This is a genomic window from Nocardioides sp. S-1144 (genome assembly GCF_005954645.2).
GTDB lineage: Bacteria > Actinomycetota > Actinomycetes > Propionibacteriales > Nocardioidaceae > Nocardioides > Nocardioides dongxiaopingii.
Window position 1 is genome coordinate 2,561,264 of record NZ_CP040695.2, and the last position, 57,671, is coordinate 2,618,934.

Annotated in this window: 42 protein-coding genes (2 of these 42 running past the window's edge); 22 read left to right on the plus strand and 20 right to left on the minus strand. The window is 67.1% G+C overall.

Annotated features, from left to right (window positions below):
- On the minus strand, positions 1 to 252 hold the 5' end (the start) of the coding sequence (locus FE634_RS12050; RefSeq protein ID WP_187366687.1) for a tyrosine-protein kinase domain-containing protein. Its footprint begins 1,185 nt before the window's first position; only the first 252 of its 1,437 coding nucleotides appear in the window; it begins with the start codon at positions 250 to 252; its stop codon lies beyond the left edge, outside the window.
- Positions 253 to 457: 205 nt separating this feature from the next.
- Here FE634_RS12050 and FE634_RS12055 point away from each other — a divergent pair, with 205 nt between their 5' ends.
- The 11 genes from FE634_RS12055 to FE634_RS12105 are packed head-to-tail and all read left to right on the plus strand — an operon-like array spanning position 458 to position 13,571.
- Positions 458 to 1,600 (plus strand): DegT/DnrJ/EryC1/StrS family aminotransferase, encoded by a 1,143-nt coding sequence (locus FE634_RS12055; RefSeq protein WP_138875994.1) that lies wholly within the window; start codon positions 458 to 460, stop codon positions 1,598 to 1,600.
- A complete protein-coding gene (locus FE634_RS12060; RefSeq protein WP_138875995.1) occupies positions 1,597 to 2,208 on the plus strand; it encodes a sugar transferase in 612 nt (203 codons plus the stop codon). Before FE634_RS12055 ends, FE634_RS12060 begins: the two co-directional genes overlap by 4 nt.
- Positions 2,201 to 2,845, plus strand: a complete 645-nt coding sequence (locus FE634_RS12065; RefSeq protein WP_138875996.1) for an acetyltransferase — start codon at positions 2,201 to 2,203, stop codon at positions 2,843 to 2,845. Before FE634_RS12060 ends, FE634_RS12065 begins: the two co-directional genes overlap by 8 nt.
- Positions 2,842 to 4,140: a glycosyltransferase family 4 protein gene (locus FE634_RS12070; protein WP_138875997.1), complete on the plus strand. Its 1,299-nt coding sequence runs from the start codon at positions 2,842 to 2,844 to the stop codon at positions 4,138 to 4,140. Before FE634_RS12065 ends, FE634_RS12070 begins: the two co-directional genes overlap by 4 nt.
- On the plus strand, positions 4,137 to 5,177 hold the full coding sequence (locus tag FE634_RS12075; RefSeq protein ID WP_138875998.1) for a polysaccharide biosynthesis protein: 1,041 nt from the start codon (positions 4,137 to 4,139) through the stop codon (positions 5,175 to 5,177). The genes FE634_RS12070 and FE634_RS12075 overlap by 4 nt, the downstream gene beginning before the upstream one ends.
- The gene (locus FE634_RS12080) at positions 5,174 to 6,292 is read left to right on the plus strand and encodes a polysaccharide biosynthesis C-terminal domain-containing protein (protein ID WP_138875999.1); all 1,119 of its coding nucleotides are present in this window, start codon (positions 5,174 to 5,176) and stop codon (positions 6,290 to 6,292) included. The genes FE634_RS12075 and FE634_RS12080 overlap by 4 nt, the downstream gene beginning before the upstream one ends.
- A complete protein-coding gene (gene wecB, locus FE634_RS12085) occupies positions 6,289 to 7,410 on the plus strand; it encodes a non-hydrolyzing UDP-N-acetylglucosamine 2-epimerase (protein WP_138876000.1) in 1,122 nt (373 codons plus the stop codon). Before FE634_RS12080 ends, wecB begins: the two co-directional genes overlap by 4 nt.
- Positions 7,407 to 8,570 carry a glycosyltransferase family 4 protein gene (locus tag FE634_RS12090; protein ID WP_148240629.1) on the plus strand — a complete coding sequence of 388 codons (1,164 nt, stop codon included), beginning with the start codon at positions 7,407 to 7,409 and terminating at the stop codon, positions 8,568 to 8,570. The genes wecB and FE634_RS12090 overlap by 4 nt, the downstream gene beginning before the upstream one ends.
- Positions 8,567 to 10,000, plus strand: a complete 1,434-nt coding sequence (gene wzy, locus FE634_RS12095) for an O-antigen polysaccharide polymerase Wzy (protein ID WP_138876002.1) — start codon at positions 8,567 to 8,569, stop codon at positions 9,998 to 10,000. The genes FE634_RS12090 and wzy overlap by 4 nt, the downstream gene beginning before the upstream one ends.
- A complete protein-coding gene (locus FE634_RS12100) occupies positions 9,997 to 11,292 on the plus strand; it encodes a lipopolysaccharide biosynthesis protein (protein WP_138876003.1) in 1,296 nt (431 codons plus the stop codon). Before wzy ends, FE634_RS12100 begins: the two co-directional genes overlap by 4 nt.
- Entirely contained in the window at positions 11,277 to 13,571 is a 2,295-nt protein-coding gene (locus FE634_RS12105) for a glycosyltransferase (RefSeq protein ID WP_148240630.1), read from the plus strand. The genes FE634_RS12100 and FE634_RS12105 overlap by 16 nt, the downstream gene beginning before the upstream one ends.
- A 323-nt stretch (positions 13,572 to 13,894) precedes the next feature.
- Here the strand turns inward: FE634_RS12105 and FE634_RS12110 are convergent, their stop codons facing one another.
- The 4 genes from FE634_RS12110 to FE634_RS12125 all read right to left on the minus strand — a co-directional run bounded on the left by FE634_RS12110 (position 13,895) and on the right by FE634_RS12125 (position 18,743).
- Positions 13,895 to 14,830 (minus strand): NAD-dependent epimerase/dehydratase family protein, encoded by a 936-nt coding sequence (locus FE634_RS12110; protein WP_148240631.1) that lies wholly within the window; start codon positions 14,828 to 14,830, stop codon positions 13,895 to 13,897.
- A 16-nt stretch (positions 14,831 to 14,846) separates the two neighbouring features.
- Positions 14,847 to 16,130, minus strand: a complete 1,284-nt coding sequence (gene tviB, locus FE634_RS12115) for a Vi polysaccharide biosynthesis UDP-N-acetylglucosamine C-6 dehydrogenase TviB (protein ID WP_148240632.1) — start codon at positions 16,128 to 16,130, stop codon at positions 14,847 to 14,849.
- 333 nt (positions 16,131 to 16,463) lie between these two features.
- Complete coding sequence (locus tag FE634_RS12120) at positions 16,464 to 18,176, minus strand: DUF4012 domain-containing protein (RefSeq protein ID WP_148240633.1); 1,713 nt, start codon at positions 18,174 to 18,176, stop codon at positions 16,464 to 16,466.
- A 159-nt stretch (positions 18,177 to 18,335) separates the two neighbouring features.
- Positions 18,336 to 18,743: a hypothetical protein gene (locus tag FE634_RS12125; RefSeq protein WP_138876007.1), complete on the minus strand. Its 408-nt coding sequence runs from the start codon at positions 18,741 to 18,743 to the stop codon at positions 18,336 to 18,338.
- Between the two features lie 205 nt (positions 18,744 to 18,948).
- Here FE634_RS12125 and FE634_RS12130 point away from each other — a divergent pair, with 205 nt between their 5' ends.
- The 3 genes from FE634_RS12130 (at position 18,949) to FE634_RS12140 (ending at position 23,853) form a co-directional block, all read left to right on the plus strand.
- Entirely contained in the window at positions 18,949 to 20,808 is a 1,860-nt protein-coding gene (locus tag FE634_RS12130) for a nucleoside-diphosphate sugar epimerase/dehydratase (protein ID WP_262347399.1), read from the plus strand.
- Positions 20,809 to 22,016: 1,208 nt separating this feature from the next.
- Positions 22,017 to 23,177: a tyrosine-type recombinase/integrase gene (locus FE634_RS12135; RefSeq protein ID WP_138876008.1), complete on the plus strand. Its 1,161-nt coding sequence runs from the start codon at positions 22,017 to 22,019 to the stop codon at positions 23,175 to 23,177.
- A 271-nt stretch (positions 23,178 to 23,448) separates the two neighbouring features.
- Positions 23,449 to 23,853 (plus strand): hypothetical protein, encoded by a 405-nt coding sequence (locus FE634_RS12140; RefSeq protein WP_138876009.1) that lies wholly within the window; start codon positions 23,449 to 23,451, stop codon positions 23,851 to 23,853.
- A 45-nt stretch (positions 23,854 to 23,898) separates the two neighbouring features.
- Here the strand turns inward: FE634_RS12140 and FE634_RS12145 are convergent, their stop codons facing one another.
- Positions 23,899 to 24,108 carry a hypothetical protein gene (locus tag FE634_RS12145; protein ID WP_138876010.1) on the minus strand — a complete coding sequence of 70 codons (210 nt, stop codon included), beginning with the start codon at positions 24,106 to 24,108 and terminating at the stop codon, positions 23,899 to 23,901.
- A 750-nt stretch (positions 24,109 to 24,858) separates the two neighbouring features.
- Between FE634_RS12145 and FE634_RS12150 the strand changes: the two genes are divergently transcribed.
- Complete coding sequence (locus FE634_RS12150; protein WP_148240634.1) at positions 24,859 to 28,143, plus strand: NACHT domain-containing protein; 3,285 nt, start codon at positions 24,859 to 24,861, stop codon at positions 28,141 to 28,143.
- A 57-nt stretch (positions 28,144 to 28,200) separates the two neighbouring features.
- Here the strand turns inward: FE634_RS12150 and FE634_RS21065 are convergent, their stop codons facing one another.
- From FE634_RS21065 to FE634_RS12160, 3 genes are all read right to left on the minus strand, one after another.
- Positions 28,201 to 28,350: a hypothetical protein gene (locus tag FE634_RS21065; protein ID WP_187366688.1), complete on the minus strand. Its 150-nt coding sequence runs from the start codon at positions 28,348 to 28,350 to the stop codon at positions 28,201 to 28,203.
- Positions 28,351 to 28,738: 388 nt separating this feature from the next.
- A complete protein-coding gene (locus FE634_RS12155; RefSeq protein ID WP_138876014.1) occupies positions 28,739 to 30,364 on the minus strand; it encodes a restriction endonuclease in 1,626 nt (541 codons plus the stop codon).
- Positions 30,318 to 30,968 carry a hypothetical protein gene (locus tag FE634_RS12160; RefSeq protein ID WP_138876015.1) on the minus strand — a complete coding sequence of 217 codons (651 nt, stop codon included), beginning with the start codon at positions 30,966 to 30,968 and terminating at the stop codon, positions 30,318 to 30,320. Before FE634_RS12160 ends, FE634_RS12155 begins: the two co-directional genes overlap by 47 nt.
- A 287-nt stretch (positions 30,969 to 31,255) precedes the next feature.
- Between FE634_RS12160 and FE634_RS12165 the strand changes: the two genes are divergently transcribed.
- From FE634_RS12165 to FE634_RS12180, 5 genes are all read left to right on the plus strand, one after another.
- On the plus strand, positions 31,256 to 32,482 hold the full coding sequence (locus FE634_RS12165) for a competence protein CoiA family protein (RefSeq protein ID WP_138876016.1): 1,227 nt from the start codon (positions 31,256 to 31,258) through the stop codon (positions 32,480 to 32,482).
- Between the two features lie 180 nt (positions 32,483 to 32,662).
- Positions 32,663 to 32,833 carry a hypothetical protein gene (locus tag FE634_RS21070; RefSeq protein WP_187366689.1) on the plus strand — a complete coding sequence of 57 codons (171 nt, stop codon included), beginning with the start codon at positions 32,663 to 32,665 and terminating at the stop codon, positions 32,831 to 32,833.
- A gap of 57 nt (positions 32,834 to 32,890) precedes the next feature.
- Positions 32,891 to 33,343 carry a DUF433 domain-containing protein gene (locus tag FE634_RS12170; protein WP_262347669.1) on the plus strand — a complete coding sequence of 151 codons (453 nt, stop codon included), beginning with the start codon at positions 32,891 to 32,893 and terminating at the stop codon, positions 33,341 to 33,343.
- Positions 33,344 to 33,366: 23 nt separating this feature from the next.
- Positions 33,367 to 33,801: a PIN-like domain-containing protein gene (locus FE634_RS12175; protein ID WP_138876018.1), complete on the plus strand. Its 435-nt coding sequence runs from the start codon at positions 33,367 to 33,369 to the stop codon at positions 33,799 to 33,801.
- Between the two features lie 44 nt (positions 33,802 to 33,845).
- Positions 33,846 to 35,423 carry an AlbA family DNA-binding domain-containing protein gene (locus tag FE634_RS12180; protein WP_138876019.1) on the plus strand — a complete coding sequence of 526 codons (1,578 nt, stop codon included), beginning with the start codon at positions 33,846 to 33,848 and terminating at the stop codon, positions 35,421 to 35,423.
- Here FE634_RS12180 and FE634_RS12185 read toward each other — a convergent pair.
- From FE634_RS12185 to FE634_RS12225, 9 genes are all read right to left on the minus strand, one after another.
- Complete coding sequence (locus FE634_RS12185; protein ID WP_138876020.1) at positions 35,420 to 36,889, minus strand: AlbA family DNA-binding domain-containing protein; 1,470 nt, start codon at positions 36,887 to 36,889, stop codon at positions 35,420 to 35,422. The genes FE634_RS12180 and FE634_RS12185 overlap by 4 nt on opposite strands.
- A 486-nt stretch (positions 36,890 to 37,375) precedes the next feature.
- Positions 37,376 to 37,570, minus strand: a complete 195-nt coding sequence (locus FE634_RS12190; protein ID WP_138876021.1) for a helix-turn-helix transcriptional regulator — start codon at positions 37,568 to 37,570, stop codon at positions 37,376 to 37,378.
- Positions 37,567 to 37,800 (minus strand): hypothetical protein, encoded by a 234-nt coding sequence (locus FE634_RS12195; RefSeq protein WP_138876022.1) that lies wholly within the window; start codon positions 37,798 to 37,800, stop codon positions 37,567 to 37,569. Before FE634_RS12195 ends, FE634_RS12190 begins: the two co-directional genes overlap by 4 nt.
- A gap of 151 nt (positions 37,801 to 37,951) precedes the next feature.
- Positions 37,952 to 40,660 carry a MobF family relaxase gene (mobF, locus tag FE634_RS12200; RefSeq protein ID WP_262347400.1) on the minus strand — a complete coding sequence of 903 codons (2,709 nt, stop codon included), beginning with the start codon at positions 40,658 to 40,660 and terminating at the stop codon, positions 37,952 to 37,954.
- Between the two features lie 1,030 nt (positions 40,661 to 41,690).
- The gene (locus tag FE634_RS12205) at positions 41,691 to 42,941 is read right to left on the minus strand and encodes a hypothetical protein (RefSeq protein ID WP_138876023.1); all 1,251 of its coding nucleotides are present in this window, start codon (positions 42,939 to 42,941) and stop codon (positions 41,691 to 41,693) included.
- A 227-nt stretch (positions 42,942 to 43,168) separates the two neighbouring features.
- Positions 43,169 to 46,030, minus strand: coding sequence for a DNA (cytosine-5-)-methyltransferase (gene dcm / locus FE634_RS12210; protein WP_138876024.1), 2,862 nt, complete (start codon positions 46,028 to 46,030; stop codon positions 43,169 to 43,171).
- 140 nt (positions 46,031 to 46,170) lie between these two features.
- Entirely contained in the window at positions 46,171 to 51,657 is a 5,487-nt protein-coding gene (locus FE634_RS12215) for a DEAD/DEAH box helicase (RefSeq protein ID WP_148240636.1), read from the minus strand.
- A gap of 98 nt (positions 51,658 to 51,755) precedes the next feature.
- Positions 51,756 to 54,497: a hypothetical protein gene (locus FE634_RS12220; protein ID WP_148240637.1), complete on the minus strand. Its 2,742-nt coding sequence runs from the start codon at positions 54,495 to 54,497 to the stop codon at positions 51,756 to 51,758.
- Between the two features lie 251 nt (positions 54,498 to 54,748).
- Positions 54,749 to 55,342: a hypothetical protein gene (locus FE634_RS12225; RefSeq protein ID WP_148240638.1), complete on the minus strand. Its 594-nt coding sequence runs from the start codon at positions 55,340 to 55,342 to the stop codon at positions 54,749 to 54,751.
- A gap of 686 nt (positions 55,343 to 56,028) precedes the next feature.
- On the opposite strand from FE634_RS12225, the gene FE634_RS12230 reads away from it, so the two are divergent.
- Positions 56,029 to 56,607: a PhoH family protein gene (locus tag FE634_RS12230; RefSeq protein ID WP_187366690.1), complete on the plus strand. Its 579-nt coding sequence runs from the start codon at positions 56,029 to 56,031 to the stop codon at positions 56,605 to 56,607.
- On the opposite strand, the gene FE634_RS12235 is transcribed toward FE634_RS12230, so the two are convergent.
- On the minus strand, positions 56,602 to 57,006 hold the full coding sequence (locus tag FE634_RS12235; protein ID WP_138876031.1) for a hypothetical protein: 405 nt from the start codon (positions 57,004 to 57,006) through the stop codon (positions 56,602 to 56,604). The genes FE634_RS12230 and FE634_RS12235 overlap by 6 nt on opposite strands.
- On the opposite strand from FE634_RS12235, the gene FE634_RS12240 reads away from it, so the two are divergent.
- Positions 56,999 to 57,316, plus strand: coding sequence for an ATP-binding domain-containing protein (locus tag FE634_RS12240; protein WP_138876032.1), 318 nt, complete (start codon positions 56,999 to 57,001; stop codon positions 57,314 to 57,316). The genes FE634_RS12235 and FE634_RS12240 overlap by 8 nt on opposite strands.
- Positions 57,317 to 57,569: 253 nt before the next feature.
- Here FE634_RS12240 and FE634_RS21075 read toward each other — a convergent pair whose 3' ends face one another.
- A protein-coding gene (locus FE634_RS21075) for a hypothetical protein (protein ID WP_187366691.1) crosses the window boundary here: on the minus strand, positions 57,570 to 57,671 show its 3' portion. 63 nt of this gene lie beyond the right edge of the window; 102 of the gene's 165 nt are visible here — the last part of the coding sequence; the start codon falls outside the window, past its right edge; its stop codon occupies positions 57,570 to 57,572.

Sequence of the window (57,671 nt, forward strand, 5' to 3'; positions counted from 1 at the left end):
GACCTGCTCGGACAGCTTGCGGGTGTCGACGAGGTCGACGTAGGAGGTCACCCGCTGGGTGGCGAAGAGCCCTCCGCTGTAGGCCTCACCGGCGTCGGACGGCGCCGTGGAGACGAACAGCTGCGCGCTCGAGGCGTAGAGCGGCGTCGTCTGCCAGGTGAGCAGACCAGCCGCTCCGACGGCGAGCACCACGCACGCCACGATCATCTTCCAGCGACGACGGAGCGTCCGCCAGTAGTCCCGGAGCTCCACGAACGTCCTGTCTGTTGCCGAGTTGTGACAGCGACACCATAAGGGAGGACCCTGGTCGGGCGAGACATCGGCGCGGGCCGTCGCCGAGCCCGCAGCCGGCCCGGCCCGAGGACGTCCAGCGCGTGACCACCGACGTGCAACGGCGGGCGTGGGCGTGTCTACACTCTCGCCTGGGGACGGCACACGAGACGGGAAAAGCAGCAGCATGACTTCGCAGGTGGACGGTCCCATTCTTCTCTCCACCCCTGACGTCGGCGAGCTCGAGCAGCAGTACGTGCTGCGGGCCCTCCAGTCCGGGTGGGTGGCCCCCGCCGGACCCGACCTCACCGCCTTCGAGGACGAGGTCGCCGCCCGCGTCGGCACCGCCCACGCCGTCGGGCTGTCCTCGGGCACCGCGGCCCTGCACCTGGCGCTGGTGTCGTGGGGCGTCGGCCCGGGCGACGTCGTGCCGGTGTCGACGTTCACCTTCGCCGCCACCGTCAACGCGATCCGCTACGTCGGCGCCGAGCCGCACTTCGTCGACTGCGACGAGGAGTCGGGCAACATGAGCCCGGCCCTGCTCTCCCGGGCCGTGCGGACCCTGCAGGACGCCGGGCGCGACGTCCCGGCCGTCATCCCGGTCGACATGCTCGGCAAGTGCGTCGACTACGCCGCCATCACCGAGGTCGCCGACGCCGCCGGCGCCCGACTGCTGTGCGACTCGGCGGAGTCGTTCGGCGCGTCGTACGACGGCCGGCCGGCCGGGTCGTTCGGGGACGCCTCGGTGCTGTCGTTCAACGGCAACAAGATCATGACGACCTCCGGTGGCGGCATGCTCCTCACCGACGACCAGCGCCTGGCCGACCACGTCCGCAAGCTGTCGACGCAGGCCCGCGAGCCGGTCGCGCACTACGAGCACACCGAGGTCGGCTACAACTACCGGCTCTCCAACATCCTCGCCGCCCTCGGCCGGGCCCAGCTCGAGCGCCTCGACGACATGCTGAAGCGGCGCCGCGGCTGGCGCGAGCGCTACCGGCGCCTCCTCGCCGACCAGCCGGGGGTCCGCATCCTCGGCGGTGCCGACGACGCCGGCGACAACTGCTGGCTCACTGCCGTCGTCGTCGACCCGGACGTGTCCGCGTGGAGCGCCGCCGACCTCGCCTCCGCCCTCGGCGAGGCCGGGATCGAGTGTCGCCCGGTGTGGAAGCCGATGCACCTGCAGCCGGTCTCGGCCGGGCTGTCCGGGACGCTCGACGGCTCCTCCGAGCGCATCTTCGAGCGCGGGCTCACCCTGCCGGCCGGCTCCGCGCTGACCGACGCGCAGTTCGAGCGCATCGAGGCCACGATCCGCGGGGTCGTGGTCGCGTGAGGGCCTACGACCCGGTCAAACGGGCGGTCGACGTGGTCGTCGGCGGGGTGGCCCTGGTCCTCTCGCTGCCCCTGCAGGTCGTCGTCGCCGTCCTGGTCCGTCTCAAGCTGGGCTCGCCGGTGCTGTTCCGGCAGCCCCGGCCCGGCAAGGACGAGCGGGTCTTCGAGCTGGTGAAGTTCCGCACCATGCTCGAGACCGACAGCGCCCGCGGGCTGGTGACCGACGAGCAGCGGATGACGCCGTTCGGCTCGTTCCTGCGCTCGACCAGCCTCGACGAGCTGCCCACCCTGTGGAACGTGGTGCGGGGCGACATGAGCCTGGTCGGTCCTCGCCCCCTGCTGGTGCGCTACCTGGACCGGTACACCGCCGAGCAGCGGCGGCGCCACGACGTCCGCCCGGGGGTCACGGGCCTCGCCCAGGTGAGCGGACGGAACGCCCTGACGTGGGACGCCAAGTTCGCCAAGGACGTCGAGTACGTCGACCGCCGCAGCCTGCGCCTGGACGCCTCGATCATCGCCCGCACGGTGGCCCAGGTCCTCCGGCGCGACGGCATCAGCGCCGACGGCGACGTGACCATGCCCGAGTTCATGAGGAGCACCAATGACTGAGCCAATCGCCGTGATCGGCGCGGGTGGCTTCGGCCGCGAGGTTCTCGACGTCATCGACGCGATCAACGACGCGCACCGCGCGCCCGTCTGGAACGTGGTCGGAGTAGTCGACGACTCACCCTCGGAAGTGAATCTGGAGCAGCTGGCCAAGCGGCGCGTCCGGTTCCTCGGTAGCTCCGACGAATTCATCACGTCGTCGTCTCCGGTGAGCTACGCCGTGGGCATCGGGAGTCCAAGTGTGCGCGGGCGCGTATCCACGCGATACGACGATGCGGGTTTCCAAGCTGCCACGCTCATTCATCCTTCTGCGACGCGAGGCTACGGCGTCGACATCGGTCCGGGCAGCGTCGTGTGCGCCGGAGTGCGGTTGACGACGAACATCCAGATCGGTCGCCACGTTCACCTCAACCTCAACGTCACCGTCGGACACGACACGGTCATCGAGGACAACGTGAGCCTCAACCCTTCCGTAACGATCTCGGGCGACTGCACGATCAAGGCCGGCGTCCTCGTGGGTAGCGGAGCAGTTGTGCTCAACCAGCTCACCGTCGGACGCGGCTCCGTGGTCGGGGGCGCCGCCTGCGTTGTCAGGGACGTGCCGGGCGGCGTCGTCGTCAAGGGGGTTCCTGCTCGATGAGGGCTCGAGTCGCCTTCGTCTGTCAGTGGTACCCGCCCGAGCCGGCAGAGATCCCGGCCGGCATCGTCGCCGCCCTGGGTGACCAGGGACTGGACGTCGAGGTGCTGACCGGCATCCCCAACTACCCGTCCGGCAAGGTCCACGAGGGCTACCGCGCCGGATCTCGCTCGACCGAGGAGCACGCCGGTGTGGCCGTCCACCGCACCCCGCTCCACCCGAGTCACGACTCGAGCGCCCGGGGACGGCTGATGAACTACGCGTCGTGGGCGCTGAGCAGCGCCGCGCTCGGCCAGCGGTTGCTGCGCCGCAGCGACGTGGCCCTGGTCTACTCGTCGCCGGCCACCGCGGCCCTGCCGGCGATGGTGAGCAGACTGGTGTGGGGCAAGCCCTACGTCCTGCTGGTCCAGGACGTGTGGCCGGACTCCATCTTCGCCTCCGGCTTCCTGACGGGGCGTGCCTCCCGCCTCGTCGAGCGAGCCGTCGACGTGTTCGTGCGGCGCGCCTACGCCATGGCGTCGCACGTCGCCGTCATCTCCCCCGGCATGATCGACCTGCTCAGCTCGCGCGGCGTGCCGGCGGAGAAGCTGTCCCTGGTCTACAACTGGCTCCCCGACGCCGAGCTCGCCGTCACCGACGACGACGACACTGTGGAAGGTGTTCGCGCTCGCCTCGGCATCCCCGCGGCCGAGTCCGTCTTCCTGTACGCGGGCAACCACGGCAAGGCACAGGCCCTCGAACCGCTGGTCGACGCCTTCGTCGAACCGGTGACGGAGCCCTCGCACCTCGTGCTCGTCGGTTCCGGGGTGTCGAAGGCCGACCTGGTCGCTCGCGCGTCCGGGTCAGACCGGGTGCACTTCCTGGACGCCGTGCCCCGCGCGGAGGCCGCACGGCTGACGGCGTCCGCGGACTTCCACGTGGTCTCGCTGGCCGACGAACCGTTGTTCGCCGTCACGATGCCGAGCAAGGTCCAGTCGGGGCTGGCGGCCGGGCGGCCCATGCTGGTCGTGTCGCGCGGCGACAGTGCCGAGCTGGTGTCCACCGGCGGAGCCGGCCGCGGCGCCCAGCCCGGCAGTGCGACCGCGATCGCCGCGGCCGTGGTCGACCTCGCGGCTCGAGGTCCGCAGGCACGAGAAGACATGGGCCGCAGGGGCAGGGAGCTCTACGGCCGGCTGATGGCGCGCGAGGTCGGTGCCGCACGTCTCGCGGAGCTGCTCCGGTCGGCAGCCGGGGACTCCCGACGTCGCGGACCCTTCCGCAGCACCACACCGACCACCCAGAGGAGAGAAACGCAGTGACGAGTTCACAGGGCCCGGTCCTGGTCACCGGGGGCACCGGGTCGTTCGGCTCGACGATGGTGCGACGGCTGCTCGACACCGACATCGAGGAGGTGCGCATCCTGAGCCGCGACGAGTCGAAGCAGGACACGATGCGCCGCGAGCTCGCGGACGGTCGGGTGAAGTTCCACGTGGGTGATGTGCGGGACCCCCGCAGCGTCGAGGACGCCGTCAACGGGGTCCGCCACATCTTCCACGCGGCCGCGCTGAAGCAGGTCCCGAGCTGTGAGTTCTTCCCTCAGCAGGCGGTGTTCACCAACGTCAACGGCAGCGACAACGTCATCCGGGCCGCCGAGCGTGCGGGCGTCGAGTCGGTGGTGTGTCTCAGCACCGACAAGGCGGTCTACCCGATCAACGCCATGGGGATCTCCAAGGCGATGATGGAGAAGGTGGCCCAGGCGCACGCGCGCCACCGCGCTGCAGACGGACCGGTCGTCTCGATCACCCGCTACGGCAACGTGATGTACAGCCGGGGATCGGTGATCCCGGTGTTCATCGAGCAGATCCGGCAGGGCCGGCCCCTCACGGTCACCGATCCGAGGATGACCCGGTTCCTGATGTCGCTCGACGAGTCCGTCGACCTGGTGGAGTACGCCTTCACCCAGTCCGAGCCCGGTGACCTGTTCGTGCGCAAGGCGCCCGCCTCGACCGTCGAGGACCTGGCGCGGGCCGTGGCCTCCCTCTTCGGCGACGACGACCCCGAGATCCGGGTGATCGGCACCCGGCACGGGGAGAAGCTCTACGAGTCGCTGCTGAGCCGCGAGGAGCTGCAGAAGGCGGACGACCACGGCGACTACTACCGGGTCCCGCTCGACGCCCGCTCGCTCGAGTACGAGCTCTTCTTCGACCAGGGCGAGACCGAGGTGGTCGACGACGACTACACCTCGCGCAACTGCGAGCGGCTCGACGTCGAGGGCGTCAAGCGACTGCTCCTCCAGCTGCCACCGGTGCGCCGCGCGCTGGCCGAGGCCGGTCGCGACGCGAAGCCGCAACCGTGAGGGTCGCGATCACCGGCGGCCACGGCTTCCTCGGGTGGCACACCGCCTGCCGGCTGCGGGCGCTGCACGGTGTCGACGCGGTTCGGCTGGGCCGCGCCGAGCTCGACGATCCGCAGGCACTCGGCGACCTGCTGTCCGACGTCGATGCCGTCCTCCACGTCGCCGGCGTCAACCGTGCCGGCACCGACGACGAGGTCGAGCGGGGCAACGTCGCTCTCGCCGAGACCCTGGCCGCAGCCCTGGCGGCGGCGGGGCGCCCGGTCGGCGTCGTCTTCGCGAACTCGGTCCAGGCCGAGCTCGACAACCCGTACGGCCGTGGCAAGGCCCGCGCCGCAGAGATCCTCAGCGGCGCGGTCGGCGCCACCGGGGGCAGCTTCGCCGACATCCTGCTGCCCAACCTCTACGGGGAGCACGGACGCCCGGGTTACAACTCGTTCGTCGCGACCTTCGCCCACGAGGTGGCCGCTGGACGGACGCCGCACCTCTCCGGCGACCGCGAGATCGCGCTCCTCCACGCCCAGGACGCGGCCGCAGCGCTCATCTCCGCAATCGGGACGGACACCCGAACGGTGGTCGGTGCCGAGTCGATCGGCATCGGCGAGGTCCTGGCACTCTTCCAGGAGTTCCACGACCTGTACGTTCCTGCGGCAGAGGTGCCCGACATCTCGACCCCGATGCGACGCAACCTGTTCAACACCTACCGCGCTGCGGCGTTCCCGGAGATGTGGCCGGTGTCGCCGCAGGTCCACGCGGACAACAGGGGCGACCTGTTCGAGACCGTTCGTGCTCACGGCGGCACCGGGATGGCGTTCATGTCAACCACGCACCCCGGCCAGAAGCGCGGCGAGCACTACCACCTCCACAAGGTCGAGCGCTTCTTCGTCGTGAAGGGTGAAGCAGAGGTCCAGCTGAGACGTCTCCTCCACGACGACGTGGTGACGTTCCGACTCAGCGGCGACACGCCGTCGTTCGTGGACATGCCCACCCTGTGGGTGCACAACATCCGCAATGTCGGCGAAACCGAGCTGATCACCATGTTCTGGTCGGACCAACTGCTCGACCAGGCCAACCCGGATCAGTTCCCCGAGGCGATCGCCCAGGAGGCACTCGCATGAAGGTCATGACGATCGTCGGCACGCGACCCGAGATCATCCGACTCGCCTGCGTCATCGACCGCCTCGACAAGACGGCCGGCATCGAGCACGTGCTGGTCCACACCGGACAGAACTACGACTACGCCCTCAACCAGGTCTTCTTCGACGACCTCGGACTGCGAGCTCCGGACCACTACCTCGGCGTCGACACCAGCAGCCTCGGGGCCGTGCTGGGCGGTGTCCTGATCGGAACCGAGAAGGTGCTGCTCGAGGAGAAGCCGGACGCGCTGCTCGTCCTGGGCGACACCAACTCGTGCATCGCCACCGTGATGGCCAAGCGCATGCGCATCCCGACCTACCACATGGAGGCTGGCAACCGCTGCTTCGACGAGAACGTCCCCGAGGAAACGAACCGTCGCCTCGTGGACCACGTCGCTGACTTCAACCTTGCCTACACCGAGCACGCGCGTCGCAACCTGCTCGCGGAGGGCCTCCACCCCCGCCGGGTCCTCGTCACCGGGTCGCCGATGCGCGAGGTGCTCGACAAGTTCCGGCCCCAGATCGAGGCCTCCGACGCACTGGCGCGGCTCGGCCTCACCCGGGGCGACTACTTCCTGGTCAGCGCGCACCGCGAGGAGAACGTCGACCTGCCCGAGCGTCTGCAGCTGCTCCTGGACTGCCTCGTGGCGGTGCGGGACCAGCACGGCAAGCGCATCGTTGTCTCCACCCACCCGCGGACGCGCAAGCGGATCGAGGCGCTCGACACCGACCGGGACCTGACCGGGATCGACTTCATGGAGCCCTTCGGATTCCACGACTACAACAAGCTCCAGCTCGAGGCAGCCTGTGTCCTCTCGGACTCGGGCACCATCTCGGAGGAGTCGTCGATCCTGGGCTTCCCCGCGATCACCCTGCGCGACTCGATCGAGCGTCCGGAGGCTCTCGACAGCGGCACGATCATGATGACCGGACTTAGGGAGAACGACGTCCTCCGGGCCGTCGGCATCGCCATCCACGACGGAGCAATCACGTCGTCGGCCCCTGCTGGTTACGAGGTGGGCGACGTCAGCAACAGGGTGGTGCGCTTCATCGCCTCGACCGCCGCTCGACACCACGCGTGGTCGGGGATACGACAATGACGTCCTCGCTGAAGACCAAGCGCATCTTGATCGCCTCGGACGTGCGCGGTGTCCGAACCGAGGTGGGAGTTGCCGCCACGCACCCAGCGGGCCTGTACTCGAACTTCCTCACCATAGCCGCGCCGTTCCAGAGCGGCACCGTCATCTCGCGCGACGCCACTCGCTCTCGAGCGACCGAGTCGCCCGGTGGGCTGATGACGGGCGAGCTCGTGTCCTACCGAGGAGTGCCCGACTACGCGTCGGTCGCGGGCCTGGCGCGAACGGCGCCGGCAACGGTGCTGAGGGTCTGGAGCGCACTTCGTGAACACGACGTGGCATACGTCCGACTGCCTGAGCCACTGTCGATCATCGTCGGCATCCTGGCGCTGGTCCGTCGCCGCCCGCTGGTGGTCAATATGGTGGCCGATCCACGGACGCTCGGGGGCGATGGCGCGCGATCTGTAGTCCGGTGGCTTCTTACACGAGCAACCTCGTACCTGGTCAGACGGGCGGCCGGTGTCATCTACGTGACCCAACACCAGTTGCAGAAACACTTCCCGTGTCCCCCATCGGTACCCGCCCTCGTGCGATCGAACGTCCGGATCAACGAGGTGGCCCACCAGCCGAGGCCGGCGCCGAAGGCGAGCGCGCGGTTGCTCACGGTCGGCGTGAATTCGGGTCTGGCCAAGGGACAAGACCTGGTGATCGAGGCCGTCGCGCTGCTGCGACACGAGGGACTGCCGGTCGAGGTTGAGCTCGTCGGCAGCGGAGACCGGAGCGACTGGTTGCGCCGGCGCGCCCAGGAGCTCGGAGTCACCGAGTTCGTGACCTTGCGCGGTCACCTGGATGATCCCGCGGAGGTCCGCGCTGCCTACGACTCGGCAGACGTGTTCTGTCTACCCTCCAGGAGCGAGGGTCTTCCTCGCGCCATGGTGGAGGCCATGGCGCGTGGACTTCCTTCCGTGGGAAGTCGCGTCGGAGGAATACCGGAGCTGGTCCCCGAGCACCGCTTGATGCGAACCCTCACGGCGAGTGACTTGGCGGCCCGTGTCCGCGAGCTCATCTCGACTGACGCCTCCTATGAGGACGCTTCACGCGACGCGATTCGACGAGCCTCCACGATTCGTGACCAGGCACGGCCCGAGAGGCTCCATGGATTCTTGGCGGAGATCCTCCGATGACGGTCTCGACGAGATCTGTCCACGAGCAGCAGCAACCAGTCGATGAATCTCGTGGCGCCGAGTCTCGGAGAAGGCATGCCTACCTCTTCGTGACAGTCACGGCCCTGGTCATCTTCGTCGCCATCCTCCCGGATGCTGGCCGATTCTCGCTGTTCGTCCTGGCTGTTGGTGCCGTCTTCGTGTCCGGCTTTTGCCTGCTCGCTGTCGCGCGGAATGCTGAGCGCGGGGTCTGGTCGGCTCAGCTGATCTCCCTGCTCGTGTTGATGATCTTCCACCTCGGCGCACTTCCCGAGTTCCTGTACACAGACACGGCGGCACTGGCTCCGGTCGAACGCTTCATCCACCAACCTGAAGCGGCAACGGCTGCTTGGCTGGCGATGACCTGCGCGCTGGCTTTCACCTTCGGTTGCCTCATGGTCGATCGGGGTGCCATCGCCCGGCCCCCTCACCACAAGGACCTGCCCAGCGCATCCTTGTTCCAACGGATGGTCGCCGACGTCGGGAGCGCCCTGGCGCTGGTATCCATGGCCGCCTGGGGGCTCTTCGCCCTTCGCGCAGGTCTGGGCTTCGGATCCACCTACCAGGACTACTTACAGGCTCGCGCCCAAGCACCGCTCCAGCTGATCTACTACGGGCTGGCGGTAGGGGTGGTCTTCGCAGCGCTGGAACGCAGGCGGTTGCTTCCCCGCCTCGCCATGGTGGCCTTCGCCGGCTTCATCGTGCTCGCCTTCCCGCTGGGACTGCGCGGGGAGGTCCTCTTCCCGCTGGCCGCGGTGAGCATCGTCCTTGGTGCGCAGCGCAGGATGCCTCGCCCACGAGTCCTTGCCATCGCCGTCGTCGCTCTACTCGTCCCGATCGGGATCGTCTCGGACACCCGCCAGGGGGCCAGTCTCGAACCCGACCAGGTGGTGACTGCCCCTACCCGAGCCTTGAGCGAGATGGGAGGGAGCCTCGCTGTGGTGCACGCCACGGTGACGTGGCACGACACCAAGGGAGAGCCGTTCTACCAGGGCGCTACCTATCTGGCACCCATCAACGACGCTTTCGTGCGCTACGCCCTCCGACAATCTCCAACCCCGGAGTCGCAGAACCCGAATCACATGAGCACTCAGATCGCGATCAGGGTCGGGAACGTAGGCGGATCGGTCATCGGCGAGGCCTACAACAACTTCGCCGTCCCAGGAGCACTGGTCATCATGTTCGCCTGGGGATGGGGCCTTGCGCGCCTGAACAGAGTGGCGAGCCGCGGAGGTGCGTGGCTCATCCTGACGGCGACGACGAGCTTGGTCTTTCAGATGCTGGTTCGGAACAGCTTCGCGAGTACACCGTCGGTCCTTCTGATCACGGCACTCGTACTCGCACCGGCCTGGCTACTGGGGCGCGCCGGCTCGGCACGGGCTCGTCATAGCGCCGGCGATCTCGTGCGATGACGATGCGCGTCACCCTCCTCGGAGCTACCACCGTCCGCTTCGCTGTCCTGGGCGTGGCCTTCGTGACGAGCGTCCTGGTAGCACGGAACTTGGGGGCCGAGGCCAGAGGCATCTTCCAGATCGTGTTGACCACGTCCTTGCTGGTCGCCTCGGTGGGCGGTCTCAGCGGCGAGCTTGGCTTCGCCGAGCTGTCGATTCGACGAGGCGCGATGTCGCGCCAACGTGTCCTAGGAACGCTCAGCTACTGCTCGGTCCTCTGGGGCGTCATCCTGGGTTTCCTCGCTTTTGCCACGGGACTGGGAGCACACCAGCTGAGAGACCTGCAGCTCGACCCGTTGAGTGTTCGGGCGGGACTGCTGTCGGTAGGTGGGTTCGTGACCACCACGGTTGCCAACACGTGGTTGCAGCGGGCACTGCATCTCCAAGGACGAGCCGCGGTTGCAGCCGCTTGTTCGCTCGCCGAGGTCCTGGTCGCCTTGATCGTCGTCCTGCACGGATTGGCCTCGGACTCCCTGTCCCTGCAACGGGTCTTGGTGGGGACATTGGCTGGTTCTGCTCTCGCCGCGCTGTTGGCGCTTACTGCGACCAGGTCGCCGATCTCCTCCGTGGACTTCACCGTTCTCGCACGCGGGCTGCACGCCGGCGCGAAGTTTCACCTCTCCCAAGTCGCGCTGCAGATGCTGATGCGCTTGGATATCCTCCTGCTAGGGCTCCTGGCGGGCGCGGCAAGCGTCGGCCACTACGCGGTTGCGGTGAGTATCACTGCCCCCCTCGCTGTGCTGGCCAGCTCGATGGCGAGCACGTTCCTCAACCGCCAGTTCGTCGACTCGGACTCGGAGGCTGCCGAGTTCACCCTCAAGCTCGTCGTGGTGACCGCTGTCCTCGTCGGCGCGTTCGCACTCGTGGTCGCTGCCGTGGCTTGGCCGGCGATACCGGCACTCTGGGGCGGGGCCTTTACGGATTCACGGATGGTGCTGGTCATACTTCTGCCCGGCGTGGTCGCGCTGGCAGCTCAGCGGCCCCTGGGACATCTCTTCGTGCGCCACGGCGCGGCGCGAGCCATGACGAGCAGAGCACTGGGGGCCCTGGCCGTTTCGGTCGTCCTGGACGTTGCCCTGATTCCTCCTTTCGGAGCTGTGGGTGCTGCTGCGGCGTGTACGTGCGCCTACCTGGTCTATGCAGCAATCTCTTGGCGCCATTTCACGATGCTCACCGGCCACACGACCCGTGATCTGTGGCACGGCTTTAACGTCTTCGACCGCACCACCGTGAACAGATGGGAACGCAAGTGAGTACCCGACAGCACGTTCTGCACTTCTTCGCAAGCTTCGAACGAGGAGGTGCGGAGACGCGCACGCTCGAGGCGCTATCAACCCTGGGAGACCTTGCTCGCGACCATCGTGTCGTCGCCCTGGCGAACCCGGCAGGCCCCATGAGGGAGGAGTTCGAGGCGCTGGGTGCGCGCACTAGCTTCCACCCGCTCAAGGCAGCGTCGGGAGTGCGGACACTGTTCCACGACCTGCGGAACGCCCGGGTAGCTCACTCGCACCTCGGAGCAGTTAGTGCTCCCGTCCTCATCCTCGCGACGCTGGCGCGCGTCCCTGTTCGTGTGGCGCACTATCGCTCGGACTCGACCGTGGCGACCGACAGCTGGCGAAAGAGGATCCTGGCCCGCACGGCGAACTGCACCGTCAGGTGGCTGGCGACCGACATCATCGGGGTCTCCCCCAGTGCCCTCACCCACGGATACTCGGCGTCGTGGCATAAGGATCCGCGATGCCGGGTGATGCTGTCAGGCGTTCCGGTTCCTCCACTCCCAGGGCCAGTTCTGGATGTGCACCTGAGACAAGACCTAGATATCCCTGGGGACCATCCGGTCGTGGTACACGTCGGGCGGGACACTCCGGAGAAGAACCGAGCACGAGCGCTCGAGATCATGGCAGCGATCGACTCCGAGCAGTGCCCGGCACACCTGGTTTTCGTGGGGAGGGATGATCCCGCAGAGCTTGACCGTCTCCGCGAGCGTGCTTCGTCGCTGGGACTGACGGGCCGGGTCCACTGGGTTGGCCAACGTACGGACTCGAGCCGGCTGCTTGCGGGTGCTGACGTGCTGCTCATGACGTCCCGTCGTGAAGGGATGCCTGGCGTGCTGCTGGAGGCCCTGGCAGTCGGACTTCCCGTCGTTGCGAGCGACGTCCCCGGGGCAGTTCTGATCTCGAGGGCGCTCGAGGACGATGTGATGTGCTTGTCGCTCAGCAGCAACGACATCACGTGGGCCGACGCGGTCAGGTCCCAACTGGACCGCGTTGGCGGTCCAGAGGTCCGGAGGGAACGTCGGGATCGATTGGCCGAGTCTGCATTCGAGCTGTCCCGGTGCGTTGGCTCCTTCAGATCCCTCTGGCACCCCAGCATCGCCCAGCCATCCGAGCCAGCGAAGCCGAGGGTGGTCCACCTCTTCTCGCGTCTTGACACCGGCGGAGCGGAGACCAGGACCTTGGAGCTCATCGAATGGCTTGCGCAAGGCGAGGCGGTCCACGACCAGGTAATTCTTCAGTCAGGCGGGATCGGCACCCTGACTGACAGGTATGAAAGAGCCGGCGCACGCGTGATCTCCCGTCGATTCCGGTCGCCGGGCTTCTGGTTGGCGGCTAGGCAGAACCTTCGCGATCCCAGCACCGTTGCTCTTCACCTGCACGTCAAGCGCGGTCTGTCCAAGTCCGCACTTCTTCTGCCCTTGGCTAGGTGGGGCGGAGTCCCGGTGAGGATCGTGCACTTCAGATCGGACGGGACCCATCCAATCGACCGCCGGTTGGGGCGGGCGTACGAGATGTTCTACCGGTTTCTGATCGACCGGTTGGCCACTGACATCGTGGGCGTCTCCCCGGCCGCACTGCAGCTGGGTTGGCGTGAGGACTGGTCGAGTGACCCTCGCTGTCGTGTGCTGCTGTCCGGGGTTCGGCTGGACCGCCTCGACGAGGCTGGCGACGTCGAAGGTTTTCGTCGGGAGTCGGGTGCTGCAGCAGAAGATCTGGTCCTCGTGCACGTGGGAAGGGACGTGCCGCTGAAGAACCGCGTGCGCGCGATCGAGATCCTCGGCGCCCTGACAGCCCAGGACATCGGTGCAGTGCTCGTTTTCGTCGGGCGCGACGACGAGGCGCAGCACGGTGGGCACCGATCCCTTGCGGAGGCACACGGGATCGGTCCGAGGGTCACGTTCCTCGGGACGAGAGACGACGTTCCGGCGATCCTCGCGACGGCCGACGTGCTGCTGATGACCAGCACTCAAGAAGGAATGCCCGGCGTACTCCTGGAGGCACTGGCCGTAGGAACAGTCGCTGTTGTCTCGGATCTCCCGGGAACTCGATACGTCGCGGACAGACTCCCTGGGGTCACGCTGTGCTCGCTTTCCGACGCGGACGAAGTCTGGGTGGAAGCACTCGTCAAGAGCCAGGTTTCGCGACCCACCAAGGACGAGCTGAAAGCTGCACTGCTGACGTCTGGGTTCGACACGCGTCGGGCCGCGACGGCCTTCGTCGACCTGTGGTCGGGTCGAACCTCGCCGCCGAACTAACGGCTCCCGCGGCCGAGTGTTCGAGAATCCCTCGCTTTTTCTCTTCCAGTGTCAGGCCTCGAAGATGGGTGCCTTTTTCAGTGCGCCATCCCTCAACCGGTCGACCGAACGCAGGAATTTGGCCCGAGTGCCAGCCACCATGGCGTTGCCGCTCGATTGACTCCGGTGAAGTTGCGACCGTCTCCCACTGTGACACCGAGTGACCGGATGAAGAGGAGAGAGTCTCATCGCACCTCGATCATATCCACCAGCCGGTGTAGAACCAGCTCAACATGACGCTCCTATCAACGACGTGCTTTGTGCCTGCACTTCTATGACTAGAGCTAGTCGAGGTGCGACTGGGACTCGAACCAGGCCAAGGTCTGCTTCAACCCTTCTGTCAGACCGGTTGGCGCGATGTCCGGGAAGAGAGACCGCAAGACTTCGTTGTTGGCCATCGAGTGGGGAACGTCGCCGGCCCTAGGTGCACGGTGCTGCACGTCAGGCGTGATCCCACTGATCGCAGACAGCTCCTGAATGAGTTCTGTGAGATTGGTGTTGGTGCCGAAGGCCAGGTTGACCGGCTCCGGGTGGGAGACGCGACGGACCGAGGTCTCGAGCAGGACCTTGCAGACCGTCTCGACAAAGGTGAAGTCTCGGGAGTTGGAACCATCCCCGTTCACGTAGACTGGCTCCCCGCGGAGCATGGCGTCTATCCACGTGGGGACGACCGCAGCGTAGACGTGGCCAGCACGTTGACCGGGGCCGAAGACGTTGAAGAATCGGAACGCCACGGTCTCGAATCCGAAGGACTGCTGGAACGCAAGCGTGTACTGCTCGGTGGCGAGCTTGGTGACCGCATAGGGGCTCATGGGGCGCACCCATTCGCGTTCCGACTTCGGAAGTGCCGGATTCATGCCGTAGACCGAGCTCGATGAGGCACACATGGCATGGGTCACGTCAGCTCGCCGGGCCTGGTCGAGGAGGACGAGGGTGCCGGTGGCGTTCACGTGATGGCTGGTGATGGGGTCGTGGATGCTTCGCGGGACGCTGCCCAGTGCGCCCAGGTGGACAATGGAGTCGACACCGACCACCGCCCTCGACACGGCGGACTCGTCCAACAGCGATCCTTCGTGGAAGTCGACGTCGAGACCGCTCAGGTTCTCACGGAACCCGGTTGAGAGGTCGTCGAGCACACGCACTTCATGCCCTGAATCAAGAGCGTGGCGGGCGAGGTTTGATCCGATGAAGCCCGCTCCACCGGTGATGAGAATGTGCATCGTTGCAACTTTCTGGCTAGAGACGAAGGTCGGAGGCGTCACGGGGAAGCAGCGACTTGAGGTCGTATATGACGCTGTCCGACTGCAGCCCCCAGGCACGAACCTCCTCCGCGCTCAGCGCCGCGAACTGTCGGTGGGCTACCGCAACCACGATGCCGGCGTACGCACCCTGCTCGGGCAGGTCGACCGGGTCGATGCCGTACTCACGTCGGGCTTCAGCCTTGTCGACCCAGGGGTCGAACACGTCGACGTCGATCCCGTACTGCTTGAGCTCGTCGACGATGTCCACGACGCGGGTGTTGCGCAGGTCCGGTGTGTTCTCCTTGAATGTGAGACCGAGCACGAGCACACGTGCCCCGCTCAGTGGAATCGCCTTCTGGGTCATCTTCTTGATCAGCTGCGAGGCGACGAACGAACCCATCGCGTCATTGAGTCGACGCCCAGCCAGGATCAGCTCGGGGTGGTAGCCGACCGCCTGGGCCTTGTGGGTGAGGTAGTACGGGTCGACCCCGATGCAGTGTCCACCGACGAGGCCCGGCCGGAAAGGCAGGAAGTTCCACTTGGTGCCAGCGGCTTCGAGCACGTCGAGGGTATCGATTCCCAGGCGCCCGAAAACGAGAGCCAACTCGTTGACCAACGCGATGTTGACGTCGCGCTGCGTGTTCTCGATGACCTTCGCGGCCTCGGCCACTCGGATCGAGGGGGCGAGGTGCGTCCCAGCAGTGACCACGGTCCGGTACAGGTCGTCCACGAACTCCGCCGCTGCGGGGGTCGAGCCGGATGTCACCTTCACGATGGTCTCCAGGCGGTGCACCCGATCACCGGGGTTGATGCGCTCGGGACTGTAGCCGACGTAGAAGTCCTTGTTGAAGGTGAGACCCGACAGTTGTTCCAGGAGGGGGACGCACTCTTCCTCCGTCGCTCCCGGGTAGACCGTCGACTCGTAGATGACGACGTCGCCCACACTGAGGACGCCGGCCACGGTCCGAGTCGCCGAGAGAACCGGCCGCAAGTCCGGCTGCTTGTGCTCATCGATCGGGGTCGGCGTCGTGACGATGTACACGTTGACGCCCTGGAGGTCCTCAACAGCGGTGGTCGGGTGGAAGCTGGCCGCCTGCGTCAGCTCGTCGTCGGCAACCTCGAGAGTGCGGTCGTGCCCATTCCGAAGCTCCTGAACTCGAGTCGGGTTGATGTCGAAACCGACCACGTCGAACTGCTTGGAGAAGCAGACTGCCAAGGGAAGGCCGACGTAGCCGAGCCCGACGACACCGATGTGGATGTCTTCTGATTGCAACTTCATCGCTGTTGTTCTCGTTTCTCGTTGCGTCGCCGGGTTCTGCCCTCGCGCAACGTTCTCGGATGTGTTGAGGTTCGACGCTTCGCTGATGCTCGTGGAGTTGAGTTGGCTCTCGAGCGCGTCCGGGGATGGCAACTCCTACGAACGCTCGACGCTCACTTGTTCGCGAATTGGTTTCACATGTGGGGTCCAAGGTTCACGGGCCCTCGCCCTTTCTGGCGTACTGCTTCCTGGCTCAGCGAGATCTGCGGAATCTGCCATAGACGACGAGAGGTAGGTCAGAAGGAAAAGACTCGGAAACTCATGCTGGCTCGGTCAGCCCGCCAATCGAGCCGATCACGGACAACTGCTCCCGTAGCTGCCGCTGGAAGTCCCAGGCACCACACTGGGGGTCACCCCCAGTTCGCCGTCTCCAACCTGGCCGGGACCGCTCTCCATGGTCCAGTTGAGGACGGCGTCGTCCAGGGTCGAGAGCTCGGTGACGATCGTGACGACCTGCCGGTTCTTGACCCGGACGTCCTGCTCGAACGGATCGACCTTCCGACCATTCAGGGTGATGTCTCCGATGGTTCCGCCGGCCGGACCGTAGATCCGGATCGGGACGACCTGAGAGCCTGCATCGACGCCGCGGATCCCTCCCCCGGTCACCGACACCGGCAGCTCGGCTGCGTCCGTTGCGGAGATCACCTGGTTGAGCGTCATCTTCGCGGCCAGCTGCTGGCGGTCGTCGTTGCACGACCTCGACTCCACCGCCACCCGGTAGCGCAGGTAATAGGACATCTTCGACCCGGTGGCGTCGTTGAGGCCGACGTCGACGTGGGGGGTCTGTCCGTCGTCCCCGGTGAGTTCACCTAGCACCCGGCTGTCCGCAAGGAGCGCCTGGTCCTCCTCGTCAAAGGTGGCCACGAGGAAGCGGCCCTCGCGGGCCGCTCGCTCGAAGCCGTCGACGAGCGAGACGGGCGACGGCACGTCGGTGGCGGCGGCGTCAAAGATCGCCCGAGCGGCGCCGCCGAAGAACAGGTCCTGCTCCTCCGGCTCCAGCTCCAGGTAGGGCCGGCTGAGCAGCTCCTCGACGAGGTTCTCGCTGGTGAGGCTTCGCCCGTCGACAGTCACCGGGCCGGTGCCCTCGAGCAGGTAGGACATGCCGACCGGATCCAACGCCATCACACCGTCGAGGTCGACGTCGGGGAACCGGTTGTCCCAGTGGGCGTCCCAGATCCGTGCGGCCCGGGGGAAGTCAGGGGCGAAGCCCGGGTTCTGAAAGAACACCCCGATCTCCTTCCCGTAGACCTCGACCTCCTCGGGGGTCAACGGGACAACGGGCGTGTCGGCCGTCGGGAAGTCGAGGGCCACCCCCTGCCGTGCCATGTCGATCCGCCCGTCCTCGGCGTGGATGAGCGCCCACGCGCCGGGCATGCCACCGGTCGCCCGGATCTCGGCGTTGTTCTGAAAGAGCAGCAGGTAGTCCCGCGGCCCCTCAGCACCCACCATGCGCGGGAGGACGCGCACAGCGGTGTCGGCCGAGCGCAGGCTCACCGCCGCGCGACCGAGCTGGTCGGCGTAGTCGTCGAACCGACGGTCGAGCACGCCGACGAACCCCGAGGAGTCGACCGCCTCGACCTCTGTCGCGGCCGCGGTGAGCGCCTTGCTGGCTCGCGCCACCGGCTCCTGCATCGACTCGACGCCAGCAAGGTCGATCCGGCCGCCCTGGTAGATCCGGTCGAGTGAGTCGACGGTGCTGGCGATCGGCGCGATCGCGTCGGTGGCCACCGACGACAACGTCCGGCTCAGCACCCGGACGCCGTCCGCGTCGTCACCGACGAGCGGCACGTGGGTCATCACACCCCACCACGCACCGTCGGTGCGGTCCTCGGCAGAGGAAGCTGCGTCCTGCAGGGCGGCGATGGCCCGGTCGCGCGCCGGGGCGTCGTCGTCGTTCAGGGCTCGGCGCAGTTCTGAGACCGCGCCCTCGGCGTCACCGAGGTCCTGCTGCACCTGGTAGGTCTGCCAGGCGGTGTAGCCGACCACCGCGATGATCGCGGCGGCCACGGTGGAGATGATGACGCTGCGTCGGCGAACCGCCACGGGTGGTGTCTCCTTCGAGGGAAGTCACTGACGAGTGCCGTCCGACGCTGTCGGAGGCGAAGGTGCCTGGACGTGACGAGGGTCCGATGCTCCTCGCATCGGACCCCCGTCTCGCTCAGTCGATCAGCGACGTGCCTTCACCCGGACCGTCGTCTGGTCCTGGCTCGGCTTGAAGATGCTGTTCTTCGCGGGCACGAACTTCGCAATCACGCGGTACTTGCCGGGCTTCAGGCCGGCGAACGTCACCGTGGAGGGGGTACGGGCGTTGCGGGTGGCCGAGCGGTTCTTGCCCGGGCCCTTGACGGTGATCGTGACCTGACCCTTGGGGCGGGCGTCGCCAGCGGTGCGCACCACGGCGCGCGCCCGCAGCTTGCGGGGGGCGGGGGACGTGGCGCTGACCTGCGTCGAGGTCTTTACGCACCCGGTGTAGGGGCAGTCGACGGCAGCGGAGGCCGTGGTGCTGCCACCAGCGGCCACCAGACCGGACGCCGTGAGCAACGAGAACAACAGCGCAACGAGAAGCTTCTTCATGGTAATCCTCAAACGAGTGGGTGGCCCAGACGCGCACAGTTAACCATGGCTACGACAAGCCCGACGACTCGCTGACAATTCTGGGCAACAACGTCAGGTGAACACCTGCCGACAACGTCTCACCCCTTTGTCCGTAAAGGCCCGACGAACCCTCCACCCGTGATATCCAGTGCTGTGGGGACATCATTCGTACGTAGGAGAGTTCGTGCTCGTCGAGCAGCTTCGTAACAACCGTGTCGCCGTCTCCATGGCGGTCGACACCACGGCGTGGCTGGTCAGCTTCGTCGTCTTCACCTGGCTCCGGTTCGACACGACCGGCACCGACGGCACTGCCGCTCCGTGGGACCGGGTCGGTGCGATCGCCGTGGCGACCGTCGCCCTCTACCTCGTGGTCGGCTGGGCGACCCAGCTGTTCCGGGGTCGGGCCAAGGTCGCCAGCCTGGACGAGATGCTGCTGCTCGGCGCGACGATCGGGCTGGTCGGCGGGGTGGTGTTCCTCGCCAACCTCGCCTTCCAGTGGGCGCCACGCAGCGTGCCCGCAGGCGCCGCGCTCGGCACGCTCGTGCTGGCCGCGTGGGCACGGGCCGCGTGGCGGCGTCTCGGCGAGCGCGACGCCGAGCGACGTCCCGGCGGCGTCGACACCCGCCGCGTCCTCATCGTCGGTGCCGGCGAGGCCGGTAACGACCTGGTTCGCTCGATGCTGCACGACCCGCAGCACACCTGGCGTCCGGTGGGCTTCCTCGACGACGACCCGCGCAAGCGCCACCTGCGGCTACGCGGCGTCCCGGTGCTCGGCACCACCGCCCAGCTGGCCGAGACGGCCGCCCGGCTCGAGGTCGGCACCGTCGTCCTCGCCCTGCCGAGTGCGGACGCCGACACGATCAGCCGGCTGCGCCTCGCCGCGACCCGCGCCGGGCTCGGCGTGAAGGTGCTGCCCGCCAACACCCAGCTGCTCAGCGACCAGGTGGGCATCCGCGACCTGCGTGACATCAATCTCACCGACGTCCTGGGGAGGCACCAGCTCGACACCGACGTCGACGCGATCGCCGACTACCTGCGCGGCCGTCGCGTGCTCGTGACCGGCGCCGGTGGCTCGATCGGCGCCGAGCTGTGCCGCCAGATCCACCGTTACGCCCCCGCCGAGCTGATGATGCTCGACCGCGACGAGTCGGCCTTGCACGCGGTGCAGCTGTCGATCCACGGACGGGCGCTGCTCGACACCGACGAGGTCATCCTCTGCGACATCCGCGACGAGGCGGCCGTCAACCAGCTCTTCCTCGCTCGCCGGCCCGAGGTCGTGTTCCACGCAGCGGCCCTCAAGCACCTGCCGATGCTGGAGCAGTACCCGGCCGAGGCGGTCAAGACCAACGTCATCGGCACCCGCATCGTGCTCGACGCCGCCGTGCGCGTTGGCGTCACGACCTTCGTCAACGTCTCCACCGACAAAGCCGCGAACCCGTGCAGCGTGCTCGGCTACTCCAAGCGGATCGCCGAGCGGATCACCGCTCAGCGGGCCGAGATCGCCGCCGGCACCTTCCTCTCGGTGCGCTTCGGCAACGTGCTCGGCAGCCGCGGCTCGGTCCTGACGTCGTTCGCCAAGCAGATCTCCGAGGGCGGACCGGTCACCGTCACCGACCCGCAGGTCACGCGGTTCTTCATGACGATCGAGGAGGCCTGCCAGCTGGTCATCCAGGCCGCCGCGATCGGCAACCCCGGCGAGGCGCTCGTGCTCGACATGGGCGAGCCCGTCCTCATCCTCGACGTCGCCCGCCAGCTGATCGAGCAGTTCGGCACGCCGGTCGACATCGTCTACACCGGCCTGCGCGAGGGCGAGAAGCTGCACGAGGACCTCTTCGGCGACGACGAGCCCCGCGACCTGCGCCCGACGCACCCGATGGTCTCGCACGTCCCGGTGCCGGCCATCGACGAGGAGGAGATCACCTCGCTGCCCACGCTCGGTGCCGCCGACGACGTCCGCCGGTCGATGGCGCTGCTCTGCGTCAGCAACGGTCCGCTCGTCCCCTCCCCCGCCGCTGCCGGCGTCGACTACGAGGTCACGCACTAGCCCGACTGGTCTCAGCAGACGCCGGGCGCGCTGTCCGGCCGAGAATCCCGGCTTTGGGACTAGCTCGGCTCGTCCGGGACGAGCTCGAGCGTGAACGGCACCATCGCTTCATCCATGCCCATCCACTCGGCCACGTCGGCCGGGAGGGGCTGCCACCCGTGCGTCATCTGTGTCATCTGTCGAGTAGACGCCCCCGACCTGAACGTCGTGGTCACAACCAGTCCACATGTTGGTAGTCCCCACGCGGCTGATTCGTCGGCGCGTGTGATGCCGAGCCGACGCGGTGCCGGTCTCCGCGGCCCCACGCCGAGAGTCGCCTCCTCGAGCGCAGGCCGCTCCGGGCGACGTTCATCGAAGATTGCACCTCCCCGTGGGCTCGTCGCGGCGACCTGGGTGGCTGCCCCTCCCCCGCGTCCGCGCGCCTCGGCGCCGTGGACCTCGTGCTCTCTCGACGCCCGTCTGGACCAGGCTGGCCTGCCCCTGGCGCCTGCACCCAACTGCGCCGACTTCCGTCACGACCTCGCATCGGGACCGCGTTCGTCTCCGGACGGGAGATCGTCTGGGAAGTTCAGGCCGGCACAGTCGATGTACGAGGAAGTCTTGGCTGACGCTTCGACAGCCACCCTCGAGCGACCAGCTCCCTATCGTTCGCGGACGCACTCCAACTTGCCGCCGGCGCGTTACTGGCTCTGTCCGATGGTTGATGCGGCCCTGGCCACTCGCGCACTCAGCTGACCGAGCCTGACCCGGCGCCGAGAGCGGACTACCTACGCAGTTCTGCCGATTTGAATCATGAATCGTCCGCAGTGCGTTGAGTCGACACTCACTGCTGCGACGGCGCTGGGATTCGCATCGGGGTCGGCGCGCAAATGCGAGAAGTGCTCGTCTGGCGTGTTCCTGGGTTGGCCCGAAGAGCGTCAGGAGAAAGTAGAAGTAGGGCGGGCGATACTGGGTTCGAACCCCCGTGGAGCGTGGCGTCTATCTGACCGCATCTGACCTGTCCGCGAGCGCGAATGGTCCGTAGAATAAGGGATCTGAGCATCACGGCGGTCGAGACAACTCTCGACAGTCACGGACAACTTTGATCGCCGTTGTTCCTTTTTTGTTCCCTCCCAGTCCGCTTCCAGTATCGCCGTCACTGAACTCCCAGTGTCGCGGGGAGTTGCAGGGAACAACGGGAACAACGGCCCGAGACCGGGAGAGTTCCGATGGCGCCTCCGAGATCGAGGAACAAGCAGACTCGACGCAGTTTCGGCCGGGTCGAGCTGCGACCGTCAGGCCGCTACCGCGCCGGCTACATCGGACCCGACGGCAAACTCTATCGACCACCGTCGACCTTCGACTCGAAGGACGACGCCATCGCGTGGCTGGCCGCGCGTCGCGCCGAGATCCAGCTCAACGTGTGGGCACCCGAACTGGTCGAGAGCAGCGAGGCCAAGAAGGCCGTACCAACCTTCGAAGAGTACGCGCAGCGCTGGCTCAAGAACCGCAAGACGAGGGGGCAACCCCTACGTCCGACGACGCGCGACCATTACCAGTACATCCTGGACGGGACGCTGTACCCCACGTTCGGCGGCATGCCGATCGACGAGATCTCGGTCGACGACGTCAACGACTGGTACGAGACGGCGACGCCGGGTCGAGAGTCCCAACGAGGGCACGCCTACAGCCTGCTCCGCACGATCCTCGGCACGGCGGCCTCGACGCGCCCCAAGCCGCTGATCCCCTTCAACCCCGCGCACATCCGCGGCGCGGGCAACGTGAAGCCCGCCCACAAGGTGCGCCCCGCCAGCCTGCAACAGCTGGAAGTGCTGGTGCAGAACCTCCCGGACAAGTACCGACTCATGGCACTGCTGGCCGCCTGGTGCGCGATGCGGTTCGGCGAGCTCGCCGAGCTCCGGCGCGGCGACATCGACCTTGAGCACAAGCGGATCGAGATCCGGCGCGGGGTCGTCCGGGTCCGCGGCGAGATGATCGTCGGGCCGCCCAAGACCGACGCCGGCATCCGCGACGTCTCGATCCCGCCCCACCTGATGCCCGCGGTCGAGGACCATCTCGACCGGCTCGTCGGCCCCTCCGCGGATGCTCTCGTCTTCCCGTCGTCTGGTCAGACCAACAGGCACATGCAGCCCTCAACGCTCTACAAGGTCTTCTACCCCGCCCGCGGAGCCGCTGGCCGGAAGGACCTCCGCTGGCACGACCTCCGCCACACCGGTGCCGTCCTCGCTGCGCAGACCGGTGCAACGCTCGCGGAGCTCATGGGCCGTCTCGGCCACACGACCCCCGGCGCCGCCATGCGGTACCAGCACGCCGCGGCCGACCGCGACGCCGAGATCGCGCGGCGGCTTTCGGAACTTGCCGGGTCATAGGCGGCGGAATGACGCGCCGGGCCGAGCCTCGAGGGATCCGTCAGACTACGGTGCTCATCGCTCCATCGGAGGGTGGCGATCCGTACCCAGGACCGTCAAGCAGATGACGGGCCACATCTCTGGCTCCTCTAAAGGAGCTTCGGACATCTCGAACGCCTTCTAGATCGCTCGGGGCGGGACAGGTACGACGGCGAGGACCTGGTGGTCGGTCTCCACGGCGCCCTATTGATCGGATGTGATAGACACTCTATCCATACGCGAGGAGGCTCAGATGAATACCTGGCAACTACAGATGGCACAGAACGCCGCTACCCACCGAGATGAGATCGCGGCCGACCTAGTTCACTCCATCCACCTTCGCGAGCAGGCAAAGTCCGGCTTCGACGAGGCCGACAGCCGAGTGCGCGCTCTCGAGCATCTCCTGTCGCTGGCGAACGAACTCGAAGGTGGCGCACCGTCCAAGGAGGTGATGAAACTCCACGAGGCGATGGTGGAGGTCTTGAAGTCCGACCCCACCGGCATGTCTCGAGCAGTTCATATCGCCGCCGCGATCAACGAACGTGGGCTCTATCGGATGCAGGACGGTCGACCGGTCGAGGGACAACAGGTCACCGCTCGAGTCGGTCGCTACCCGCACCTCTTCGATCGAGAGGGGACCTTCATCAAACTCAGGTAAGGCTAGAGCCCCCGACGCACTCGCGGCGGGGGTTCTGGTGAAGCCCTACTTAGCGATGGCCGTTACGGCTAGCAGCGCGGGCCCCATCGCCTTGATCATATCGGCACCACCGGTCTTCTCGACCAAGTAGATGCCGGTGCCGCAGACCGTCACTACGGCCAGAAGGCCGCAGATGGGCTTGAGCCAGGCGCCGGCGACCTTGGACGTTGCGGCCTTCGCGGTGGCAGGGGGCTTCGAGCTTTCGGAGCTAGTCATGATTCATCCAGACGGACTCTGATCTGGGCCGGAGGACACCTGAACAGGTCCTAGTTCTGGTGGGTGGTGGTGCTGAGCGAGTCTCGGCCGCCTCCGGCTGGCCACTCGCTCCCGTTCCGTTCAACAGCCTTGAGGGGCCGGAAATATGGTGCGCCGCTCGATGACGGCGATATAGGAACTCTGGCAGACGGTGTGGGGTCTGCGAGGACATGCAGGATGTCGCGCTCGCTACTAGCGTACGCGGCCTGCCCCGACCTGGGAACACTTCCGCGACCGGTGCAACCTACGGGGTGCGTCTATCGCGGTGGAAAGACGCACCTCGGGTGCGCCCGCAGCTGATGGTCAGGCGGAACCCTTGGGTGGCATAGGCAGGCGCCAACCCGACCATGGCTGCCAGCGAAAGTGCCGTGTCCAGATCTCGTCTGGATCTGAGCCTCTTGCGGTGATCACTCCGAGGGCAGTTGTGCATCGATGAATCGATGCCCTTCCTGGATTCGATCGGGCAGTCTTTAACGGTCAGAGGTAGTGCCACGTCTCTGGACCTCGCGAAGCCGAGAAGTACGTCAGCCATCCGGATACTCGCCGCCAAGTCCACGACAGCGGAGTTCAATCGACAAGAACGGGTCGGCCCGTCAGGAGTATGCGCGCCATTGAACCGTAGGTCGCGCAGAGCCAAACTCAGCTGGAAGCCCCCTAGGCCGATCGACAGGCTCCGAGGTCAAAGCCAGCGGGCTGGCCTAGCCTGGACGGATGTCGAGCAACCGTGGAGGTCAGGCGAACGAGGCGGGCAGCGTGCACCGTCGCTCGGTCGCCGCGTACATCGCCTGCTACGGGCTGCTAGGGCGAGCGGTGCCCGGCCTCGCGCACCGCATCAACTCTGCGCCGGTCCGCATCGAGTTCGAGACCGACCAGCCGACCGATGACTTCACCGTGCGCTTCGCTGACGGTTCGTCGGCGTTCGCGTCGGCCAAGCGCGAGTGCGGCAACGACGCCGCATTCCGCGCCACCGTGGACCAATGGTTCGAGCAGGCGCCGGGTCTCGGCCCAAACGACTTGCTGTTGTTGACGGTGGCCAGGGCGAAGGGCGACATCGCCGGCTTAAAGGAGGGCCTGGACAAGCGCCGGTCGGGCATCGCAGGTATGTCCGCCGCCGAGCGTAAGGCATTGCAGGCCTTCGACGACGCCTGTGCGGGCAAGTCGAGCAGGTTGCACAAGACGGTCGGCGACCGCGCCGTGCTGTTGCGTGTGGACGCCGCCCGGACGCCCGCGCCGCACTACGAGATGGCGAGAGACGCGATCGGCGGCCGTCTGGTGCCCGACGAGCAGGCGGTGGCAGCCCTCGACGTGCTGTCCAAGGCCTTTCACGACCAGGCGTCGATTGCGTCGGGCTCGGACCTGGACGGGTGGATCGACGCTCTGGTCTCCGCCGGGATTACGGTCTTCGCCGACGCCGAGGGCCCGCCGGGAGCAAGGAGAAGGGCGGAGCAGGAGGCCCTTGCGACCTACAACGAGGAGCTCGTGCGCTCGCGCGGACGCGTCGACCTCACGCTGCTCGCGAAGGAGATCCCGGACCTGGTCGTGGACGACCTGGTGGACGGGATGCAGGTGGAGGTGTCGCTGCGCGAGGACCGGCCCGAGAAGGTGCCTCTGATGGCGATCGTGCGCGGATGGGAGCGCTTCGTCCTGGTCGGCCTCCCCGGGTCGGGCAAGTCGACAGCGGCGAGAGAGATCGCGGCGGCCTGCGCCGCCGACGACGAGGCCCCGCAGCCGATCTTGGTCGATCTGCGAGTGCTGGTCCGCGATCACGGATCGACGGACGTGCGGCTGCACGACCTGGTGCGATGCGCCGGTCGAGTGGTGGGTCCCCCGATCCGGTCCTCGCTCGAGTCCGCACTTGACCTCGCTCTGCGATCGGGTGGCGCCCTCCTGATTCTCGATGGTCTGGACGAAGTCGAACCGCTGGCAGGTCAGCTCGCCGAGACACTTGTCGGTGTACTACAGCCTCTCTCCCCCGATGTCAGCGTCGTCCTGGCCACCCGGGGGTCGGGTTCGGCTGCTGCGTCCCGCCTCGAGCTGCCCGTGGCCGGTCTCAGCCGTCCCGCGGACCTGGACAAGACACTCAGCACACTGCTGCGCCACATCGCCGCACGACGGGTGGACGAGGCCGAACGCGACGAGTGGGTCCGGGCCCGTGAGGAGTGGCTGACCGACAAGCGGCGAAACCTCTCCACTCTGATGGAGGTGCCACTGCTGGCCGTGATCCTCGTCCTGATGCTGGCCGACAACGATCCCTCCGATGTGGCGACCGAGCCGGCCCGGCTCCTGCACGACGCGGTGATCGACAGCGCCGAGCGATGGGAGTCGCTGCGTGACGCCCGCCCTGCCGATCGACGAGCAGGAGAGACGTCACCTTTGACTCCGAAGGTGCTCACGGAGTCGTTCGCGGAGATCGGTCACATTCTGCTCGATGATCCCGAGGCCGTGCGATCCACGGTGGTCACTCGTGTCGCGGGGCTGTTCTCATCCGATCGCTGGCGTCGGGCACCGGCCGACGCCGAGGAGATCGCCGCGGCGGCCGTCGACTTCTGGGACAACGTCATTGCTGTGTTCGCCTTCGACTCGAACGGCCGAAGCATGCCCCGCAGTCGGGTCTTCGTCGAGGTGGCTTGTGCAATGTGGGCCACGAGCGGGGACGATGAGCGCCTGCGGTCATGGGTGGGGGAAGCTGTCGGTGCGGCCGCGATGAGCAACGCATTGGACCTGGCTGCACAGCTCGACGAGCGGACGCTCGACGCAGCGCTGGCGCTCTGCGAGTCGTCGGCCGAGGCGGTCCGGTTCCTGGCCCGGACGGCCGTCGGCACTGCCACCGATCTCGGCGAGGAGCGTGCCACCGTTCTGGCCCGTTTCCTGCGCGCGGAGGTGCTGGAGGCCGCGGCGTCGGTAGGGGCGGTTGACCGAGGCGCCGCCGGTGAAGTCGACCCGGAGCCCCATGGCGACGACGGCGCTCGGAGTGGCAGCGCATGCAACGAGCGACGCGACTCCCTGCACGGCGGAGATCTCGCCGTCGACGGCAGGGTCTGGCCCCCCGTCGCGATGCTGTGCCTGATCGAGATGCCCGAGCGGGTCAGGACGGAGATGCTCGACGGGCTTCTGAACCTGGACGCCCTCGACGGGGAGCAGCGCGTCCTGGGTCACGGGCTACTCGCCCTCGCCCGTGCCGGCAATCGTGCGTTGAGCCCGGGAGAGGTGGAGGCGGTGCGAGCGGCTCTGCTGCTTCCGCTGCCCGAGAAGAAAGAACCCCGTCACGAGGACGGTGTGCTGCACATCGAGTCCGGGCCGCCATTGCGGTTGGGGCTCGCTGCCCTGGCGGAGAAGGCGGCGCACCGGGTGCACGAACTCGATGCGGCATCTCTGGCGGCGATCCAGTCGATCGCGGGCAGGTGCAGCTGGGGTCGGGCGCGGAGGATCATCGCTGCTCTGAGCCGGCAGGGCGCCGACACCGGCGACTTCCTCAGTCCGTCCTTCCGCGAGACGTTGGCGGGCCTGGCCGATCTCGCTCAGACGCTTGGCCCCCGGCCGGAAGTGCACATGCTCAGGCAGTTGGTCGCCATCGACCCCGACGTGCCCGCCGCGACCGGTCGCCTGTCGTGGCGCATGCGGGAGGTGCGTCAGGTGACAGCGGCCGCGGGATGGCACTCGATCTCTCTCCCAGACTTCACTTCAGCGTTCTTCGAGGAGACCGGCCTGCTCCACGACTGGTTGATCGCGCTGTGTCGTCGCATCGGCATCGATCCGGCGTATGCCGCCTCGCAGGCTCGTCGGGCCGTCGAGCAGGAGGACCAAGCCCGGCTTCTCGACGAGCTGTTGGACGTCCCGCCACTCGACGGCGCCGACCCGACCCGAGAGCCTGGTTCGCTCTCCGCCGAGGAGGTCGCCGGGCTCGAACGCGCTGTCAGCTCGTCGTCGCGGTGGATCCGCTCGGGCGCTGCAAAGCTGTTGGCCGAGCACCGGCGCGCGGAAGTCGACCAGGGCTGACACGGGGCGCGACAGCGCCCGGCCGCGGCGCTGACTCCGAGAGAGATAGCGGGCGGGTCAGGCCGCGGCTCTACAGCCCCAGCGCGTCGAGCACTTCGTCGTGCCCGACGCACGGCCGCTGACGACAATGTCGGACAGGGCGCTGATGCCGTCCCACTCGGCCAGCATCGTGGGCAGGTTCATCGTGCACGACTCCTCGTCGAGCAACAGGTGGGCAGCGTCGAGGTCCCCTCCCCGACGACAGGCTGAGTCGGTGTCGACGAGGCACTTCTGGGCCCACTGCCAGTAGAGGTTGCAGTCGTGGACGTGGGCGCTAATCGGCGCCTGTGAGTACCGGAAGTGGCGCTGTGGCGTCGCCGAGCACCTCCGGCTCCATCCTTCCGGGAACGGCCCCATCGGCACACCGCTCGCTGTCAGCCCGGCCCCGATTCGCAGATCCCGATGCACCCTGAACGCGGCGGGATGACACGCGTAACGGCATCCACATCTCGGGCTCCGGGTGCGATCTGACGAACCAGAGCATCCAACAACGCAGAGACGACGACCGGGCCCCGATTCCGCTGAGCGAGTGCTCTCGAATTCAAGACCACTTGGCTTAGGGCGGCGGGCTGAGGCTAGTCGCCCTCTGTTCGCCTACGAGCATGGCCGCAAGCGCCTCGAGTACAGCAGGGATGTGCCTATCCCGAAGTGTCGCCCAGGTCGCAAGCACATCGAAGAAAACCCCAGCATTCGCCGCCGGCGTCGCACCCATGGCCTCCCCATAGTGCGCGGCCATCGGGACACCCGCAACTGACTCACCGTCCGGGAAATAGGAGAGTCGCGCAATGAGCTTGGCCGGCTTCGGTGGATGGCCGACCACGATGCTGGGGTAGGCGCCAACGGCATCCACGTCGTTGACCAGCGAGTCGTACAGGTCTGCACATCCGAGCGCACGAGCGAGATCCAGCAGGGTGGTCAGGAGGTAGGAGGCGTGGCGTGGGTTGCGGCGCAGCGGCTTGTAGGGAGCCCCGAGAAGCTGACGCACCTGCTCCTCGGGACCGGCGCTCGCATCGGCCAGACCATCGCCGAACTCGATCCAATCGAGGACCCAGATCGCCGCCTCGCGCAAGACAGGCTCGACGTCCCGTCCCATCAGGTGGAGGAACAGGCATGTCGCGAGCAAGGCGAAGCCGTGATCGTCTGCGATCGGGTGTGACAGCGCCGGTGTCGCTTGTATGACCGCCTCAACCAGGTTGGCAACCAGATGGGGGTCCGGCAGCTCGAGTAGTCCGGTGGCAGGGATCCCCGGCCTGTCGACGGGTGGGGACAACAGGCTGAGTAGACCTCCGAGAGCGAGAACCTCACAGAGGCGGCTGACACGGACCGGGTGGGTCACAAACGGTGAGAAACCGCTGCTCGAGCTGAGGGTGGAGTAGACAATGTCGTCGCCCGTGGCGTCGCCGAGCTGGGTGAAGAAGTCGCGCGCCACATCAGCGAAAATCTCGCGCGCGACCGCCCGTCTCTCGTCGGAGTCCGGTCCGTCGACCTCCCAGGTCGAGCGGAGCAGGTGAAACGCCAGCTGGCTGGCCAGGTCTTCGCGAGCAGCGTTGGCTGCCTCCTTGCTCAACATCGCGCACGTGAGCACGTGTCCCCATGCGTCCTTAACGTCGATGCCAGGTGCGTACCAGTGTCTGGCGTACTCCGAGATGCCCCCACGAGAGCCGCGCCCACGGCCGAGCTGACCCAGCAGTTCCAGAGTCCGCGACCGGTCGCGAACCGGTACACCTTCAATGAGGACCTCCTGGAACATGGGCGCCAAGGCATCGATGTCCCACAACGTCGCGACTTCCTCATCACGTCCCAGGTGGTAGCTGTTGTAGTCCTGGAACTCACTGGACGCGCTCCCAACGAGTCGGCCATTGGTGACTACGACCAGTCGGCGAGGCAAGCGCGGATCGAAGGCCGGGTGCCCGACATTGCTCGTCCGCATCAGGTCCACCTGCATACGAACGCCCCGCCATAGTGAGGCGTTGATGTCCCCGGCCTTCGACTGGATGCAGTACTGGTATTCCACCCCGTCCTCGACCCTGCGCGCGACGAAGTCCTTACCAAACTCGTAGCTGCCATGTAACAGGTGAACGTCGGTGAAGCCCCGCGACCGCAGAAGCGCCGTCAACGGCGCATCGAGTTCGCGCTCAGTCAGACTCGTGACGTAGCCGGCGACCGCGTCGGCGAGAAACATGCTCCTCCTGCTTTCGACTTGTCATCTCAACCCAACGCCGCTTCTGCTCATCGGTCCAGTCAGGCAGGGCCTCCACCTTCGCGACCACGTCCGGGCCGGCGATCATCTGCGGCGGCTGCACCAACCCGTAGTCGTTAACGCCCCACTCAACCTTGTCGAAGGCATCGAGGATGTCGTCGCGACTCAACGGCTTCCCCGACAGATCTAGGTTGTTGCCCACCGACGTCACCGCCGTGTCGAGGTGGCTGAAGAACGACGGGAGCGACTGCGCCAGGAAGTTGTCGGCCATGGCTAATACGATGCGATGAAACTCCTCGAGGTTGCCGTGAGTCAGATCCCGGGTCTGGACGCGATCGGTGTGCTCCATCGGCACCTGCGGGCTGTCGAGGGAGGAGTCGTCGATCTCGACGCTGACCGCATCCACGCCTTCGGGCAGCCGTGACCTCCCGAGCCCACCAAAGATGGGATCCTCCGCCATACGCAAGTCCACGGCAGTCCAGAACAGGTCGGTCACGGCCTTGTCGAACTCTGGGGTCGCCAAGATCTTGTGACGACCTGGGGGTAACTCAGCCTGGTTGGAGACTGGTGCGGTGCGGTCTTTCACCTGACGAGCGTGACACGGACCACCGACATCCGGTATGCCCTGGAGTCACGCGCCCCAGACCATCCGGACTCCGGCACAGGCGGCCGTCCGCCAGGGGGTGGAAAGACCGTTCTCAAAAGTGGTTTCGCAGCGGCAGATCCGGTAGTTGCTGTACTCAGCGCAGGACCGTGAGGGTCTCAACAGAATGGCCCGTGTCGGGCAAGTACCTCGGATACTCCGAGCGGCGGTCTGGACATTGCACGAAAGTGTCGGCGGTGTCCGATAGACCATGTGCCGGAGGTGGGTCGATGCCGCTGTCAGGTCTGGTCGATGGGGAACCGGTGGTGAGCTGCCTACTCACTGAGGAAGAGTGGTCGCAGCTCAGGGGCGACGTCCGGGCGAAGCGCCGTACCGTGACGATGCGCTGCGGGTGGAAGGGGCAGGCGAAGACCAGCAAGCTCGGCACCCAGTACTTCGCCCACTCCCCGGGCGGCGACGGCTGCAGTGCCGGCGAGACCGAACAGCACCTGCGTGCGAAGGCGATCATCGTCGAAGCGATCACTCGCGCCGGCTGGACCGCTCAGACCGAGGTCCCGGGAGAGGGGTGGGTCGCGGACGTGATGGCGACCCTTGGAGATGTGTACGTCGTGTTCGAGGTCCAGTGGTCCCGGCAGGACCTCGCCGTGTACCGACACCGCCAGCAGCGCTACCGCGACGCCGGCATCGACGCGATCGCATGGTTCGCCCGCCACTACGACGATCTGCCACGAGCCGACAAGGAGCTCCCGGTATTCGGTCTGGACGTCGACGACGCAGGGGAGGCGACCGCCATGGTCGGCGTGAAGACGCTGCCTCTCGCCGAGGCGGTCGACCGACTCCTGACCCGCCGGCTGCAACACCGTGACCACCTCGCGAACGGCCAGCCAGCCAACGCGTTCGTCGTCGCAGCCGTGATCGCGTGCTACCGGTGTCACAAGGGGTTCGGTGTGTGGACCGCCCGCCAGACCACGGTCGAGGGCAACTGCGGCGGGAGGGACTTCCGCTACCGCTCCACCGGCGTCTTCGCCGAGCATCGGCCAGAAACCATCCCCTCGATCCGGGAGGCAGGCGAGCAGCTCTCCCGCGACCTGGGGGTGCAGCCAGGCAGGATCTTCCGCCGCCACACCGAGACTGCCGGCACGCACTACATGGCGTTCACCTGCCCGCACTGCAACGCCACCTGCGGGGACGTGTTCGTCGAGGCGCTGTTCAAGGGCCGGCCCCGCGTCCTCTCGCGCTCCGTGAGCATTCCGCTAACAGCGCTGGCACGTCCGCACTGGTGTCTGGCTGGAGACGACGGCCTGTGCCTCGTTCCGCCCGAATCAGTGCTGGCCGAGCTCGCCCGGCTCAGCGGCCCCAAGATCGACCCGCTGCCCGGCGGAAAGCGTCTCAAGCGCAGAGGTGCCTCGGAGGCGGCCGTGACCATCAGCCCGGTCGGTACTCACGGCGGGATTCCGGCCCACGAGGTCGTCGCGCGCATGTTCGGCCGGCACTGACTCCAACCCTGGCGGGGTGTCGCGGTGGAATGACGCAGTCCAAACCTAGGGAGCGCACGGAGCGTTTGGGCGCAGTGGCTTGATCACCGAACGACTTGCGACTTGCTACAGACATTCCGGCAGAACGCGCGAGCCGACGAAGGGGCACTCCTGCGGGTGCGCTCTGGCAAACTCGCGTACGTGACCGTGACCGCACTGGATCGAGAGATCTACACCGAAGCCGAAGCCGCCAGGCTCCTCGGCCGGTCACCGTCGACCCTGAACTACTGGCTGCACGGCGCGACCCGGAACAAAATCGCCTACCCGCCCATCCTGCGGTCCGAGGTGATCGACCGCCGGTCCGTGACCTAGGCCGAGTTCATCGAAGCCGGATGGCTCAGCACCTACCGTCGCCGCGCCAAGGTGCCGATGAAGGAACTCCGAGCGTTCATCGAAGACCTCCGGCAACGCACCCAGGTGCCCTACCCGCTCGCACACGCTCAACCGCTGGTCAGCGGGAAGAGCCTGGTGATGGAAGCTCAAGAAGCCGCCGGTCTCGAAGCGGAGTTCTGCTTGGTCGTGCCGTTCCAGAACCAGTTGATGCTGTCCTACTCCGGCGAGATGTTCCTCGACCGTGTGGTCTGGGAAGGCAACCTGGCAGTCGGGTGGAAGGTGCACTCGGTCAAGTCGCCGGTCATGGTCCGGCCCGACGTCCGCTTCGGCCGGCCGGCCATTTCAGGAGTCAGCACCGAAAGCATCTTCGAGAGCAGCGAAGACGGCGCCTCAGCCTCGGAGATTGCCGAGGACTTCAACCTTCAGGTCGCCGACGTCCGCTGGGCCTTGGGTTACGAGGAAGAGCGCCACACCGCGGCGAGCGCCTGACGGCCACCGGTGGGGACCGCATCATGAAGACGGCGCAGGTGCGGTTCTACCTCGACGCCGACATCCTCGGCCTCGCCTCCATCCTCGGCCCGCTCCGCAACGACATCACCTTTCCAGGTGCCCCCGGCGCAGTCATCCACAAGCGCCAACGACCGGCGTGCCCGATTGAGTCGACGGACGTCCCCGACACGGACTGGTTGCCGATCGTCGCCGAACGCGGATGGCTGGTCATCTCACGCGACCACAACATTCGCGAGAACATCGCCGAACGGCGGGCCGTCCTAGAGCACGGCGTGAAGATGGTCGCCCTGGCAGGCAAGGACGCCGGCACCAAATGGAAGCAGCTCCAGCTCGTCATGCAGCGGTGGGACCGCATCGAAGCGCTCGCCAACGAGACCGGGCCGTTTATTCACCTGGCCAGCCGCAACCGGATGGCACCGCTCGACCTTCACAGCTGACACAACAAACGTTCCGAGACGACGAATCCGGATACCGTCGGACCGTGACAAACGCAGCACAACCCCTGGGTGACGGAGCGGTCGACCTTGAGAAGCTTCAGACACTCCTGGCGCTCGGGTGCGAGTTGGACGAGCTCGACTTCAAGGAGTACCTCGACCTGACCAATCAGAAGGACAAGGTCGAGCTGGTGAAGGACCTGGCCGCCATGCAGTCGATCCCGACCGGCGGCTACGTGATCGTCGGAGTCGACGGCGCCGGCAAGCCGTCGGAGAGATTCGGCAGGCTAGTAGCCGCGGAGTTCGACCCCGCGAACCTGTACAAGATTGCGGCGAACTACCTGCCGACCCTTCAGTTGCGGTCCACTACGCACGAACTGTCCGGCATCACAGTCGCCATCATCCATTCGCTGGCCCCTGACCCGCCGAACATCCCGATTCTCACAAAGGACGGCCAGTACGCCAACGACAACGGCAAGTCGTCCACGGTCTTCGTTGCCGGAGACGTGTTCGTGCGGCGGGGCACCCAGAGCATCCGCTGGACACCTGCCGACGTTCCCGCACTCCTCAAGCCGTGGGAGCAGGCCATCCGTGAAGACGAACGCCGGCACATGAGTGCACGGATCGACGAGGTTCAGGTCGGGACCCGTGGCCGCGACATCGCCCGCGGGCCGCTCGGCACCCTCACGTGGCGGTTGGCAAGCGACGAGTTCGACGCTGCCGTGCTGGAAGCGATGCGCGAGCAGGACGAGATCACCCTCCGGCGACTGTTCCTCGCATTTGGCGCCGACGCCGCCGTCCAACTCCGCACGAAGCAGGGCGACGACTTCGACCTTCTGCTCGACCGACTCATCGCCTCGCTCGCGCTCACGCTCACCTACGGTCAGCAGGGCTGGTTCCGGGAACTGCTCGACGTCCTGGTCGACCTGTATCGATCGGTGCTGGACCCGCTGGGCTCACCGAACCCGCCCAACGAGAACGCGGTCGCAGAGAAGCTGATGTGGCGCATTGTCGTGGGCGTCGAGGCTGTCGGCGGCCTGGCTGTCCGGTTACGCTGCTACTGGGCTATTCGCGCTCTCGCGATGCCGAGCCCGGCACTGTCCAGGCAGATTCGAGAGCCCTCGTGGATCAGGCACGCACTGACCGCGGCGTCCTGGGCGCGTCTGTTGTACACCCAGCCTTCGTCCGAGGACGCTCAGCCGGTCGAGATCGGCGGGCCCACGGTCGCCCTTGCCCGGCAACTCGTCGAGCGCATCCCTGCGCTTCGACCCGATGCCGAAGTCCCTCGCTTCGAGCTCAACACCGCTCCGGAGCCCTTCGATAAGGTGCTGGACTCTCTCACCCAGTTCGACGCCTTGTGGTGCGTGATCGCTGTTGCCGACAGCGGACGCGACAACAACCAATACCCGAGCTTCGCCTCGTTCTACTCGCACAGGTCAGAACCGGCCCTGGAACTTCTCATCACCGACCAAGCGGTACGCGAAGAGCTGCTCGAAGAGCGCGCGGGAGACCTGAAGGACGCCATGGACAAGGTCGTCAGGGTCGCCAGGCAGCTGTCGTTTCAGCAGCGCTACGTCCCTTGGGACCCTTCATCTCCCGTGATCTCGAAGTTCCTGGACAGTTAGGACGCGCCCTCAGCGCCTGGCCGTGGCCGGGGGTGGTGTCGGTAAGCCACGCCGTACTCAGATGCCCACGCCTCGACCGACTGCCGGTGCTCGCCACCCCACTGCCAGCCGATCATCGTGCCGTCGGGATCGATCATGTCGACTTCGGGCAGCCCGAAGTGCTGCAGCACGGCTGACGCGACGTCGTGCGCCGCTGCCATCCGTCCCTGCGTGGTTTCGCACGTGCTGAGGTCGGCGGCAGCGACCGCCTTGATCGGCTGTCGCACCAGACGTGTGCCGGCGGAACGGCGTGAGTCGCCGCCGACGGCGGAGAAGAGCTTCAGGGGTGTCTCGTAGGGGAGCTCAAGCTCTCCGCCTTCGAGAATGCCGGCTTGGATTTCGCAGGTGCCCCACGCTCCGGCCTGATACCCGGCCCAGCTCAACGCCTTGTCGACAAGAATCGTCGCGTCATCGACCAGCTTCTCCAGGTCGATCCGGCCCTCGGTTTCATCCGTGGTGGTATCGAAAGTGACGGGTCTGCTGACGAACACACGGCCGTCGGCGTAGAGCGCCACGTACCCCATACGGGGGTCGGCTTCCTCTTCCTCCTCGCGCGCACTCTGGCCGGTGAAGGTCATCCGTCCCGGTGCGGCGAACCCGGCCCAGGTGAAGTACATGCCTCGGCGCAACGGCGAGGAGAACCCGTAAGAGTTCTGCCAGTCGCTGATGCTCTGAGCAGTGTCCCGGTCCATGCGTGACCCGGCCAGAGACTCGGGAACGGCTGCCGCGTAGACCCACAAGCCCGCAGCGAGGCGAAGCTGGTCGGCGCCGTCTTCGACCAGTTCGTTCATGGCGGCCACCTGGTCGGCCCGTGCCAGCATCCGGCGCCGGTACCGATCAGAAACCTCGGCCTCGTCCATCCACCGGGTGTCGGCGCCGTCGCGCACCGGGAAGTTCAGTGTTCTCCGGTTCGCTCCCGGCCCATCGGTCACAGCGTGCGGACGCAACTCGCTCGGCGGGACGACGACAACGATGTAACTGCCACCAGCGGCCGCAGGAACGGGGACAACCTCAATCCGCGGATTCGGAGCGGTGTAGTTGGCCAAAGCTGCACGCAGACGCTGCTCCAACGCTGCAGGGTCGGACACAGTGGGTTCGCACCTGACGGCAACGTCATCGACCTCGTCGACGCCGATGACAAGCAGGCCCCCACGGTGGTTAGCGAACTGACAGACGTCCTTGGCCCACTCCTGCTCGGGCTTCCAGGTCGGCCGCCGTTGCGTGCTCGCGGGGGCCGTCGCGCCGGGTGCAGAGTTGGCAGAAGCCGGGCCGGTCTCCGGGAGGTGGGGGCGCAGCTTGAAATCGAGGCTCTCGCTCTCGCGTGCACCCTGGGTTACCAGCCCCAGGATTGCTTGCTCGGTCAGGCCCTCAGAGTCGAGTGGGCCACTGAGGATCTGTTCGAGCGAGCGGTCGCGCCAAACTGCCATGCGACAGTTCTACCGACCCTCCGGGTTCGAGGCCAGCGGGTTGGGTTTCGCGACGAGGCGCTTGGGCGACGAGGACGTCTCCCACACGTTCTGCCGGCCCGTTGCCTGCCGAACAATAACGATCCGCTCAAACCACAGCGCCGATTCCTGGGCGGTCGTGCGACGCTACGGCAGTCGTGCGGATGACTGAAGCCATCTTGGCCGGTCGGAATCGGTGATCCAGCTGCCCCATGGATCCAGGAATTGACTATCAGAGCACGGCCTCGCGGGACAGGCCGTCGCGTTGGAGCATGCCAAAAAACTCGCGTGTGGGATTCGACTTCAGTTCCCCAGACCACCGCTGGGTGGTGCGTCATTCTGGGCGGATCGGGTAAGGAGACCGTTGGGGGGCGGGACTAGCCAGGACCGGCCTGCCAGTCGTGGGATCGGCCGATTGCTGATGTCTTCGTGCCTGCCGCCAGTTCACGTTGTTGATAGGCACCTGCGTCAACGGGCCGTGGGGATGCGGCGCAGCGCGGCTTCGAGCTCGTCGAGCCGGAGCCGGATCGAGCGTCGTCCGCACTGGTAGGCGGGGATGGTGCCGTCGCTGATCCGGCGGCGGATGGTGCGGGTCGAGAGTGACATCATCTCGGCGGCCTCCTCAAGGCTGACGTAGACGGGCAGGTCGCGCCTCCTGGTCATCGCGTGCCACCTCGCACCAGACCCGGGGTGGCGGAGTCGAGGAAGCGTCGTGCTTCGGCGACGCTGATGTAGAGACGGCCGCAGCCCTCGAATCGTGCCCATCGAGGTCCGACGCCGCGTCGACGCCAGTCGCGCACGGTGCGTTGCGGGGTGTGGATGAGGGTGCAGAAGTCCTCGAAGGTGAGAAGGGCGTGGTCGTGCCATTCCTCGGGGATGTGGATCTGGTCCATGGTGTCCTCCGGTTCGGCGAGGACGGTCGCGTCGGTCGAGTCCGGCGCGTTCTGCGGTTGGCGGCAGATGTCCTCTCACTGGTCACCAAGGGAAAAAATCGCCCTTTGGGCGATCACCTCGCCCAAACTCGTCACCGATCGATATGACTCGTCACCGCTGGCGGCCTCGGCTGAGGACTGCTGGTGCCGGCAGTGTGAGGTGCTCGGGCCGGCGGTGGTGGGACCAGACGTCATCGAGCTCGCGAGGCGTGCTGGGTGCCTGTGCGCCGTACCGGTCGATGTCCTCTGTCGCGGTCTGGGCGGCGTGGGTGGGGCCGAGATCGGCGCGGTCGCGGCTGAACACCTCGACCCACTGCTCGCGTGCCTCGTCGAGGCTGTCGGCGACGAGGTGGGCGGTGTTGCTGTGTCGGCCGCGGGTCATGCCGACGTAGGCCGAGGCGGCGCCGGTGGTCTCGCCGATGAGCAGGTGGGCGTGGTCGACGGTGTCGCCCTGGGCGCCGTGCACGGTGGTGGCGAAGGCGAGCTCGACGTGGCGGCTGGCGTACTCGGCGGGCAGCGTCCGCTCACCCCCGCGCCCGCGGATGTGCAGCGACCCGTCGTTGCCCACGGCCGCGACCGTCCAGGTGTCGCGGTTGGCGACGCCCAGGTCACGGTCGTTGCGACGCGTCGCGACCCGGTCTTCACGACTGACCTGCTCCCCTGCGTCGGTGGTCAGCGTCCGACCGGCAGCGGGCTCGCCTGTACGGCGCTGGTCGCGAATGGCGGCGTTGAGCAGGCCCACCTGCTCGCGGGTGTCGGCGATGAGCAGGGGCGCGGATGTCGGGTCTGTGACTGCGGTGGCGGTGACGGCCGCGAGGCGCTCGACCTCGGTCGGGTGGATGACGATCTGGCCGCGGTCGAGGAGCGTGTCGAAGACCTCCCCGCTGCGCTCGCCCGCACGCATCTGGAGGGTCAGCTCGGCGTAGGTGTCGTCGACGAACCGGTGGACGGTGTCGAGCTCGACGCGGGCCTCGTCCGGCGCCCATCGGATCGCGAGGTCGAACGCACCGCCGCGGCCGACGGCTGGCAGCTGGTGGCGGTCGCCCACGAGCGCGACGCGGGCGCCGGACTCGTCGGCGACGACCAGGAGGGCGTGCATGACGTCCTGGTCGAGCATGCCGGCCTCGTCGACGAGGAGGACGTCGCCGGGCAGGAGCCGCGCGGGCGTGCCGCGCACATCGAGCTCGGCGGCCTCGACGCGGCGCCAGCGTCCGTTGTCGTCCCAGCGGAAGCCGTGCTGGTGCACGAGCCAGGCAGCCGAGAACGCGTCGCAGCCGACCTGCTCCCCCGCTACCTGCGCGGCCTTGAGTGTCGGGGTGACGACGAGCAACCGGCTGCCGTCGACCTTGAGCCCGTCGCTCGCCGCGGCGAGCGTTGTGGTCTTGCCGGTGCCGGCGGCGCCCTCGACGACGACCAGGTGCGCGGTGCCCAGCAGTGCGGCGACGACGCCACGCTGGCCGTCGTCGAGCTCGCGCCGTGCGACGACCCGTCCGACCCTGGCCGGCGTGGCCGGACGCTCGGCCCGGTCGACGAGGCGGGTGACGATGTCGGACTCGACCGCGAGCACGCGGTCGGAGGTCAGCGCGCGCACGTGGTCGGGGACGTCGTCGCGCTGCAGGAGCGGACGGGACGCGGCGACCGCTCGGGCAGTGAGGTCCTCGGTGAGCTCGCGGCGTGTGGCGCCGTCGGCAACGACTCCGACGTTGGCGACGATGCGCTCGCACTCGCCGCGCAGGTCGGCGGCGTTCCAGCTGGACCGCCGTGCCCCGAGCCGGACCAGTGCGAGCTCGACGACGGCGTCGCGGCGGATGCGGGCGATGGGGGTCGAGGCCCGAGCCGCCGTAGTGGTGTCGGTGGGCGGGGTCGGTGGGCGGAATCCGAGGTCGTGCAGCTCTTCGCGCCACCGCTGTGCGAGGTCGGCGCCGGACTCGGGCACGACCTTGTCCGGGCGGGCGTCGGCCCAGGCGCGGCGGTCCCACGAGCGTCGCTGGTGGGGTCCGGGCTCCTGACCGGGGTTGGCCGTGCGCCACGCTGCCTCGTACGTGTCGACGTTGCGGTTGATCTGTGCGGCGCGTGCGCTGAACCGGCCGGCGTACGGCGTCAGCTCGGCGATCTCGCCACTGCTGGCGTCGAGCGTGTAGCCGTGCCCGGCGAGCGTGCGGCGGAACTGCGGGTCGGACGCGACGGCGGCGTGGCCGATCCCGTTGATTGCCTCGATGCTGTCCACGACGCCGACCGAGTGCAGTCCGCGCCATGCGCCGAGGGCGTAGGCCCGCGCGTTGATCTGCAGGTGGAGGTGTCGGTGCGGGTCGCCGGCGCGGGAGGTGTGGTGCCGTACGACGGCCGCCTCGAGTCGCTCGACCGGCACCTGCACCTGCCGACCTCGCGGCCCGACACGCGTCGTGGCGTGGTCGGCGACCCAGCCGATGATCTCGGCGGCGGCCCGTTCCTGTGCGGCGTCGTACGCCTCGGCGATCGCTGGGTGGATCGCGGCCGCGAGCGACCACGTCTTCGGACCGTTGACCACGACCTCGACGAACCGCAGCCCGCGCTCGTCGGTGCGGAGCCGACCCTTCGCGGCGCCGGTCTCGACGTCGTAGCCGGCGACCCACCGCTCGTAGCCGTCACCGTCGAGCGTCGCGGCCATCACGACACCGACTGCCTCGTCGCCGGCCGACGGTGTCGCGACGTAGTGAGCGGCGAGGCCGGTGCCTTCGGCGAGGTAGTAGTCGTCGACGCGCGAGCGGTCGGCCTCGACGTAGGAGCGGGCGGCAGCGGCGGCGCCGCGGTAAAACTTCACTCCCCCGTGCACGCCGCTCACCCGCCCGTCACTGCTCGTCACTTAGCCTTGAAATGACGCTCGGCCCGCCCCAGGAGGGACAGGCCGTGCCGATCGATCTACGGAACTTCGTAGCATGCGTGCCGCAGAGTTCCTAGAGGCTCAGAGGCCCTACGAGGCTTGGGTTCTCGAGTTCGTCACTCGCCGTCACTGGCCGAGGGATGTTCGCCGGTTCCTGAGCCTCCGTGCGGTCGAGACGCCTAGCGTTCTCTCGTGATGGAAGATGCCGTTCTCAACGAGAAGCGGATGCGTCTGCGGTACACCGGTACGTGCCGGTTGTGTGCGTGCGAGCTCCCGCAGTGGAGCTGCCGCGGTCTACGAGAAGTCCGGAAAGACGGTCTGGTGCGTGGCCTGTTCTGAGTCTGATGCCACCCAAGAAGTTGGCCCGGTCCCGGGAGAATCGACCCACGGCCAAGGTCGACTTGGCGTGCCCGGGGGCGCCGGCTCGACGTGAGAACGAGCGTTGAGCGGCCCGTCGCGAGGAGCAGATCCGGACTGAGCACAAGCGGCTCGGCGGTTTGATCCTGGCGTGTCGGACGACCCGCAGTCGACCCGAGCTTGGGACACCGGGGCCATCGGCGAGGAGCGGTTGGGTGCGCGGCTCAACGAGCTCGCCGGCGACTCGCTGCTGGGCCTAGGCCTTGCGCGGTCCTGAATTGGCCATCGGGCGCCGGGTTCGCTGCATTGATCGTTGACATCTGATCTGCGTGGACTAGTCGCGCACTACCAATACCTTTGCAAAGGCTGCTGCGAGTTTGACAGAGGACTGGCCCAAAGACTTTCGTCAGGTGCTCAATGCAATCGAGGCACGCCTGTCGAATGCGCCGCGCCTGCTCGACCTCCCACCCCTGTAGGCCGTACTTTTCACTTAGTGATCTCCTGGGGCGGCGCTGACCTAGGACTACGCATCGTCGTGGCAACAACTTCGCAAGCGGTTTCCAAAGGGGACCTCGGTATGGCCGTAGTCGACGACCTCGGTCTTGATCGCGGCCCGCCTCCGCTGAACCTGGATCTAGTGCGGCAGCCCAACGCTGAGCAGGGCGTTCTGACTAGCAACTGCCTTATCTACGTTCAAGCTGTACTTCGCCGAACGTGGAGTTTCGCCGTCGTACTGCTTCCAGTTCTCCTGGAAACCCTTGACGACGCCGGAAGCCGCGGCCTCGCGCCATTCCGACTGACTCTGGAAGTAGAAGAAGTCGACTCGGCTCGGAGTGAAGGCGGACTTGATACGGCTCGACCTGTCCTTCTTGCGCTCCTTTTTGCGTCTCGAACTGCTGGGATATAGAGCCTTCTGCTCGTCCAGCCAGGGCTTCGCCCATGGCTCAAACTCAGCGTCGCCCGTCAGGACGACGAACCCCAGGCCTCCCTGGTCTAGCGCCCAGTGCGTAGCCACTGCGTCGTTGAGAGGCGCGATGGCGCCGTGGTCAGAGTGCGTTTTGAAGTCCCAGATGTGGCTGGCTGAAAAATCGAACGTTGCTGTCGGTGACTTGATTGGCCTGCCTCCGATCGCGCCAAAGCATGGCGGCAACGCGATGTGCTCGAAGTACCACCCCACCCACTGCGACTGCCGCCACTGACGCGCTTCCTCTAGCCGCATTTGCGTGACGGCTTCCTTCAGACCGAACCGGGGGTATCGCCGCAGAACAGACGAGATGACGTCCGCCATTCTGCGTGCCTCGTCGAGCGGACTCGCTAGCACGTCCGACTTGCTGATTTGCCTTTCTGCCCCGTGGAGCAGGGTGTTGAGGCCAACGAGAGTGACGGTCTCACCGCTGGAATAGCACGCTTCGCCCCAGGGCTCCGACAAACGGCGCGCAAGAAGACCTGCCAGTTCGATCTTCCGGAGACTCAGGACTTGGCCGTTCAGTTCGAGGGCCTTCGCGAGGCTATCGAGGACGGACTTGCGCTCCTTACTACCTGGACCAAGAACCTCAACGCCCCCGCCGGCGAGTGCACTGAGACGGTTCACGGCCTCCAGCTTGCTCAAGGCAGGGATGAACCCGTCGGCCAGTACCTCGCGGTCGTCTACTTCCCATGCTTCGTCGTCGGTCTCAGACGGTGCGGTCGCCTGGTGCGAGGTGATGACGTTCAAGGCCTCGAGATGTTGCCCCAGAATCGTGGCACGCGCGATCTGTCCACCGGCGGCAAGACGGTCGACGTAGCGAGCCGGGTCGAGCAGGTTGATACCGGCGTAGGCCAGGTGCCACCGCTGTTCGGCCTCGACCCAAAACTCGATCCGCGCCAGGAAGGGCACCGACTTCACGGTTGAGGCTCGCAGCGCGTGAGGATGTTGCTTCGCATGCTGACCATCGTTCCTTGCTGTGCTGATTCTGAGAAGGCTGCAGCACCAAGCAGCCAGATCGTTGGCCGTTGCGACGCGGGATGGTGTCGCGAGGTCTCACAGCGCGCGATGGGTATCGGTCCATTACTGGAGAGGGCTACGCGGGGCGCACGTCGGTCATATCGATCCAGCCCCGCAGTTTGCAGGTCTCACTTCGCTGTCCACTGGCGACCGGATGCCAGGATCGACCCGGTGCGAGCGCGCTCGAGGTTCATGTGGAACTTGTCCTCACGCGCGCTGCCTTCACTTCCGTCGCCCTTAGGCGCCTGTCTGCCTTGCGGTCGTGCGGCGAGCTGACCGGAGGCGACTGCCTCGTCGAGCCGCAGTGTGTCAGCGACCCAGAACGCCTCGAGCCGTAGCGGGGTGAAACCGGACTTGCGCTGTCGCGACTGTCCGGAGTTGGACAAGGCCGGTAGACGCCCACTGCCCTGGGCCTTGAAAGAGCGGTGCCAACGGACGAACTCCCCGCTCTCATCCATGACAGCGCTGCCGCTGAGGACAAGGAACCCCAGGCCCTGCTCTGACACGCATTCACGAACGGCGCTGACGTCATTGAGGATGGCAACAGGCCTTTCTACCTGCTCCCTTCTACTGTCGGCGAACACCTTCACCTCGGTGTGTGCCTTGAGATCCCACGGGTGGTTGAGGGAGTAGTCGAATGTGGTGCGGCCGTACTGCAGGCGCACGGCCTGGCGGCTTGGGGGGAAAGCGGCGTTGAGGAGTTCGCGTCCGCGGGCCTCGAAGAACCAGCCCTGCCATTCGTTGTCGTTGGCGCCGCGCAGGTTGTTGTCTCTCAGCCATTCGACGGTCTCGCGGGCGTCCCAGGTTGCTGCGCTCCAGCCGTCGTGGAGGGCTGCAGCCAGGGCTGCGCCTTCTGCAGCGGGGTCGGCTAGGAGATCCGCGGCGGTGGTGCCGAGACGGTCAAGGCGTCGCTCAGCTCCGGCCAGGATGGTATTCAGCCCGATCAGCGAGATGGTCTCGCCGGTTGAGTAACAGGTGTCGTTCCACCCGACGTCGAGAGCCTCGGCGATGGATCGTCCGAGTCTGGTCTTGCTGGAGCGGTCCAGGCGCGCCTCTGGCAGCAGCGCGTCGGCCAGGTTGAGGAGGACACTCTTGTGCTCCTTGCTCCCCGGTCCTAGCCACTCCGGTGGCGCGCTGGTGAGGCGGGCGATCCGCGTCACGGCCTCGATCTTTGATACTGCCGGCTCGAAGGCTGACCAACCTGCGCCGGTGAGGGTCGTCGGTGGAACCTGTGGGACGCGGCCTAAGGCGCGGCGCTGGTATGCCTGCGAGGCCCCTTCGAGAAGTGCGTTCAGCCCGGCCAGGGTGACCTTGTTCTTGATGGTGTGCGCGTCGGGGTCCCAGTCGACGTCAAGGGCATGCGCGAGTTGCTGGCCCATCACTGCGTTGGTCCGCACGACGTCGACATCGAGACCTAGCGCGTCGCGTAGGGCGACCAGCGCGCGCTTCTCGCCGCGCCCGGCAGGTGGTGCGCCGGTGAGCCCGAAGATCCGTGCAGTGGCCTCTCCGGTGGTGCCTGCTGGCACGAAGTACGGGGTGTCGCGGAAAGCGGGGTCGCGCCTCGAGCGACGAACGGCCGCGGGCATCGCAGTCGATGAGATGTCGCGTCTGGATGGTGGTGTGCTCGCGGCCGGGGGTGGACCCGGCTGATGCTGGTGGTCGGGCGAGCCTGGCGCTGCTCTGACGGAATCGAGGATCCGGCTTCCCTCAGGGGTTCGACGCAGCAGATCCGCGTCGCGATCGACGTGCTCGCGCATGGCATGCCAGACCGCACCGACAGAGACTGCATTGCCGAGCTGCTTGTATGAGGCGCTGTCGCGCTGCGAGCCGAAGGTGAACGAGTCTGCGAAGCCCATTAAGCGGGCGCCTTCGCGAGGAGTCAGCCGGCGGCGCTGGGGCCCGTAGATCGAGGTCTGAGTGATCGCGACGAGCGCCGGCACGTAGGTCGGCGGCTTCGCTCGAATTCCTGAAGGACGCATGTGCATGACGGTGTCCCACAGACTCGCCGTGTCCTGCGCCTGCCACTCGAGCTTGCGCCTTGAGGCCGGGAACCGCTCGCCGTAGACCGACCACCGCCGGGCCCAGCCGTCGATCCAGTGCCGGTTGGCGCTGTAGAGGTCATAGTTCTTGGCCAAGTTCGAGGCCTTCCATTCCGGCAGGCCTGGCTCCAGTTCCTTTAGTCGTGCGAGTGCGGCGTCGACGTCGTCATTTCGTAGGTCGAGCCAGGAGTCTGCCCAGATCGGAAACCCAGGGATGCGGCCTCCATTTCGTGCGCGGTAGGACCGGACCCAGTCGTCCCACGCCGAGATCCAGTGGCTCTCCATCTCGGTAAGCTGATACCGAGGATCCTGGACGTCGGGGACCAGGTAGTCGGTGAGTCTCCACTCGATGCCACGTGCGCCGGGACCCACGTTGCTAGGGATTGGGTCCGGCCCAAGTCCGTCGAGAACGTCCTGTCCTCCTACATAGGTGGCGGTGAGGAATGCCCGCTCCCGCACCTGAGGCCGACCGCCGCGTCCCGGTGAGAGGCAGTGCGGCGAGATGACCGCGGGCCTGTCGCTGACCCAGTAGCCGGCACCGCGCAGTGAAGCGATGATCGTGTGCCACTCATGGACATGTCGGGGACCGATGAGGTTCCGGACGTTCTCCAGGAGCACGACCGCCGGCTTGTGTGTCTCGACGACCTTCATGATGTTCCAGAAGAGCGTCCCGCGCGCCTCGTCCATGCCTCGGTTACCGCCGGTCTTCGAGAACGGCTGGCAGGGGAAGCCGGCTGCGAGGACATCGTGGGGCGGGACAACCATCTGCGCATCGCTGGCGTCGTACGTGATGTCGCCCAGCGGGTTAAGGCCCCAGTTCCGCTCGTAGATGGCGGCGGCGTTCGCATCGATCTCGATCGCGTAGGCGCATTGGCCTCCTAGCGCTGTCAGGGCTGCGTGAAAGCCGCCGATGCCGGCGAAGAGGTCGACGAAGGTGAACTGTCTACTCACGTGTTCGTTGTCCTTTCGAAAGGCCGCGATCCCGTTCGGTGGTCGACTTGGAGGTTGGGCTGGCTGTGCCGGGGATGGCGGGCCAAGGGAGTGCTCGTGGCACTTGTGGGACGGGTAGTTGGTTGGGGTCGCATTAAGCCTCAGTCCAGCAGGGCGGATGCGACGGTGCCGGGCTGGCGGATGAGGTCGAACGTGGTGGCGATTCGGTGTCCCGGGGAGTGCTGCTGCATGGCGGTCTGGCGTGGGCTCGAGGCTGTCTGGGCGACCTCGAATGGGTGCAGGAATGTCAGGACGGTGCCACTGGTGCTGCGCAGTGAGGTGATGGGTGCGTCTAGAAGCTCGAAGCCGAAGTCGGCAGCGAGCGCAGATGCGACTCTGTCGTCTCGCTGGCGGTGTTTGTCGAAGTCGGGGGTGCGACCGTGCAGGAGGTCGATCATGTCCACGGCCAGGCGCCAGTCCAGTACTGGGTGCCAGCGGCTGTTGGTGTAGTCGCGCAGGCACGAGTAGCAGCTGGAGTCGCAGGGCCGTTGGCCGTGCTCAGGCAGGGCCTCGGCTAGGCGCGCGGTCCGGGCGAGGAGCTCGTCCATGTCGCGACCCAGTCGGCTGGCATAGCCGGCGCCGTTCTCGAGCGAGTCGGCCAGGAAGAGCTCGGCGTGGACCTCGCCGTTCTTGACGGTGGGGTGGACGCCGACCTCGATCTCGTCGGGTCCGATGTCGAGCCAGCGGACTGCGGCGCCCTTCATGAGGTAGCCCAGGGAGGCCCAGGCACCGCGCCCCACGGGCGAGCGTGGGTCGATTCGAATTCCTGCGTCCTGGTGCTTGATGCCGATCGTAAGCACGTCGGTTCGTCGGCGGGCGGCCAGTGCGACGGGCGAACCCGCGGCGGTGCCGATCTGGACGTCGAGGTTGGCCTTCCTTGCTCGGTCTGCGTCGGTGGCGAGACCAACCTCGATGAGGCCGGCATCGTTCGAGACGACGCCTTGGTAGGTCCTGGTCGCTGGCGCAAACTGGTAGAGGGCTCCTGCGTTGTCGTTGACGGCGACGACCTCGGCGTTGACGGAGCGGTACTCGGCGTTGTGGATGTGGGCACCGGGCATGTCAGGCAGTGCGGCTCGAGGCTGCGAGGCCCGGGAGGTGGGGTCTGAGAGCTGCTCGTAGTCACGCGGCCGGAAGCTTGTCCGATACCCGACGGGCTGGGCGATCGTGACCTGCGCATACAGGGGGTCGGGTGCTCCGCAGGTCGGGCACTGTGGTGTCAGTGCTGCCTGGTCGAGTGCGATGTGCGTGCACACCGAGCACATGCCGGCAACGTCGGTGTCGCCGAGCGGGTCGTCTCCTTGGCCCCATGAGCCGTTCGTGCGTCGGTAGTAGTCGACGACGCCGACCGCGGTGTGGATGGCCTTGTCCTTGACGATTTCTGAGCCGGGCGCGAACTCGGAGATCGCGATGTCGGCGTCACGGTCCAGCGTGCTGGGCTCCTGTGCGGTCCGCGGCGGGGCTGTGTAGAGGACCTTGACCTGGGTCGGGAACCCGAACATGGGCAGTATTCCGGCCGCGGAGAGTGTGTCGGACAGGGCTGGGTGTCGACCGGTCGCAGCCGCGGTCGTGATGTGGTCAGCGAGATCGGACTGGGCGTAGGTGATGAGGTCCTGCACGGTGGTGCTGCCGCGCGTCGAGGCCAGGATCGCTTGTGCGATGCCGTCCAGGACGGCGGTGTTGGCCCGCAACCAGGCCCGGGCTGACGTGCTGACTGCTGGGTTGAGGTTCCAGTCGTCGACGGTGCCGAACTGGCCGTGAACCGAGCGTCCGGGATCGAACCCCGGGACCTGGATCGCGATGACGCGGAACATATCGACCAGGACCGATGCGGTGAACGACCGGAGAAGGATCGGCTCGCTGCGGGTGTCGAGGAACGGCTGCGGCGGTGCGTCTCCGGTGATGGCGGCCGGGTTGGCGAAGTAGTGCTCGTCGTGGCTGCGTGCTCCACGGCATACGGTCAGTGCGATCGCGAGGCGGTCGCCGCGACGACCTGCTCGTCCCACGCGCTGCTGGTAGTTAAATCGCTGTGGCGGCATGTTGGCCATCACGACGCCTCGTAGCGCGCCGATGTCGACGCCGGCCTCCATGGTGGTGGTGACTGAGAGGACGTCGATGCCGTCGACGATCTCGACCTCGGACTCGTCGAGGAAGACGTCTTGGAACTGGGCTTGTCGCGACTGCGCCTCCAGCGGGTCGGTCTGGCCGCTGAGCTCCTCGCAGTGCAGGCGGCTGATCCCGTTGGGCTGAGCAGCGAGCCAGGCGTAGTAGTTGGAGATGCCACCAGAGTCGGCAACAGACTCGGCAGCAGACTCAGCGTCTGGGTCCGCGCTAGGCGCCCCGTGCGCGGCCTTTGCTGGTCCAGCCGTGGATTCGGCTGACAGCCCCGCGTCGCTGTCCGGCTGCGTTGGCAGGGTCTCGATCTCGAGCTGCTTGCCGCACGCTACGCAGCACCCGGCTGATGGGTGCATGTGGCGTGTGCGGCATGACGTGCATCGCCAGATCTGGCTGCTCTGTGCGACCTGGATGCGAACCTGATCGGGCAGGAGGCGGAAGCCGGTGCTGGCGTCGGCGCGCAGGTGGCTGCCCAGGCTGGCCAGGACGCTGTCTGCGGCGGGCCCGCTGTTGCGGGTGACGACGTGCTCTGCGTACTCCTTCAAGGTGGAGGGCCAGCCGCCGGCGGCCTCGCCGATCCAGATGATCCGCCGAGACCGCAGCAGGATGCGAAGTGCCGAGCAGGCGAACTCCTGGGCTACCTCGTCGCTCCATCCCATGACGCGGAACGGCAGGTCCGGTCGGGCGTGAGCGAGTCCGAGCGACTCGATGTCTCGGTCTCCAGGTGCGAAGGCGGTGCGCACGATCTGCTGGCCCAAGTGGCTTCGCATGCCATCGACCAGCTGGCGCTGGCCGGCGTCGAGTGCGGCTCCGCGCTCCTTTGGGGGCTTGCTCGTCCAGGCAAAGCAGGTCTTCCAGTGTCGCTTCGCGGCGTCCTTGGTCACCTGCTTCGACTTCGCCGGTCCAGCCAGGTTCACTCCGAGTGTGAGCAGTCTCGGCTCAAGAGATCCCGCGAGGTCGACCAGGGTCGGTGAGCCTGCCAGCTGCTTGTCGACACGTGCGATAGCAGCCAGCTCCTCATCGTCGAGGTCGTCTCCAGCGTTGCGCATCAGGTAGGCAGCAGCGGCTGCGGCGTCCCTTGCCCTCAGGCCACGCCAGGCGGTCTTGGCCTGCTCGGTGCGCTCCCCGGCAAGGAAGGCGTCGATGCCCGCTCGCTCAGAGTCCGCGCCGGTGACCTGGTCGAGCACGAGGGCGCGGACAAGGTCGAGGTAGTGCGCCAGCTCGAGGTTAGCTGCAACGCGCGCGGCGCCCTGCCGGCTGTCAGAGAAGGTGACCAGGCGCGATTCGAGGCCGCGCTTCAACGATCCGGTCAGGACCTGGTTCGCGCGATCGAAACCGACGCCCTGAGTCCGGATCGGCGAGCGCGAGCGCTGCGCGTCCTCGGGCTTCCCGAGCCAGGTCCGCTCTTGATCATCGCCGCATGAGGGGCACTGGGTCGGCATGGCGGGCATCCGCCCGACGGCATCGGCGACGTTGGTGCAGCGGATGTCGAAGACGTACCCGGTTGCTCCGGCCGGTCGTGCGATGATCGCCCCGGTCCCTGGCCGGTAGACGGTACGGCGAAACGCCATCGTGTAGGACGGCGCCTGGGAGTCGTTGGCACCCTTGCGGCCGATGCGTGTCCATGGCCGCAGGATGACCGGCGTCCGGCTGGTAGGCCAGTAGACCCGGTAGGTGCTGGCGTTGCGCGCTCCGCTAGATCGGTCCGGGACGCTGCCGAGGTCGCTGGATGTGGAGATGAGGTACTCGCCATGATGGGTGCGGGCGACGAACCCGCCGAGCATGGACTCGCCGCACGACTCGCAGTAGAGAAGCTCGAGCACGCGGCTGCCGCAGTCGCAGGTGAATCGAGGCGCCGGGTAGATCCGGCCGACACGTCGTTCCACAGAGCGGAACTGGGGCTCGACGACGCTGCACTCAGGGTCTGAACAGGCCCACAGTCCCTGAAGGGTGCGGAAGAAGTAGTGGGCTCGGAGGCGCGGCTCGGGGTCCTTGATCTGGTGCAGGTGCTCAAGCAGCCCGGTCATCGCGGCGGCGGCACCTTCCGCGTCGAGGCTGGGGAACAAGGCGGCCGCTACGTCGCTGACGGCAGCCGGCTTGATCCCGTGTGGCGTCGAGAGTGCTGAGCGCAGTGCCGTGGCGATGAGCTCACCGTCTGGAAGCAGCGCACCGGTCGCGCTGTCAGTCGGACTGGGGATGCCGGTCATGTCGGCATCGTCAGGACTCGTCAGGAGGCCGGTGTAGGAGTCGAGGTTGGTCGGGGCGGGTGTGTCCTGTGCAGCGTTGATGAACGTGAAACGGCGGCTGTCGCGTCCGAACAGCTCGGTCAGGAAGCGGCGCCCGGTGTCGTCGTCTGAGATGGATGCGGAGGTTCCGATGATTGAGAGCTGGTCGGGTCGGTCCAGGAGGTCGAGGCGGTGCATCAGGCGGCGAAGGAGCAGTGCGACCTCGGTGCCGGCGGTCCCGCGGTACATGTGGAGCTCGTCGACGACGAGGGTGAACACGTTGCGCTCGTCTTGGAGCCAGTCGCGGGTCTGCTGAAAGATCGGGGCTTCGTCGTCGCGACCCAGCGCGATGGCGAGCATGCTGTAGTTGGTGATGAGGATGTCGGGTGCCGTGGCCTGCATGTCCCATCGGCTGCGCATCTCGGCGCCGTCGGTCGAGGGCAGGAAGTACCGCATGGTGGCGTCGAGCTGGTCGTCGTTCTTGATGCGGTCGATGAGGCGGCGGTGTCGTTGGTCGGTCTCGCGCATGAGCTGGCGCAGCAGCCTGACGCGGCCCTCGGCTGCGGTCTGCCTGGTCCCGGGTACCGGGGTGCGGCCGGTGTAACGGCCGAAGTAGAACCGCTCGCCGTTGGTGTTGGCGTCGTACCACGCTCGAGCGGCCGGGGAGTCCAGCGCTTCACGTAGTCGGACGAGCTGGTCCTCGACGAGCGCGTTCATGGGGTACATCAGCAGGGCGCGCACCGCTGCGGGTCGCTCGGTCGTGCTCGAGCGGCGCTGGGGCACGAACGCGTTCGAGCCTTCCCACCACCGGGTGTCCGATGGTGGCTGTGGCGCCCAGCGGTCGCTTTCCTGGACCAGTCTGGTGATGACGGGCAGCAGGAACGACTCGGTCTTGCCCGACCCGGTGCCGGTTCCGACGACGACGTCGTGCCCGGTCAGGGAGGCACGCAGTGAGTCGCTCTGGTGCTGGTAGGGACGTTCGCGGGGCATGACACCCGCAGTGAGCAGCTCGAGCGCACTCGACGCGTACAGGTCGTCGAGCGTCTGCTTCAAAGTCTCGACGGCCTGGGGGTAGGTCGGCATGACCTCCACGTACGGCTCGGACAGCGCGATACCGGGAGTGCGGAGCAACTGTTCGCGCTCTTGTGCCAGCGCATCGTCTCGCAACTCGTAGGCGGTGTTGTAGAAGCGCATGAAGTCGTCGCCGAGACTGGCGTACAGGTGCTGCAGGGTAGCGCCGTTGCTGGTCATAAGGCTCGTTCTCTCTCGGCTGTAGGTAGATCTCTGCGAGTGCACAGGGCCCGAGCCAGTGCGTTCGGCCCGTGATTCAGGGGTCAGTGGAGCAGGGGTCAGTGGAGCAGGGGGCGACCGAGGATCCTGCCGACCTGCTCGGCCGTGTCGTAGTCAATGTTGCGATAGGTGTGGTGGGTGCCTCGGTCAAGGGCGGTGCCGGCCGGCGGCTCGCCTGGTGTCGGCAGGAGCCCGGTTCTCAAGGTGAGGGCGCGACGGATGGGCCACGGAAGGCCGAGCTGGGTGGAGGCATCGAGTGCGCGGGCTCCTGTGTGGTGGACCAGGCGCCGGAGCTGCTCGGATGTTGCCTGCTGGCGGGCGTCGTCGAGCCAGACTCCGATGGACCGGGTGACGGCGAGCAGGGGCGCGTCAGGCGTCGCGCGCCAGGCGTACTGGTCACCGCGGACCAGCCGGTACCGGTACAGGCCGGGTGCGCTGTCGTGGCTGACCGGTGACCAGTCGGTGGTGCCGCTCAGTGAGAGGCGGCGCCGTTCGATGTCCTGCGCGGGCGAGGCAGTCAGGTGGATGGCGCTGTTGCTGATCTCGGCTGCGGCCGGCAGGGAGGCCAGGATCCGACTTGCCGGGTCCGCGGTGGTGTGCACGCCGAGGGCGGCAAGTCCGTCGAGGGCGTCGGGTGTGTGTGCGGTGTCGAGCTCGAGGTAGATGGCCGTCGGAGCCGCCGGCAGGTCGTCAATGGTCTGCACCCGGCGGTGGATGGTCCACAGGCCGGTGGCGTGTGCGACCGCTTCATTGGCGTCCTCGTCGTCCACGATGCGCTCGAGCAGTCGTGGTGGACGTGCGCCTGCCAGCAGGAGCAGTCCGCTGCTCGCGGGGAGCTCGATCAGGCATGCGGGTGCTGCGTTGATGCGGTGTCGTGACCAGTCGGGCTCGATGAACCCGAGGTCGCTGAGACGGCTGATGGCCAGTCTGCTGCGGTCGGCGATGCTGGTCAGCCCGTAGCGCTCACAGGCCCAGGACCATGCCTGAGCGAACGAAGCCATGCTTGCTGAGGCGCTTCTGCGCTCGCAGAGCCAGCCGAGGACGTCGTCGTAGGGGTTTTGGGCCCAGGCGTCGCTGAGGACATCGTCGCGAGGGTCGAAGACCGCCGGGGCGGGCGCGCTGGTGATTGCGGCGGGCGTCCTTGTGCCTGATTGGCTCGGCTGTCGGCCCGGCTGTCGGCCTACGTGGCTCCCGACGCGTCCGGCATCTGAAGGCTGCCGTCCGCCCACTGGGGCAGACCGGGCCTGCTGCAGGGCCAGGCTAAGGAGCCGTCGTCGTGCGGCGTCTGCGCTCGGATCGGCCTGCCAGGTGGCTGAGGCGACGGCGCCGACGAGATCGGTGGCGGGCATCCACGGAACCTGTCCGGGCATCAGAACCGCATCGGACGGGATCTCCACCGCGATGCAGCGTGCAGCGCGTGCCGCGTACTCGATGAACAGGACGGGGCGAGGGTCCATGCTCCTCACGGTGCGAAGCACGTCCACGGTTGCGGCGCGCAGCCCGATCTCGCCAAGCCATGGCTCGGTGTCGGGGAAGACCTCAACGAGTGATCCGTCCTCGCGAAGCACGAGAGCTCGTCGATTCGGCCACACACGGCTTCGCAGCATGCGAAGGCTGCTGGCTCCGGTGGCCTGGCGTGGAGGAGGAAGGCGGATGCGCCCGGCCTCGCCTTGAGGAACGAGAGTGGTGGCAAGCGCACCGCTGGCTCGCAGCACAGGCGTGACTGACGTCGTCTGCGTGACATTGGCAGGCTGCGGGGCGAGAGCATCAAGCACGCTGGACCAGCGCCCACCGCTGTCGGGCGTCTCTCGAATGTGGGCCACGGTGCTGAACGTGACCGTGCGCCCAGCCTCGTCGAGGACCTCGTGGTCGCCTGGATCAAGGTAGAGGTCGGCCAGGCGGATCGTCACAGCCCGCCCCGATGACCCTCTCGACTCGACAGAGCCAGCACGCACGCTGGCTGCGACCGCGACGGCTGCCTCCTCTGATGCAGTCTCGTGGCCCGGATCGGCTGCACTGGCTTGGGGATCACCAGGACCGTCCCCGGCGCCGACGACGGTGGCCTGGTCGCCGGGCCCAACGTCACTCGGCCCAAGGTCGCTCGGACCCAGGCCGCTCTGCTCAAGGACGCTCGACTCGATCTGATCATTGAGAGTCTGGCGTGATGGCTCGGGTCGGTGAGGACGGTGGATCTCGCGGCCGTCGAGAATGATGGTCGCGGTGTCGGGAGCGACGATGTCTGGCTCTCCGCCGGTCAGGTACAGGCGCCCTTCGAGCTGAAGTCCGCCATCGAGCGCCAGCGGGCTGCTGGCTGCGATGGCGAGGCTTCCAAGTCCCAGAGCGCGCAGCTCGGCGGAGTCTGCGGTGGGACGGACGGCCCGGATCCAGGTCCATCCGGAGACCTCTGACCCGACTGGCACCGTGTTCAAAGGGGCCTGGTCAGCGAGTGCCTCGGTGACCCGTGCGATCAGGTCGTCGCGGACGAGGACGGTGTAGCTGCGTGCCGCCGTGCTGCCTCTGACCTGGACGAGTGCACCGAGCAATGGGTCCTCGTGCAGGACGACGGCGGACGTCGGCGCCAGCCGCAGGGTCAGGCCGGGGCGCAGCGCCCAGGACTCACCTCGACTGAGCAGGGCACTGGCGGACTCGGCTGTCGGGATCGGCACGCGCAGGTCTGCGCCGGAGAGCTCGTACTCCTCGCCTGCGACGTGGATGGTGGAGCCCCATAGACGCTCGTCGACCTCAAGGCAGCCGCCGAACGCGCGGTCCCACTGGTCGTACATCAGCGTCGCACGCAGCATCCCCGCTGCTCGCGCCCGGGGCCCGCGGGCTATGCGTTGCGAGGCGGTCGGCCTCGTCACCGAGCACGTCGATGACGATCGCGCGTGATTCCTCGCCCAAGAGTTCGACGAGGCGCTTTCCATCCTGTCCTCGAAGGCGCAGCCACTCGAGCAGGTGGTCGGCGAGCGTCTCCAGCCAGGCTCGACGCTCCCGCAGCCGACTGGCCTCGTTGAGGTCGTCCGTTGGTCCGTCGTTCCGGTCGCTCGCTGTGTCAGGTTGCGCGGTCGGTGTCGCGGCCGCGGGCATGCGGGACTCCCGCGACGAAGTCCTCGATCAGCAGGCGCTCGCGGTGTCGGATGATGCCTTGGCTGCGTGCCCAGCCCTGGTAGACGTAGGGCGGGTAGCTGCGAGCGCTGGGGCGTCCGTAGTGCGCGCCCTCGGTGGTGAGCCATTCGTTCCAGATCTGCCACATCTGCGGAACGTGGCTGCTGTAGCCCGGCGGCTCCTTGGCGTCGGGCTCCAGACCCAGGAGGTCGTTGAGTCGGCGGTAGACGCCGTGGGAGCTGCCCAGTGGCTCCTCGGTGACTGCCAGGACCGTCATCGCCAGCGCCGGCAGGAACGGGCACGGACCGACCCAACCGGATCGGCGCCATTGCTCAGCGGCGCGTGCCTGCCGCGCGAACGGCTCGACCGTCTGCTCTGCCCGGAAGGCACCGCAGAGGTCGTCGAGGGCCAGATCGGGATCCGCCAGACCGCTGACCACAGCAAGATCGGCGCGATCCACGTACAGGTACAGCAGCCGTCCAGGACCCCCGCGCGTGGCAAGACTGTCGTGTAGCGCCGCTGCCCACTGCTCCAGATCCACCTACGCTCCTCACTGGCTTGCTTGGTCTCCCGCTTGTGGCGGGCCTTGCTTGGTCTGGGGATGTGCGCGAAGGCGCGCGTAATTGGTCGCCCCGGGCTGTTTACGGCTGGTTGACGCGCGGCGACCGACCCAAGTCAGCCCGACGCTCCAACCCGCCGCGCCAGGCGAAATCACCTGGCCCGGTACGCCTCGTCGACCGGCTCTGGCTAGCCCTCGAGGTTGATACCGGGAGATTACTTCGACCCACCGACAGTGTTCGGAGTTTGGTAAAGAAGTCGGGTTCTTCGTGACGGGCTCAGGCTATGGCTCTGTTAATCCTCCTGACCCGGTGTTCGGCGAGGGCCGCAACGGTGAGCGTGCCGTGTGGGAGGCGCTGGCATCACAGCTCCCGGACGAGGCTGCGCTGTTCTACTCCCAGCTGATCGTCGAGGACGGCCGCGAGTTTGAGATCGACCTGCTCGTGGCGTGGCCCGGGGGTCGGGATCGCTGCGATCGAGGTCAAGGGCAGGCACGTCGAGCGTGACTCCAATGCGCGGTGGTGGAGCTCGCGCGGGTCGCAGCGCCGTCCGATCGGGCACCCGCTGGTGCAGGCGTCAGATGCCAGGCACGCCCTGCAGCGCCTTCTCAAGGCCGGTCGCGGTGCGGCTGGCTGTTCTCGGATCCAGCACCTGATCGCGATGCCGCACATGCGGGTGCCCGCCACCGCCAGCCCACCCGACTGCCCACGCGACCTGGTCATCGACGCAGACGGGCTTCAGCACGCAGCCGAGGTGATCCGCTCAGCCGTCGAGGGTGGCGACGGGTACGAGCCAGCCTCGAGCGATGCTGTCGAGGACCTGATCGCGACCCTTACCGCTCAGGTCGGCGGCAGCGACGAGCCCCATACGATCGCTGATGAGCACGAGCAGCGCGTCGAGCAGCTCATTCGTGACCAGTCCGGCGTGCTGCAGAGCCTGAGGCACTACTCGCGTCTCGCGGTCATCGGTGGCGCGGGCACCGGGAAGACGTGGCTGGCGCTGGAGCAGGCACGACGCCTGTCGGCCGAGGGCCAGCGTGTCGCGCTGGTCTGCTATTCACGCGGCCTGGGGCGCTTCCTGCAACGCACGACAGCAGACTGGCGTCATCGGCCGGCCTACGTCGGGCTGTTCCACGACTTCGCGCTGTCGTGGGGAGCGCCCGGCCCAACAGGGGCCCGAGTCCGACTCCTACGAGCACGAGCTCCCCACCGCACTGGGCGGCCTGGCCGCAGCGACGCCGGCTCATAGCGGTTCGAGGCCATCGTCGTCGGCGAGGCCCAGGACTTCGGCGACAGGTGGTGGGACTCGCTGCTGCTGTGCCTGCGTGACCCCTCCCAGGGACGCATCTACGTGTTCATGGACGAGGACCAGCGGGTCTTCAGCCGTCGGGCCACTCCCCCGATCGACATCCCCCCGTTCGAGTTGCGTCAGAGCATCCGCAACACCAAGCGGATCGCGCAGGTCTTCGGCAGCCTGGCCTCCAGCCAGATGCAGTACGGCGGGCTCGAGGGCCCGCCGGTCTGGTTTGCCGAGTGCGCCGAGGACGACGCCTGCGCGGTAGCCGACGAGGTCGTCGACACGCTGCTGGACCAGTGGCCGGCCGGCAAGATCGCTCTGCTGACCACCAAGCACCGCCACAATGTCCACACCTCCGCAGTCGAGCAGCGGCTGGCAGGCCTACCGAGACGACTTCTTCGACGACGACTACGTCTTCTACGGCCACGTATTGGGCTTCAAGGGCCTCGAGCGCCCTGTTGTCGTTCTGGCGGCAAACGGGTTTAAGGACAACGACAGAGCCCGCGAGATGCTCTACGTCGGACTGTCGCGGGCGCGCACCCAACTCGTAGTGTGCGGCAGCCTGGAGTCGATCGCCCGCGTGGGCAGTGAAGGCGTGCGCCGCCGGCTCCAGGCAGCCCAGCCGTGGCAGACCAGAACCGCTCGGCTCGGTCCGACCTGAGATCGCTCGGCTCGGTCAGCCTTGCTCGCTGCATCCCTGTTCGCTGCATCCCTTTTCGCTGCTCACTGCTCGCTGCATCCCAGCTCGACCATCGACGCCAGAACAGTTAGCGGGCGGTGGTCGTCCGGAACGGGACGGCTGTCACTGTCAGTACAGACGCGGCGATGGAGCCCGCCGCCGCGGTGATCTCGAAGGCAGGGGGCTCCGGGCGTCTGTCCGACTCATGGGCGGCCTCAGCGAGTGCGCCTAGCACTTAGCTCGACAGATAGAACGCCGCGCTCGAGTCGATCGTCACCGTGTCCTCGGTGGTCTCGAGCGCCTCAAGGAGCTCACGCAGGTCGGCCTTCTCGATGTC

Bases quoted from the DNA above. Each gene is read 5' to 3' on its own strand.
- FE634_RS12135 (WP_138876008.1), top strand. From the start codon at position 22,017: ATGGCGCCTCCGAGATCGAGGAACAAGCAGACTCGACGCAGTTTCGGC.
- FE634_RS12055 (WP_138875994.1), top strand. From the start codon at position 458: ATGACTTCGCAGGTGGACGGTCCCATTCTTCTCTCCACCCCTGACGTC.
- FE634_RS12090 (WP_148240629.1), top strand. From the start codon at position 7,407: ATGACGTCCTCGCTGAAGACCAAGCGCATCTTGATCGCCTCGGACGTG.
- FE634_RS12110 (WP_148240631.1), bottom strand. From the start codon at position 14,830: ATGCACATTCTCATCACCGGTGGAGCGGGCTTCATCGGATCAAACCTC.
- FE634_RS12175 (WP_138876018.1), top strand. From the start codon at position 33,367: ATGAAGACGGCGCAGGTGCGGTTCTACCTCGACGCCGACATCCTCGGC.
- FE634_RS12170 (WP_262347669.1), top strand. From the start codon at position 32,891: ATGAAGGAACTCCGAGCGTTCATCGAAGACCTCCGGCAACGCACCCAG.
- FE634_RS12190 (WP_138876021.1), bottom strand. From the start codon at position 37,570: ATGACCAGGAGGCGCGACCTGCCCGTCTACGTCAGCCTTGAGGAGGCC.
- FE634_RS12165 (WP_138876016.1), top strand. From the start codon at position 31,256: ATGCCGCTGTCAGGTCTGGTCGATGGGGAACCGGTGGTGAGCTGCCTA.
- tviB (WP_148240632.1), bottom strand. From the start codon at position 16,130: ATGAAGTTGCAATCAGAAGACATCCACATCGGTGTCGTCGGGCTCGGC.
- wecB (WP_138876000.1), top strand. From the start codon at position 6,289: ATGAAGGTCATGACGATCGTCGGCACGCGACCCGAGATCATCCGACTC.
- FE634_RS12140 (WP_138876009.1), top strand. From the start codon at position 23,449: ATGAATACCTGGCAACTACAGATGGCACAGAACGCCGCTACCCACCGA.
- FE634_RS12195 (WP_138876022.1), bottom strand. From the start codon at position 37,800: ATGGACCAGATCCACATCCCCGAGGAATGGCACGACCACGCCCTTCTC.
- FE634_RS12125 (WP_138876007.1), bottom strand. From the start codon at position 18,743: ATGAAGAAGCTTCTCGTTGCGCTGTTGTTCTCGTTGCTCACGGCGTCC.
- FE634_RS12105 (WP_148240630.1), top strand. From the start codon at position 11,277: ATGGGAACGCAAGTGAGTACCCGACAGCACGTTCTGCACTTCTTCGCA.
- FE634_RS12150 (WP_148240634.1), top strand. From the start codon at position 24,859: ATGTCGAGCAACCGTGGAGGTCAGGCGAACGAGGCGGGCAGCGTGCAC.
- FE634_RS12145 (WP_138876010.1), bottom strand. From the start codon at position 24,108: ATGACTAGCTCCGAAAGCTCGAAGCCCCCTGCCACCGCGAAGGCCGCA.
- FE634_RS12220 (WP_148240637.1), bottom strand. From the start codon at position 54,497: ATGCTGCGTGCGACGCTGATGTACGACCAGTGGGACCGCGCGTTCGGC.
- FE634_RS12100 (WP_138876003.1), top strand. From the start codon at position 9,997: ATGACGATGCGCGTCACCCTCCTCGGAGCTACCACCGTCCGCTTCGCT.
- FE634_RS12070 (WP_138875997.1), top strand. From the start codon at position 2,842: ATGAGGGCTCGAGTCGCCTTCGTCTGTCAGTGGTACCCGCCCGAGCCG.
- FE634_RS12185 (WP_138876020.1), bottom strand. From the start codon at position 36,889: ATGGCAGTTTGGCGCGACCGCTCGCTCGAACAGATCCTCAGTGGCCCA.
- FE634_RS12215 (WP_148240636.1), bottom strand. From the start codon at position 51,657: ATGACCAGCAACGGCGCTACCCTGCAGCACCTGTACGCCAGTCTCGGC.
- wzy (WP_138876002.1), top strand. From the start codon at position 8,567: ATGACGGTCTCGACGAGATCTGTCCACGAGCAGCAGCAACCAGTCGAT.
- FE634_RS12155 (WP_138876014.1), bottom strand. From the start codon at position 30,364: ATGTTTCTCGCCGACGCGGTCGCCGGCTACGTCACGAGTCTGACTGAG.
- FE634_RS12240 (WP_138876032.1), top strand. From the start codon at position 56,999: ATGTCCACACCTCCGCAGTCGAGCAGCGGCTGGCAGGCCTACCGAGAC.
- FE634_RS12065 (WP_138875996.1), top strand. From the start codon at position 2,201: ATGACTGAGCCAATCGCCGTGATCGGCGCGGGTGGCTTCGGCCGCGAG.
- FE634_RS12230 (WP_187366690.1), top strand. From the start codon at position 56,029: ATGCGGGTGCCCGCCACCGCCAGCCCACCCGACTGCCCACGCGACCTG.